Here is a 56,444-nt window from a genome sequence, read left to right as displayed (position 1 = left end):
GGAGAAGGCGCTGCGGAAGCTCGACGCGATGCAGACCAACCTGAACCGGCTCACCGACCTCACCGCCGAGCTGCGCCGCCAGCTCAAGCCGCTGGGCCGGCAGGCCGAGGTGGCCCGGCGCGCCGCCGCCATCCAGGCCAACCTGCGCGACGCCCGGCTCCGGCTGCTCGCCGACGACCTGGCCACGCTGCGCGCCACCCTCGACAAGGAGATCGCCGACGAGACCGCCGTGCGCGAGCGGCGCGAGCAGGTCGAGGCGGAGCACGCGGAGGTGCAGGCCCGCCTCGGCGAGCTGGAGGCCGCGCTGGCCGAGGACGCCCCGATGCTCGCCGCCGCCCAGGACACCTGGTACAAGCTCTCCGCGCTCTCCGAGCGGTTCCGCTCCGTCGAGCAGCTCGCCCGGGAGCGGCTGCGCCACCTCAGCGCCCCCGGCGACGACGAGCGCCCCGGCCGCGACCCGGACCAGCTCGACGCCGAGGCCGAGCGGATCGGCGAGCAGGAGGAGGAGCTGCGCGAGGCGCTCACCGACGACCAGATCCGCCTCGCCGAGGCCGTCGAGCACCGGCAGGAGCTGGAACGGCAGCTCGCCGCCGCCGAGCGGGAGCTGGTCGCCGCCGCGAAGGCCATCGCCGACCGGCGGGAGGGGCTGGCCCGGCTCGCCGGCCAGGTGAACTCGGCGCGGGCCCGGACCACCAGCGCCGGGGAGGAGATCGACCGGCTCGCCGCCGCCCACACCGACGCGATGGCCCGCGCCGAGCAGGCGCAGGCCGACCTCGACGCCGTCGCCGAGCAGTCCACCGAGGCCGACCGGGACAACGCCGACCTGGACTCCCGGCACGCCGAGGCGGTCGCCGCCCAGGAGCGCGCGCAGGCCGCCGTGCGCTCCCTCGCCGACGCCGAGCGGGCCGCCGAGAAGGAGGCCGCCACCCAGAAGGCCCGCGAGGAGGCGCTCGCCCTCGGCCTGCGCCGCAAGGACGGCGCGGGCGCGCTGCTGGCCCGCGCCGACGAGGTGCCCGGCCTGCTCGGCAGTCTGGCCGGGCTGCTCACCGTCGCCCCGGGGCACTCCGCGGCGCTCGCCGCCGCGCTCGGCGGGCTCGCCGACGCGGTCGCGGTCACCGGCGTGGACGAGGCCGTCGAGGCGATGCGGCTCCTGAAGATCGCCGACGCCGGTCGGGCCGGCCTGCTGGTCGGCAGCCCCGCCGGGCCGGGCATGACGGGGCCGGCCGACGCGCTGCGCCCGAAGCTGCCCGACGGGGCCCGCTGGGCCCCCGACCTGGTGGAGTGCTCCGCCGAGCTGCGCCCCGCCGTGCACCGGGCGCTGCGCGACGTCGCGGTCGTCGACGACCTCGCCGCCGCGTCCGAGCTGGTCGCCGGCAACCCGGAGCTGCGGGCGGTCACCGGGGAGGGTGACGTCGTCGGGGCGTACGCGGCGGCCGGCGGGTCGGCCAAGGCGCCCAGCTTCATCGAGGTGCAGGCGGCCGTCGAGGAGGCCCGCACCAACCGGCTCGCCGCCGAGCGGACCGCCGCCGAGCTGCGCGACCAGCTCGTCGAGGCGCGCGCCGAGGTGGCCGTCGCCAAGGAGACCGTGCAGCACGCCGCCGCCGCGAAGCGGGAGGCCGAGAGCCACCGCAACGCCGCCGCCCGCCGGCTCGCCGAGCTGGGCGCCGCCGCCCGGTCGGCGAAGGCGGAGACCGACCGCCTCGGCGAGTCCCGGGCCCGCGCCGAGGCGGCCCGGGAACGCGACCTGACCGCCCTGGCCGAGCTGGAGGAGCGGCTGCGGCTGGCCGAGGCCACCCCGATCGACGCCGAGCCGTCCGCCGAGGAACGCGACCGGCTCGCCGCGCTGGTGCCGCAGGCCCGCCAGAACGAGATGGAGGTGCGGCTCGCGGTGCGTACCGCCGAGGAGCGGGTCTCCTCCATCGCCGGCCGCGCCGACTCGCTGCGCCGGCAGGCCACCGCGGAGCGGGCCGCGCGGGAGCGCGCGGCGGCCCGCCGGGCCGCCCGGGCGCGCGGCGCGGCCATCGCCAGGGCCGTGGCCGGCGGTGCGCGCGAGGCACTGACCCGGCTCGCCGTCTCCATCGCGCGGGCCGAGGAGGACCGCGACGCCGTGGCGCGCGAGCGGGCCGCCCGCGAGGCCGAGCTGTCCGAGGTACGCGGCGCGGCGAAGCGCCTCGGCGCGGAGCTGGAGCGGCTGACCAGCCAGGTGCACCGCGACGAGGTGGCCCGCGCCGAGCAGCGGCTGCGCATCGAGCAGTTGGAGGCGAAGGCCGCCGAGGACTTCGGCCTCGACGTGGAGACCCTGGTCGCCGAGTACGGGCCGCACCGTCCCGTACCCCCGACCCAGGCGGACGTGGCGGCGGCCGAGCGCGACGGGCTGCCCGTGCCCGAGCCGGTCCGCTACGAGCGGCCGGTGCAGGAGAAGCGGGCCGCCAAGGCGGAGCGGGAGCTGGCCCTGCTCGGCAAGGTGAACCCCCTCGCGCTGGAGGAGTTCGCCGCGCTGGAGGAGCGCTTCAAGTTCCTCTCCGAGCAGTTGGAGGACCTCAGGGCCACCCGCCGGGACCTGCTCACCGTCGTCAAGGACGTCGACGACCGCATCCTGGAGGTCTTCGCCAGCGCGTTCGCCGACACCGCCCGGGAGTTCGAGCAGGTCTTCACGGTGCTCTTCCCCGGCGGCGAGGGGCGGCTGATCCTCACCGAACCCGACGACCTGCTCACCACGGGCGTGGAGGTGGAGGCCCGGCCGCCGGGCAAGAAGATCAAGCGGCTCTCCCTGCTCTCCGGCGGGGAGCGGTCGCTGACCGCCGTGGCGATGCTCGTGGCGATCTTCCGCGCCCGGCCCAGCCCCTTCTACATCATGGACGAGGTGGAGGCGGCCCTCGACGACGTCAACCTGGGCCGGTTGATCACGCTGCTGGCCCAGTTGCGGGAGAAGAGCCAGCTCATCGTCATCACCCACCAGAAGCGGACCATGGAGATCGCGGACGCCCTCTACGGGGTGACCATGCGTAGCGGGGTGACCCAGGTGATCAGCCAGCGGCTCAACCGGGCCGAGGGGGACGGCGCGGGGCCTTCCCGCGACGCCGGGCGGACCGGCGGGCAGAGTGAGGCGCGGCCCGCCGGCCGCGTCTTCGACGACCAGCGGCACGGCCGCGGCGAGGAGAACGACTAGTGGCTCGGGAACGCGCGACGGCGCTCCTGGTGGACCTCGACGGGGTGCTGCGGCGCTGGGACCCGGCGGTCGCCGCCGGGGTGGAACGCGAGTACGACCTGCCGTCCGGGGTGCTCACCGAGATCGCCACGCAGTGGGGGCGGCTCCAGCCGGTGCTGACCGGCCAGGTCAGCCACGCCGACTGGGTCTCCAGCGTGGTCGACGCGCTGGCCGAGTCGGTCGGCAGCCCGGAGCGCGCCCGCGCGGCGGTGGAGCAGTGGCAGCGCTACCGGGGCGAGGTCGACCCGGAGGTGCTGGCGTTCGTCCGCGAGGTGCGGGCCGCCGGGGTGCCGGTCGGCCTCGCCACCAACGCCGCCGACGTGCTCGACACCGACCTCGCCGAGCTGGGCCTCGTCGGCGAGCTGGACGTGGTGGTCAACTCCTCGGTCGTCGGGGTGCACAAGCCGGCCAAGGAGTACTTCCAGGCCGCCTGCGTGGCGCTGCGGACCCCGCCGGCCCGGGTGCTCTTCGTCGACGACGAGGACTGGGCGATCCGGGGCGCCCGCGCCGCCGGCCTGTCGGCGTACCGGTGGGACGGGCCGGCGGGGCTGCGCTACCTGCGGGCGGCGCTAGCGTCCTGACCCCGGCGGCTAGTCGCCGGTGACGCCGTCGAGGCGTTCCCGGACCAGGTCGGCGTGGCCGTTGTGCCGGGCGTACTCCTCGATCATGTGCACGTACGCCCAGCGCAGGTTGAACGTCCGCTCCCGGCCGTCGGCGTGGCGCACGGTGAAGGTCTCGTCCAGGGAGCGGCCCTCGGTGGCGGCCCGCGCCGCCTCGACCTCGGCCCGGAAGGTGGCGAAGGTGGCCTCCGGGTCGGCGTCGGCCAGGTCGTGGAAGTCGGCGTCCTGGTCGGTGTCGATGTCGAACAGGTCGGGCAGGTCCTGGCCGGCGAAGCGCTGCCGGAACCAGGACCGCTCCACGTCCGACATGTGCCGGACCAGGCCGAGCAGGGTCAGCTCGGACGGCTCGACGCTGGCGGTCCTCAACTGCTCGGCGGTCAGTCCGGCGCACTTGAGCAGCAGGGTCTGCCGGTGGTAGTCGAGCCAGCCTTCGAGCATGGTGCGCTCGTCGGCGACGTAGGGCTCGTCGGTTCGGGTGATCTCGGGCGCTCTCCAGGTCATCGGGTCATCCTGGCCGGTGCCTCCGACACTCCGCGACCGAGTTACCCGTCGAGGGTGTTAGGAAGGGGCCCTTCCTATACCGAAAGCGTTAACAGGGGGCCCTTCCTTTCAGGGCACCACGACGACCGGCCAGCGGCCCCGGCGGACCAGGCGGGTGGCGACCGAGCCGACCAGCCGGTGCCCGGCCTGCTCGGAGGAGCCGACCACCACCAGGTCCGCCCGGTGCTCGTCCGCCGCCGCGCAGAGTTCGGCGTACGCGTCGCCGCGCCGGGCCAGGAAGGTGATCGGCAGCCCCAGCTCCTCGGCGCTGCGCCGGAACTCCTCGCGCAGGTCGGCGGCCAGCTCGTCGTGGTTGCGCTGCACCGCCCCGGCGTCCAACCCGGGGGCCAGCCCGGCGAAGGCGGCCGGCGAGCTGACGAAGACCACCACGAGGCCGGCGCCCTGCCGGCGGGCCAGCCCCGCCGCGTACGAGGCGGCCCGCAGCGACGTGCGGGTGCCGTCGACGCCGACCAGCACCACCCGGGGCCCGTCCGTGCCGCGCTCGAAGGGCAGCGGCCGGGCCGCCGGGCCGTAGTCCTCGCGGTCGAGGGGTGCTCCCACGCTCACGTCCGCCTCCTCAGCGCCGCGCGCCGACGCGCGTCAGCGCGCCCTGGTCGACGGCCGACGCATCCTCGTCGACGGCCGCGTGCTCGCCGACGGCCGGCGCGTGCTCGTCGACCGCCGATGCATCCTCGCCTACGGCCGGCGCGTGCTCACCGGCCGGCTTCCGTCCGGCCGGGTCGGCCGGCGGGCCGTTGTGCTGCCGCAGCGGGACCTCCCTGATGAGGCTCACCGCGACGAGGGCGATCAGCGCGAACGGGGCCGCGACCAGGAAGATGTCGCCGGCGCCGTGGCCGTACGCGCCCTCCACGACCGCGCGGACCGGGCCGGGCAGGACGTGGACGTCGGGCAGGGCACCGCCGCCGCCCGAGGCGGAGGCCGGGACGCCGAGGCCGGCGAGCCCGTCGGCGATGTAGCCGGTGACCCGGTGGCCCAGCACCGCGCCGAGGGCGGAGACGCCGACCGCGCCGCCGAGGCTGCGGAAGAACGCCACGACGGAGCTGGCCACGCCCAGCTCGTGCGCGCCGACGGTGTTCTGCACGGCGAGCACCAGGTTCTGCATGGTCATGCCCAGCCCGACGCCGACGACCGCCATGTAGCCGGCCAGCAGCCAGAAGCTGGTGTCGGCGCGCAGGGTGCCCATCAGCGCGAAGCCGACGGTGAGCAGGGCCGAGCCGGCGACCAGGTACCGCTTCCAGCGGCCGGTGCGGCTGATGACCTGGCCGGTGACCGTGGACGAGACGAGCAGGCCGAGGATCATCGGCAGGGTCATCAGGCCGGACATGGTCGGGCTCTGGCCCCGGCTGATCTGGAAGTACTGTCCGAGGAAGACGGACGCGCCGAACATCCCGACGCCGACCGCGACGCTGGCGACGGTGGCCAGGGTGACGGTGCGGTCGCGGAACAGCCGGGGCGGGATGACCGGCTCGGCGGCCCGGGTCTCGACCCGGATCGCGAGCGCGCCGAGCAGCAGCGCGCCGGCCACCATGACGGCGGTCTGCCAGGACATCCAGTCGTACCGGTCCCCGGCGAGGGAGACCCAGACCAGCAGCAGCGACACGGCTGCGGTGATCAGGGTGGCGCCCCACCAGTCGATCTTCGCCTCGCGCTTGACCACCGGCAGGGAGAGGGTCTTCTGGAGCACCACGAGGGCGGCCACGGCGAACGGCACGCCGACGTAGAAGCACCAGCGCCAGCCGAGCCAGGAGGTGTCGACGATGACGCCGCCGATGAGCGGGCCGCCGATGGTGCCCACGGCCATGACCGCGCCGAGGTAGCCGCTGTACCGGCCGCGCTCGCGCGGCGCGATCATCGTTGCCATGATCACCTGGGCCAGCGCGGTGAGGCCGCCCGCGCCGACGCCCTGGAGCACCCGGCAGGCGATCAGCCACTCCGTCGACTGGGACGCCCCGGCCAGCACCGAGCCCAGCACGTAGATCACCAGGGAGAGCTGGACGAGGGCCTTCTTGCTGGTCAGGTCGGCGAGCTTGCCCCAGAGCGGGGTGGTCGCGGTGGTCGCCAGCAGGGTGGCGGTGACCACCCAGGTGTACGCGGACTGCCCGCCCCGCAGCTCGGTGATGATCCGCGGCAGCGCGTTCGAGACGACCGTGGAGGAGAGGATCGCGACGAACATGCCGAGCAGCAGACCGGAGAGCGCCTCCAGGATCTGCCGGTGGGACATCTCGACGCCGGTCGCCCGGCTGGGCGCTGCCGCTGTGGCCTGGGTCATCGTGGCTGCCTCCGGTGGGGGAGAGGGAATTGGTTGCCTAGAGCAACAACCAGGGGCGGCCGGCCCCTATTCCTCCGGGCCGGTGGCCGCGTTCCCCCGGGCCGGTGACCCGCGCGCTCAGTCGAGGGCGTCGTTGAACCGGGCCAGCAGCCGGCCGAAGTCCTCCACGTCCCGCCTCGGCCAGCTCTCCAGGATGCGCCGGAACTCCGCGAGCCGGGACGACCGGGCCGCGTCGAACCGGCGCTGCCCCTCCCCGGTCAGGCTGAGCCGCCACGCCCGCCGGTCGTCCGGGTCCGGCTCCCGGCGCACCAGCCCGAGGGCCTCCAGGGCGTTGATCTGCCGGCTCAGCGTGCCCTTGCTCACCCCGAGCCGGCCGGCCAGGTCGGTCAGCCGGCTCTCGTCGGCGCGGCGCAGCCACAGCAGCAGCCCGTACGCGTTCGGGTCCAGGTTGGGGTGCACCTCCCTGGCCACCTCCCAGGACAGCGAGCGGCCACGGCGCAGCAGCGCCGTCAGCTCGTGCTCGACGTCCCGCAGGGTCTCCGGAGGGTGCTCGTCCACGCGGCAAGGGTACGGCGTGGACGACCCGCTCAGCCCTCGGAGGCGAGCCGCTGGTGCGCCACCGGCCGCAGGCCTCCGTCGCTGGTGGTGCCCTCGATCGTCACCTCCGCCGTCCGGCCCCGGTGGGTGAGGGTGGCCACCGCGTTGCCGAAGTACGGGCCGGCGAGCTTGCGCCACCGCACCGGCGAGCGGCGCACCCCGGCCGAGCGGGCCAGCGCCCGGGTCGCCCCGGCGGGCCCCGCCGACCAGCCGAGCTTCATCAGCGGACGCAGCCCGGCCGGCACCTGGTTGTGGACGGGCGAGCAGGTGAGCTGGTGCACCGGGGTGTGCACCGCCGGGTCGTCGAACCGGGCCCGGGCGACGTACGAGTGGTGCACGTCACCGGAGAGCACGCTGATCGACGCCGGCGGCGGGTACGCCGGCCCCGCGCCGACCCGGTCCCCGGTGCTGCCGGCCGGGCCGCTGCCGAGCCGCGCGAAGAGCGCGCCGAGGGCGTCGAAGGAGCGGCGGAAGGCGGCCCAGTGCTCCAGGTCGAGCCCCCGGCGAACCCGCTCGGACAGCACCGCCACCCAGCGGTGCCGGGAGTCGGCGAGCCGCTCGTTCCACGCCTCCACGTGGTGGATGCCCGGCGGCAGCAGCCAGGGCAGCGAGGAGCCGACCACCAGGTGGTCGTAGACGCCGTGGGCCCGGTCGAGGAACCAGGACCACTCGCCGGGCGGCAGCATCGCCCGGTTGCCCGGCTCCAGCACCCGGCTGCACCGGTTGTCGAGCATGACCAGCCGGGTGCGCCCCAGGTCCAGGGCGTAGCTCCACTGGTACTGCACCGCGCGCCAGCGCTCGGTGTCGTGCGCCTCGTCGGCCTCCCGGTCCACCCGCGCGCCGAACTCGCGCAGCACCTCGGTGGCGTCCGCCCCGGCGGCGGTGACCTTCGCGTAGACCGGGTCGGCGGCGATCTCCTCCGGCGCGAGGTTGCCCAGGTGCTGGTAGACCCAGTACGAGGCGAGCCCGCTGCCGATCCGCTCGGCCCACCAGGGCTCGGCGCGCATGTCCGCGCGCCACGACGCGGAGGTGTTCCAGTCGTCGATCACCTCGTGGTCGTCGAAGATCATCACGCTGGGCACGGTGGAGAAGAGCCAGCGGATCTCCGGGTCCCGCCACGACTCCAGGTAGAGCTTCGTGTACTCGTCGAAGCTCACCACCTGGGTCGCCGGGGCGCCCTGGGGCCGCCGCCGACGCCGCTTGAGCATCCGCCGCACGGTGGGGGAGGTCTCGTCGGCGTAGACCTGGTCGCCGAGGAGCACGAGCAGGTCCGGCAGGGCGGCGTCGCGCTCCGGCTCGGAGATCAACCGCCGGGCGTACGCGTCGAGGGCGTCCGGGGGCAGCTTGCGCGCGGTGGCGTGCTGGGTGGTCTCCCGGCAGGAGCCGAAGACCAGGCGCACCGGCTGGTCGGCGTCGTCGGCGGCCCGGGTGCGGATCACGCTGGGCGGGAACCCGCCCCCGGGCAGCGGCCACTCCACCTCGTCGTCGACCAGCACCTCGTACGTCGTCGCGCTGTCCGGGGCGAGCCCCTCCACCACGACGAGCGCGTAGTGATGGCCGTACGCGGAGAAGGTCTGCGCCACCCCCTCGGCGCCGTCGGCCGTGCGGACCCGGACCGTCGCGGGCACGCTGGTCTCCACCCAGACCGTGGCCCGCGTGCCGACGACCCGGCGCAGCAGCGGGCCGATGAGCAGGCGTGCATCCGCCATGCGGAACCTCCAGGGTGAGAAGAACTCGTCATTTCTACCCGGTCGGTGGCCCCGCCACCCAGCGGCAGGCGGAGCGTACCCGCAGCTCGGCCGCCGGCCGGGTGCGGTGGCTGGGACGCCGTCGCCGTCATCTGACAGGATTTCGGCATGACGGAATACCTCCTCATCGCGCTCGCCCTGCTCGGCGTGCTGATCCTCGGCGGCCTCGGGCTGGTGGTGCCGCGGCTGCGCCGGCGGCCCGAGCCGCCGCTGCCGCAGACGGAGGTGGACACCCGGGCCGAGGAGGACCTCGCCGGGCCGCCCGTCGAGGCCCCCGAGTCCGAGCTCTCCACCGGCATCCTGGTCGAGCCCCCGCCCGTGGTGGAGGCCCCTCCGGTCGAGGTGCCCGAGCCCACCGCCGGCCGGCTGGTCCGGCTGCGCTCCCGGCTGTCCCGCTCCCAGAACGTCTTCGGCAAGGGCCTGCTCGGCCTCCTCTCCCGCGACCACCTCGACGAGGACGCCTGGGAGGAGATCGAGGACAGCCTGATCACCGCCGACGTCGGCATCGACGCCACCCGCGACATCGTCGACCGGCTGCGGGAGCGGACCCGGGTGCTCGGCACCCGCTCCGCCACCGACCTGCGCACCCTGCTCGCCGCCGAGCTGGTTCACGCCCTCGACCCCACCCTGGACCGCTCGCTGCGCACGGCCCCCAAGGAAGGCGTGCCGGCGGTGGTGCTGGTCGTCGGCGTCAACGGCGCCGGCAAGACCACCACCTGCGGCAAGATCGCCCGGGTGCTCGTCGCCGACGGCCGCACCGTGCTGCTCGGCGCGGCCGACACGTTCCGCGCCGCCGCCGCCGACCAGTTGGAGACCTGGGGCGGCCGGGTCGGCGCGGAGACCGTCCGGGGCCCGGAGGCCGCCGACCCGGCCAGCGTGGCGTTCGACGCGGTCAAGCGCGGCATCGACACCGGCGTGGACACCGTGCTGATCGACACCGCCGGCCGGCTCCAGAACAAGATCGGCCTGATGGACGAGCTGGGCAAGGTCAAGCGGGTGGTGGAGAAGCACGGCCCCATCGACGAGACCCTGCTGATCCTCGACGCCACCACCGGCCAGAACGGCCTGGAACAGGCCCGAGTCTTCACCGAGGCGGTCAACGTCACGGGCGTGGTGCTGACCAAGCTCGACGGCACCGCCAAGGGCGGCATCGTGATCGCCGTGCAGCGCAAGCTCGGCATCCCCGTCAAGCTCGTCGGCCTCGGCGAGGGCAAGGACGACCTGGCCCCGTTCGACCCGGCGCAGTTCGTCGACGCGCTGCTCGGCACCGAGCCGCTCGCCCGGGACGCGTAACCTCGCAGTGACCAGTGACGATCGCGCGCACGCCGGGTGGCGCGAGGGCCGCCACCCGGCGCCGGGCCTCGGGAGACCGTACGTGACTTCGCAGGAGATCCCGCTGCACGGCGGGAACGTGAGCACCGTGGTCCGCGTCGGCGACACCGTCCGGCGCAACGCCGGCCCGTGGACGCCGTCCGTGCACGCCCTGCTGCGTCATCTGGAGTACGTGGGGTTCACCGGCGCGCCCCGGGCGCTCGGCATGGACGAGCGCAACCGGGAGGTGCTGTCGTACCTGGAGGGGGAGTGCGGGGAGTACCCGCTGGCCCCGCACTGGGTCACCGACGAGGCGCTGGTGACCGTGGCCACCATGCTGCGCATGTTCCACGACGCCCAGTACGGCTTCGCCCCGCCGCCCGGGGCCGTGTGGCGCTCGTTCGGCCCGCCGCCGCCGGACACCGAGGTGATCTGCCACCACGACGCCGCCCCGCACAACGTCATCTGGCGGCCGGACGGCACGCTCGGGCTGATCGACTTCGACCTCGCCTCGCCCGGGGCACGCATCTACGACGTGGCGTACGCGGCGTGGACCTGGGTGCCGATCTTCGCCGACCGGGACTCGATCACCCTCGGCTGGAAGCACCCCGACCGCCCGCGCCGGCTGCGGCTGTTCGCCGACGCGTACGGGCTGATCCCCCGGGACCGGCACCGGCTGGTCCGCACCATCCGCAAGCGGATCGTCGACCACGTGGAGGGCATCCGCCGGATGGCCGCCGCGGGCGAGCCGGCGTTCGTCCGCATCGTGCACAAGGGCCACCTGCGCCGCCCCATGCGCGACCTGCGCCTCCTGGACTACGAGCGCCACACCCTGGAACACGCCCTCCGCTGACCCGCTCCACCCCGCGCCTTCAAAGTGCGCAGATGTGCGGAAAGAGTGGTCATTCCCGCCCGGGATGGCCACTCTTTCCATGCATCAGGGGGCAGGTGGGGGTTTCTTCACGCGTACGAAACAGGACGTCACCGCGCGGAAATGCCGCGTGACCGTCGGGGAAACGAGGGGCGAGCAGGCTTCGGCGCAACCGGCGTACGGGCGGCGCTGCCCGGAGGCCGCGAAGGAGGGAACCTCACCTTTAGGAGGCCAGCGTGCCCGAAGCACCGACGATCGACGGCGCCAACACCGTCTGGCTGCTCGTGTCGACCGCGCTCGTGCTGCTCATGACACCCGGACTCGCGCTCTTCTACGGCGGGCTCAACCGGGCCAGGGGCGTGCTCAACATGATGATGATGAGCTTCTCCGCCATCGGGCTCATCTCCGTCCTGTGGTGGTTCTACGGCTTCAGCGTCGCCTTCGGGGCCGACGTGAACGGGCTCTGGGGCGACCCGGGGGCGTACCTCGGCACCGGGACCTTCCTGGCCGAGACCGACCTGTGGGGCGCCACCGCCGAAGACCCCAGCGGCATCGGGGTCCCGCTCTACGTGTTCATGGCGTTCCAGATGGTCTTCGCCGTGATCACCGTCGCGCTGATCAGCGGCGCGATCTCCGACCGGGCCCGCTTCGGCGGCTGGCTGCTGTTCGCCTTCGGGTGGGCCACGCTGGTCTACTTCCCGGTCGCCCACTGGGTGTGGGGCGGCGGCATCATCGGCGGCGACCTCCACGCGCTGGACTTCGCCGGCGGCACCGCCGTGCACGTCAACGCCGGCGCGGCGGCCCTCGCCGTGGCGCTGGTGCTCGGCCGGCGGCTCGGCTGGCCCCGCGAGGGCATGAAGCCGCACAACGTCCCGCTGGTCGCGCTCGGCGCGGGCCTGCTCTGGTTCGGCTGGTTCGGCTTCAACGCCGGCTCCGAGCTGACCGTCGACGCGGTCGCCGGCCTGGCCTTCGTCAACACCCAGCTCGCCACCGCCGCGGCGGTGCTCGGCTGGCTCGCGGTGGAGTGGGTCAAGGACGGCCGGCCGACCCTGGTCGGCGCGTCCTCGGGCGCGGTCGCCGGCCTGGTCGCCATCACCCCGGCCTGCGGCTTCGTGGCCCCGTGGGCGGCGGTCCTGCTCGGCGTCGTCGCCGGCGCGGTCTGCGCCCTCGCGGTCGGCCTGAAGTACCGGCTCGGCTACGACGACTCGCTCGACGTGGTCGGCGTGCACTTCGTCGGCGGCTGGATCGGCTCGCTCTGGCTCGGCCTGTTCGCCACCAACTCGGTCAACGGGGCGATCGGCGACGTGGTGGGCGCCTCCGACGGCCTGTTCTACGGCGGTGGCCTGACCCAGCTCGGCCGCCAGGCCCTCGCCGGCCTGATCGTGACCGCCTGGTCGTTCGCGGTGGCCTGGCTGCTCGCCGTCGCGATCGAGAAGACGATCGGCTTCCGCCTCAAGCCCGAGGCCGAGGCCGGGGGCATCGACATCGCCGAGCACGCCGAGAGCGCCTACGACCTCTCCCCGGCGGGCGGTGGCGGCGCGTTCGCGCTCGCCGGCATCGGGACGCCGGGCGACGCCGCCGGCGCCGGGCCGGCCTCGGGGGAGCGGGCCGCGCCGGCTTCCGAGGAGCGCGCTGCGCCCGTCTCGGGGGAGCCGGCCGCGCCGGTCTCGGGGGAGCGCGCCGAGCCGGCTTCGGGGGAGCGGGCCGTGCCGGCCTCCGGGGAGCGCGCCCGGTCGGTGGGTACGAAGGTTGCCGGTTAACGTTCCTGGGATGGAGGGGTTGGACATGAAGCTGGTGACCGCGGTCATCAAGCCGAACCAGTTGGACGCGGTGAAGGAGGCCCTGCACGCCCTCGGCGTGGCCGGGCTGACCGTCAGCGAGGTCCAGGGTTACGGCCGGCAGAAGGGGCACACCGAGGTGTACCGGGGTGCCGAGTACACCGTCGAGTTCCTGCCGAAGATCCGGGTCGAGGTGGTCACCGACGAGGCCGACGTCGAGAAGGTCGTCGACGCGATCGTGGGCGCTGCCCGGACCGGCAGGATCGGCGACGGCAAGGTGTGGGTGACGGGCGTCGAGGCCGTCGTCCGGGTCCGCACCGGCGAGCGCGGCCTGGACGCCCTCTAGGCCGCCGGGTAAGGAAGGGCACCCTGTTAACGCTTTCTGCATAGGAAGGGCCCCCTGCCAACAGGGTGGCCCGGCGGGCCGGAGCGAGACAGGGCCGGAGCGCGGGCGCGGGTGGCGGGCTACCCTAGCGGTGGCCGGACCCGTGCGCCCGGCCGCGTTGTGCCCGCCGGAACACTGACAAACGGGATGTTCGCGTGTTTGACACCTTGAGTGACCGCCTCTCCGGGATCTTCACCAAGCTCCGCGGCAAGGGGCGGCTCACCGACGCCGACATCGACGCCACCGCGCGCGAGATCCGCCTGGCGCTGCTGGAGGCCGATGTCGCCCTGCCGGTGGTCAAGGGCTTCATCGCCAACGTCAAGGAGCGGGCGCGCGGCGCGGAGGTCTCCCAGGCGCTGAACCCGGCCCAGCAGATCGTCAAGATCGTCAACGAGGAGCTGGTCAACGTCCTCGGCGGGGAAAGTCGGCGACTCCAGTTCGCCAAGCAGCCGCCGACGGTGATCATGCTGGCCGGCCTCCAGGGCTCCGGCAAGACGACCCTGGCCGGCAAGCTGGCCCGCTGGCTCAAGGCCCAGGGCCACCAGCCGCTGCTGGTCGCCGCCGACCTCCAGCGTCCCAACGCCGTCGGGCAGCTCCAGGTGCTCGGCGGTCGCGCGGGCGTCGAGGTGTACGCCCCGGAGCCCGGCAACGGCACCGGCGACCCCGTCCAGGTGGCGCGGGCCTCGATCGAGCACGCCAAGCGGGCCGCCCGGGACATCGTCATCGTCGACACGGCCGGCCGCCTCGGCATCGACGCCGAGATGATGCAGCAGGCCGCGAACATCCGCGACGCGGTGAACCCCGACGAGGTCATCTTCGTCATCGACGCGATGGTCGGTCAGGACGCCGTGCGCACCGCCGAGGCGTTCCGCGACGGGGTCGGCATCACCGGCGTGGTCCTCTCCAAGCTCGACGGCGACGCCCGGGGCGGTGCCGCGCTGTCGGTCCGCGAGGTCACCGGGCAGCCGATCCTGTTCGCCTCCACCGGCGAGAAGCTGGAGGACTTCGACGTCTTCCACCCCGACCGGATGGCCAGCCGGATCCTCGGCATGGGCGACGTCCTCACTCTGATCGAGCAGGCCGAGGCGGCCTTCGACACCGATCAGAAGGAGAAGATGACCGCCAAGCTGATGGGCGGTCAGCAGTTCACCCTGGAGGACTTCCTCGACCAGCTCATCGCGGTCCGGCGGATGGGCCCGATCGCCAACGTGCTGGCCATGATGCCGGGCATGGGGCAGATGAAGGACCAGCTCGCCGAGCTGGACGACAAGCACTTCGACCGGGTCACCGCGATCATCCGGTCGATGACCCCGGCCGAGCGCACCAACCCGAAGATCATCAACGGCTCCCGCCGGGCCCGCATCGCCAACGGGTCGGGCGTCACGGTGATGGACGTCAACCAACTGCTCAACCGCTTCGCCGACGCGCAGAAGATGATGAAGCAGATGGGCGGCATGATGGGCCTGCCCGGTGGCGGCCGGCGCAAGGCGACCAAGTCGCCGAAGAACAAGCGCAAGGGCACCAAGGGCGGCAACCGGCCGCGCGCCGGGGCGGGCGCGGGGATGCCGGGCGGCTTCCCCGGCGGCATGCCGCAGCTCCCGCCGGGCCTGGACCCGAACGACCTGGCCGCCGGTCAGGGCCTGCCCCCGGGCTTCAAGCTGCCGAAGATCGACTTCAACAAGCTCGGCAAGGGGGACAACCACCCCCGCTGACGCGTGTCGGTGACGGTGGGCGACGAATTCGTGTCCTACGGTGATGTCGCCCCCCGGAAGGAGATGCCATGACCGCAGCGCCGAGCCTGCCCGAACGGCATGAGTGGACGGTCGACGACCTCGGCGACCTGCCGAAGGACCTTCCGTACGAACTGATCAACGGAAGGTTGATCGTGCCGTCACCGACGCCACTCCATCAGTTCATCTGCGGTCGGGTGATGTTCGCCCTCGAGCTGCACTGCCCGGATGACTACTTCGTCAGCATGGACCAGTCACTGTCGATCGACCGTCGCAACGAGCCCCGCCCGGACGTGGTCGTCATCCGTGTCGAGCAGGCCAACCGGTCGCCCGTGCCCGTCCACGACGCCCTGCTCGCCGTCGAGGTGATCTCTCCGGACTCCACCATCCGCGACCGGCACGAGAAGGTGCGGCTCTACGCCAACGCGGGAGTGAACGCCTACTGGGTCATCGACCCGCTGCGTGAGAAGGTCACCCTCACCGAGCTTCTGCTGAGTCCCAAGGGTGGCTACGACCCCAGCGTGGAGACCGACGGTCTGGTCACGCTCGACCGGCCCTGGAAGGTGACCCTCGACCTGCCGGCGTGGACGAGGCGTCGCCAGGAGGTCCTTGCGCGGACGAAGGAGTGATCGGGTAGGACTGTGCGCATGGCTCTGCATGTGCGCGGCGTGCTCCTGCCCGACGACGAGGTCCGGGATCTCTGGCTGGTCGGCGACCGGGTCACCTTCGACCCGGTGCCCGGGGCGGAGACCGTGGTCGACGGGGGCTTCGTCCTCCCCGGCCTGACGGACTCCCACTGCCACATCGGCATCGCGCGGGGCGGCGCGCCGATCACCTCCCTGGACCAGGCCCGCGAGCTGGCCCGCGTCGACCGGGACGCCGGGGTGCTCGCCATCCGCGACGCCGGCTCGCCGTACCCGTACCCGGAGTTGGACGACGAGCCGGAACTGCCGCGACTGGCCCGCGCGGGGCGGCACGTCGCGCCGCCGAGGCGGTACCTGCGCGACATCGGGGTGGAGGTCGACGCGGCCGAGGTGACGGCCACCGTCGCCGCCCAGGCCGCCGCCGGCAACGGCTGGGTGAAGCTGGTTGGCGACTGGATCGACCGGGGCGTCGGCGACCTCGCCCCCGCCTGGGACGCCGACACGATGGCCGCCGCCGTGGCCGCCGCGCACGCCGCCGGGGCGCGGGCGGCCGTGCACACGTTCTCCGAGGCGGGCGTCGAGATCATGGTGCGGGCCGGGGTGGACTCGGTCGAGCACGGCACCGGGCTCAGCCTCGACCTGATCGACCTGATGGCCCGGCAGGGCACCGCCCTGGTGCCCACGATGATCAATATTCGGACGTTCGGCGGGATCGCCGACCAGGCCCGCGCGAAGTTCCCCGGGTACGCCGACCACATGATCGCTCTGCGGGACCGCTTCCCCGAGGTGGTGCGCTCGGCGTACGAGGCGGGGGTGCCCATCTACGTCGGCACGGACGCGGGCGGCGGCATCGACCACGGGCTGGCCGCCGAGGAGATGCTGCTGCTGCACGAGCAGGCCGGCATGTCGGCCGTGGACGTCCTCGCCGCGGCCTCCTGGCGGGCCCGGGAGTGGCTCGGCTTCCCCGGCCTGGTCGAGGGCGGCCTCGCGGACCTCACGGTCTACCCGGTCGACCCCCGGCGCGACCTGTCCGTGGTGCGCACCCCGTCCCGCATCGTCCTGCGCGGTCGCGTGCTGCGCTGACGCACCGCCCGCCGGGCCCCGCGTGTCACGCGACGGTGCAGGAAAGGGGCGCGTCAGCCACCGGAGTGCAGGAACAGGCGCGTCAGGCGACGGGGTGCAGGAAGAGGTGCAGGGCGAGGTCGGCGAGGGCGCGGGCGGTCTGCTCGGGCGGGGCCTGCGGAAGCACGATGTGGCTCACCACCAGCCGGACGATGGTGTCGGCGGCGAACGCCAGCCCGGTCGGGTCCGCCGCCGGCAGGTGGACCCGTGCCCACTCGCGCAGCGCGCCGGTCGCCTCGCCCAGCACCAGCTCCGAGCGCGTCGTCAGGTAGGGGAGCAGCTCGTCCGAGCCGCCCCGGGCGCTGGTCAGGATCGCCTTGAGCAGCGGATTGTCCGCCGCCGTGGTGAGGGTGTGCGCGATCGCCGCGTACGCGCCGGCCCGCACGTCGCCGCCGTGCTCCGCCAGGCGCGTCCGCACGTCGCCGACGAACCGGTCCACCTCGCGCCGGGCCAGCGCCTCGGCCAGCCCCGCCTTCGTGCCGAACTCGTTGTAGACCGTCTGCCGGCTCACCCCGGACGCGGCGGCCACCTCGCCCATCCGCACGCAGTCCCAGCCGGCGGCGATCGCCTGCGCCCGCGCGGCGTCGACGATGCCGTCCCGCAGTCGCTGCCGGGCGGCGTCCCTGAACTCACCCATCGTGGCCGAAGTCTACGGCCGACATCCGACGACGGCCGCCTGCCGCATCCCGCGGCGGTGACCCGTCACGGGGCCCGGCGGTGACCCGCCACGGGCCCGGCGGTGACCCGCCACGGGCCCGGCGGTGACCCGTCGCGCGCCCCGGGGCGGTGCCCCGCCGCGTCCGATGACGGCGTTCCGCCGCGCCCGATGACGGCGTCCCGGCGTCGGGCGCATAGGATGTGCGGTCATGGCACGCGTGCTCACTCCCCGGGCGGAGGACTTTCCCCGCTGGTACCAGGACCTGATCGCCAAGGCGAAGCTGGCCGACAACGGCCCGGTCCGGGGGACCATGGTCATCCGACCGGCCGGCTACGCCATCTGGGAGCGGATGCAGGCCGAGATGGACGCCCGGATCAAGGCGGCGGGCGCGGAGAACGCGTACTTCCCGCTGTTCATCCCGGAGAGCTACCTCAAGCGCGAGGCCGAGCACGTCGAGGGCTTCTCGCCCGAGCTGGCGGTGGTCACCCACGGCGGCGGCAAGCAGCTCGCCGAGCCGGTGGTGGTGCGCCCCACCAGCGAGACGGTGATCGGCGAGTTCATGGCCAAGTGGATCGACTCGTACCGGGACCTGCCGCTGCTGCTCAACCAGTGGGCGAACGTGGTGCGCTGGGAGCTGCGCCCCCGGGTCTTCCTGCGCACCAGCGAGTTCCTCTGGCAGGAGGGGCACACCGCCCACGCCACGCGTGACGACGCCCGCGCCTACGCGCGCCGCATCCTGCACGAGGCGTACGAGGACCTGATGGCCAACGTGCTCGCCATCCCGGTGGTGGTGGGCCTCAAGACCGCCCGGGAGCGCTTCGCCGGGGCCACCGCCACGTACACGTGCGAGGGCATGATGGGCGACGGCAAGGCCCTCCAGCTCGGCACCAGCCACGAGCTGGGACAGAACTTCGCCAAGGCGTTCGACATCAGCTACTCCTCGGCCGAGGGCGGCCGGGAGCACGCGTGGACGACGTCCTGGGGCACCTCGACCCGGATGCTCGGCGGCCTGATCATGGCCCACGGCGACGACAACGGCCTGCGGGTGCCGCCGAGGCTGGCGCCCGTGCAGGCGTACGTGATGGTGGTCAAGGCCGGCGAGGGCGTCGGCGAGGCGGCGGCCAAGCTCTGCGACGGCCTGCGCGAGGCCGGGGTCCGGGTTGCGCTCGACGACCGTACGGACACCCCGTTCGGCCGCCGGGCCGTCGACGCCGAGCTGCGCGGCTATCCGGTACGCGTCGAGGTCGGCCCCCGCGACCTGGCCGCCGGCAACGCGGTCGTGGTCCGGCGTACGGACGGCTCGAAGTCCCCGACGCCGGTGGCCGACGTGGTCGGCGCGGTGCTGGCCGCCCTGGAGGCCGACCAGAAGGCGCTGCACGACCAGGCCCTCGCCCACCGCGAGTCCCGCACCGTCGAGGTCGCCACGCTCGCCGAGGCGATCGAGGCGGCGGCCACCGGCTGGGCCCGGGTGCCGTGGTCGGCGGTCGGCGCGGCCGGCGAGGCCGAGGCCAACGGCCAGGGCGTCACGGTCCGGTGCCTGCTGCGCGCCGACGGCTCGGTGCCGGACTCGGAGGACGAGCCGGACCTGGTCGCCGTCCTGGCCCGCGCCTACTGAGGTGTAAGGAAGGGCCCCTTACTAACGTTTTCGGTAGAGCAGGGGCCCCCTGTCAACAGCCCTGAAGGTGGTGGCGTGCACTTCGAACCGGGTCGGCTGATCATGCACCGCAACGTGCGGCACGGCCGGATCGGGTGGGCCCGGACGGCCCGCGTGGTCCTCGACGACGAGCGGGGGCTGCTGCTCTGGGTCCCCCGGGGCGCGCCGGTGGCGCACGAGGTGAACGCGGCCGGGCTGACCATGCGGGCGGTGCCCTTCACCGAGTGGATCACCCCGTCCTACCGACTGAAGCGCGGCCACTGGGACGGGCCCCCCGTGCTGAAGTTCCTGCCCGCCGGGGCCGCCCACTCCGTCTGGTGGTTCCGCGACGACCAGGGCCGGTTCACCAACTGGTACGTCAACCTGGAGGAGCCCGGCGTCCGGTGGGACGACGGCGCGCTCGCCGGGGTCGACATGGTGGACCAGGACCTCGACGTGGTGGTCAGGCCCGACCTGGGCTGGGAGTGGAAGGACGAGGACGAGTTCGTGGAGCGCCTCGCGTTCCCCGAGCACTACTGGGTGACCGACGAGAAGGCGGTCCGCGCCGAGGGGGAGCGGGTGATCCGGCTCGCCGAGGCCGGCGAGTTCCCCTTCGACGGCACCTGGTGCGACTTCGCCCCGCCGGCCGACTGGGAGCTGCCGGACGAGCTGCCGCCCGGCTGGGACCGCCCGCCGGTCCGCTGAGCCGCCCGGGACCGCCCGCCGGCCCGCGGGGGCGTGTCGTCCGTCACTCGGGCGTCGCCGTCGGCGGCCCGCCCGGGTCCGCCGTGAGGAATCCGGGCGTCGTCTGGCAGAATGGTTCGCTGGTATCCGGCACGCGTCCGGCGCCCTCTACCCCGGGCGCGTAGCCAGTCCACCGAGCAACCTCCGGCCCAAACCCCACTGTGCCGGTCGGCGCTCACCCGTGCACCGCCCGTACCGGGCCGGTGAAATCGCAACAGGAGCGAAACAACTGTGGCCGTAAAGATCCGGCTCCTGCGGATGGGCAAGATCCGCAACCCGCAGTACCGCATCGTCGTCGCCGACTCGCGCACCAAGCGCGACGGCCGGGCGATCGAGTTCGTCGGGATCTACCAGCCGAAGGAAGACCCTTCGGTGATCGAGGTCAAGTCGGAGCGGGTCCAGTACTGGCTGTCGGTCGGCGCCCAGCCGAGCGAGGCCGTGCAGCGCCTGCTGGAGCTGACCGGTGACTGGCAGAAGTTCAAGGGCCTGCCGGCCCCGCCGCCGCTGAAGGTCGCCGCCGAGCGGGCCGACCGCAAGGCGGCGTACGAGGCCGAGGCGAAGGCCGCCGCCGGCCTGGCCGACACCCCGGCGAAGCCGGCCAAGAAGGCCGCCAAGGCCGAGGCCCCGGCTGCCGAGGAGGCGCCGAAGGCCGAGGAGCAGCCCGCCGCCGCGAACACCGGCGAGCAGGCCTGACATGGAACTGCGTCCGGCGCTTGAGCACCTGGTCAAGGGCATCGTCGACCACCCGGACGACGTCCGGGTCCGCATGGTCGACAACCGTCGGGGCAAGCGGCTGGAAGTCCGCGTGCACCCGGAGGACCTCGGCACGGTGATCGGACGGTCCGGCCGGACCGCCAAGGCGCTGCGCCAGGTGATCGGCTCCATCGGTGGGCGCGGCGTTCGTGTCGACATCGTCGACTCGTACTGATGCTGCTCATCGTCGGCAGGATCGGCAAGCCGCACGGCATCCGCGGTGAGGTCACCGTGGAGGTGCGCACCGACGAGCCCGAGGCGCGCTTCGCGCCCGGCTCGGTCCTCGTGACCGAGCCGGGCGCGGCGCCGCCGGCCAACCCCGCCCCCGGCCCCGGCGTGCCGTTCCGGGTGCCGGCCGAGCTCACCGTGGAGTCCGCCCGCTGGCACCAGGGGCGGATGCTGGTCGCGTTCGAGGGCGTCCTCGAACGCGACGTCGCCGAGGCGCTGCGCGGCACCCTGCTCGGGGTGGACAGCGCGGACGTCGCCCCGCCGGAGGACCCGGAGGAGTTCCACGACCACCAGCTCGTCGGCCTGGCCGTGGTCACCCCGGGCGGCGAGCACCTCGGCGAGGTGGCCCGCATCGACCACGCGCCCGCGTCGGACCTGCTGGTGCTGCGCCGCCCCGAGGGGCGGACCGCGCTGATCCCGTTCGTCCGGGCGATCGTCCCCGAGGTCGATCTCGCGAACGGTCGCGTCGTCGTCGACCCGCCCGGCGGCCTGCTCGACCTGTAGGCCCGCCCGGCCCTGGACCCGCTGGAGCACCCCCGCATGCGCGTCGACATCGTGTCGATCTTCCCCGAGTACTTCGCCCCGCTCGACCTGTCGCTGATCGGCAAGGCCCGGGCCAACGGGACGCTGCGGCTGGCCGTGCACGACCTGCGGGCGTGGACCCACGACGTGCACCGCACGGTCGACGACACGCCGTACGGCGGCGGCCCCGGCATGGTGATGCGGCCCGAGCCGTGGGGCGAGGCGCTCGACGCCCTCGCCCCCGAGGAACTGGCCCCGGACGGCGTCACCCTGCCCCGGCTGGTGGTGCCCTCCCCGGCCGGGGAGCCGTTCACCCAGGCCATGGCGTACGAGCTGGCCGCCGAGTCGCACCTGCTCTTCGCCTGCGGCCGGTACGAGGGCATCGACCAGCGGGTGCTCGACCACGCCGCCACCCGGGTGCGGGTGACCGAGGTCTCCCTCGGCGACTACGTGCTCTTCGGCGGCGAGGTGGCGGTGCTGGTGATCCTGGAGGCGGTCACCCGGCTGCTGCCCGGGGTGCTCGGCAACGCCGGCTCGCTCGACGAGGAGTCGCACGCCCACGGGCTGCTGGAGGCGCCGATGTACACCAAGCCGGCCCTCTGGCGGGGGCACGAGGTGCCGGAGGTGCTCCGCTCCGGCGACCACGGCCGGATCGCCCGCTGGCGGCGCGACGAGGCGCTGGCGCGTACCGCCGGCCGGCGGCCCGACCTGCTCGCCGCGCTGGCCCCGGAGAGCCTGGACAAGCGGGACCGCGCGGCGCTGGAGCGGGCAGGTGTCGACCGGGCGGCCCTGGAGCGGGCGGCCGTCGACCGGCCGACCCTCGACGACGGGACCGGATTTCCGCCCCCGCCGGGGCGTGTGGCAAAGTAGAGGGGTTGCCGCATCCACCTGCGCCGCCGGCGGATGCGAGGATCCTCGACCGGGGCCGCGAGCGGCTTCCACCCGGGGATCAGAATCACCCATCCGCGCACCGAGTGACGGTGCGCCGTGAGCCTCACGAGGACGCAGCGATGAACATCCTGGACGCCCTTGACGCCCAGTCGAAGCGGGTCGACCTCCCCGACTTCCGCGCCGGTGACACCGTCAAGGTGCACGCGCGGGTCGTCGAGGGCAACCGGTCCCGGGTCCAGATCTTCCAGGGCGTCGTCATCCGCCGCCAGGGCGGTGGCCTGCGCGAGACCTTCTCGGTCCGCAAGGTCAGCTTCGGCGTGGGTGTCGAGCGGACCTACCCGCTGAACAGCCCGGCGATCGACCGCGTCGAGGTCGTGACCCGTGGTGCCGTGCGCCGCGCCAAGCTCTACTACCTGCGCGAGCTGCGGGGCAAGAAGGCCAAGATCAAGGAGCGCCGCGAGAAGCAGCCGAGCTGACTTCCCGCCCGCCCCGCCGCCTGACCCGCGCGGATGCCGGACGAGCCGACCCCGGCTACGCTGGCCGCGCGGGCGCAGGCGGGCGTCGATGTGTCGCGGCGCTGCCGCGACCACGGATCGTCCCACTACCGCCCGCGGGGCCTCGACGAGGCTCCCGGGCGGTAGTGGCGTTTCTGCGAACCGGGGAGTGACGTGGTGCGGACCCTTGACGAGGACGGCGCCGCCGATCCGTGGCACCGGCGGGTGCGGCGCGCCCGCCGGCAGATGCCGCTGTGGCAGGAGCTGCCCCTGCTGCTGGTCGTCGCGTTCTGCCTGGCGGTGCTCATCCGCACCTTCCTGCTCCAGGCGTTCTTCATCCCGTCCGGGTCGATGGAGGACACCCTGCTCATCGGCGACCGGGTGCTGGTCAACAAGCTCGTCTACGACGTACGGGACCCGCGCCGTGGCGAGGTGGTGGTCTTCCGGGGCACCGACCGGTGGGTGGCGCACGACGTCCAGGAGCCCGAGCCCGGGTTCGTGGAGCGGTTCGGCCGCACGGTCGGCGACATGATCGGGCTGAGCCGCCCCGGCGAGAAGGACTTCATCAAGCGGGTCGTCGGCGTGCCCGGCGACCGGGTGCGGTGCTGCGACGCCCAGGGCCGGGTCACCGTCAACGACGTCCCGCTCGACGAGCCGTACGTGATCCGGAACTCGCCGCTGGACCCGCCGCCGAACGCGGACGAGTGCCGGTCGCGGCGCTTCGAGGAGGTGGTGGTCCCGCCGGGCCAGCTCTTCGTTATGGGCGACCACCGGCGGGTCTCCCAGGACGCCCGCTGCCAGGGGCCGGTGCCCATCGACAACGTGGTCGGCCGGGCCTTCGCGGTGGTGTGGCCCTCGGCGCGGTGGGCGTCCCTGCCGGTGCCGGAGACCTTCGCCGAGGTCGAGCGGGCCGGCGCGGTGGCCGGCGCGGCACCGGCCCCGGTCCGTCCCACCGGCGCGGGCGGTCTGCCGCTGCTGCTCCCGCTCTCGGCCGCCGCGTCGGTTCTCGCGCGTTCCGGACGGCCGGCCCCGGCCCGGCGACGTAGGCTCCTCCCGTGATTGACGAGCAGACCGACAAGAAGAGCAGCTCCTTCTGGAAGGAGCTGCCCATTCTCCTGGGCGTGGCGATCCTGGTCGCGGTGCTGGTGCGGGCCTTCGTGCTGCAGACCTTCTACATCCCGTCGCCGTCCATGGAGAACACCCTCCAGATCGACGATCGGGTGCTGGTCAACAAGCTGGTGTACGACTTCCGGTCGCCGCACCGCGGCGAGGTGATCGTGTTCAAGGCACCCACCGAGTGGAGCGGCAACCCCGACGGCGAGGACTTCATCAAGCGGGTGATCGGCGTCGGCGGAGACCGGGTGGTCTGCTGCGACCCGCAGGATCGGCTGCTGATCAACGGCAAGCCGCTCGACGAGCCGTACATCTTCTCGGCGGACGGCCAGCGGGACAAGCCGGCCGACCAGGAGTTCGACATCACCGTGCCGCCGGGTCGGCTGTGGGTGATGGGCGACCATCGTTCGGCCTCGGGCGACTCGCTGGAGCACTGGCAGCAGTCGGGCCAGAACATCGACAGCGCCACCATCCCCGAGGACCGGGTGGTCGGTCGGGCCTTCACCGTCTTCTGGCCGGTGAACCGGGCCACCTGGCTCACCGTGCCGAAGCAGTTCGACGGCATTCCCGGCTCCTGAGCCCCGCCGCCCACGCCCGGGTGGGCGTGGGCGAGCAGCGCCGGGTCTGGCAGGCTGGAACGGTGACCGCCTACACCCCTCGACGCGCGGCGCGCGTGCTGCTCGTCGACGCCGCCGGCCGGGTGCTGCTCTTCGCCGGGCACGACCCGGCGCGACCTGAGCACCGGTACTGGTTCACCCCCGGCGGCGGCCTGGATCCGGGGGAGTCCCCGGCGACCGGCGCCGCCCGGGAGCTTGCCGAGGAGACCGGCCTGCGGCTGGCCCCCGCCGAGCTGGGCGAGCCGGTGTGGCGGGAGACGGTCCGGTTCCCCTTCGGCGGCGTCCACTACCAGCAGGAGCAGGAGTTCTTCCTGGTCCGGGTGTCGGCCTGGGAGGTGGACACCGGGGGCTTCGACGCCGTCGAGCGGGCCAGCGTCTCCGGGCACCGCTGGTGGCCGGTCGCCGAGCTGGCCGCCACCGCAGAGCGCTACTACCCGGACGGCCTGCCGGAGCTGCTGCGCCGGGCCCTGGCCGCGCACCCGGCCGCGCCGCCGCCGGTCACCGCTTCCGCGCCCTCGCCGGCCGCGCGCCCCGGCGATCCGTCGCCGGTCACCACCTCCGCGCCTCCGCCGGTCGCGCACCTCACTGCGCCGCCGGTCACCGCTTCCACCGCGCCGTCGCCGGCCGGGCGTCCCGACGCGCCGCCGGCCGACGCCGGGGTCGACCCCACCGACGGGGGTACGCCGTGCTGACCCCGCCGCGCACGGTGGTGCGCCGGGAGGCCGGGCTGTACGCGCTGGAGCGCGCCCTGCAACGCCGGGGCTTCCGGCACGTGGCCGGCGCCGACGAGGCCGGCCGGGGCGCGTGCGCCGGCCCGCTGGTCGCGGCGGCGGCGGTGCTGCCCGAGGGGCGGCGCGGTGAGATCGACGGGCTGGCCGACTCCAAGCTGCTCACCCCGGCCGGCCGGGAACGCGTCTACGAGCAGGTGGTCGCCCGCGCCCTGGCGTACGCGGTGGTGGTGGTCCCGGCCGAGGAGGTCGACGCCCGGGGCCTGCACGTGTGCAACCTCGCCGCGATGCGTCGGGCGCTGGCGTCGTTGACCACCCGCCCCGACTACGTGCTGACCGACGGCTTCGGCGTCGACGGGGTGGACGTGCCGGGGCTCGCGGTCTGGAAGGGCGACCGGGTGGCCGCCTGCGTGGCGGCGGCGAGCGTGCTGGCCAAGGTCACCCGGGACCGGATCATGGTGGAGCTGGACGCCGACTTCCCCGGCTACGGCTTCGCCGAGCACAAGGGGTACGTCACGGCGGAGCACACGGCGGCCCTGCGCGAGCGCGGCCCGTGCCGCGAACACCGCTTCTCGTACGTGAACGTGGCCGCCGCCTCCGGCCTGGACGGGCGGCCTCCCCGATCCCGCCGGTCGGCGGTCGCGGGGCGGGACGAGCCGATGGAGCGATCTGGCGCGTCAGGAGGTACCGTCGGCGTGGCGTTGGGCGAGCAGCCCCGACCTCCCGCGCCGGTGGGGGAAGATGTGGTCATGGAAGGCGGAGTGCGATGAGCGCGGAAGATCTCGAAAAGTACGAGACCGAGATGGAGCTGCAGCTCTACCGGGAGTACCGCGACATCGTCCGTCAGTTCTCCTACGTGGTGGAGACCGAGCGCCGCTTCTACCTGGCCAACCAGGTCGACATGCACGTGCGCAACTCCGACGGCGAGGTCTACTTCGAGGTCGAGATGCACGACGCCTGGGTGTGGGACATGTACCGCCCCGCCCGGTTCGTCAAGAACGTCCGGGTGATGACGTTCAAGGACGTGAACGTCGAGGAGCTGGAGAAGCCCGACATCTCGCTGCCCGCCGACTCCGGCTTCGGCGGCTGAGGGCCCCTCCGGCCCGCCCCCGCTCCGGCCGACCCGTCCTCACTCCACCGGCACCACGACCTCGACCCGCTGCACCATGTTGTTGGCGAAACCGCCCCGGTTCCACGCCTGTCCGACCGGCTGGCCGCGCCCGGACGCGTCGGTCGCCCGCGCGCCCAGCACGTGCCGCCCCGGCTCGGCCGTCCACTCGAAGCGCCACCGCCGCCACGCCCACTCCCCGCCGGTCGGCGGGTCCAGCACCGCCGGGGCCCACGTGTCGCCGCCGTCGGTGGTCACCTCCACCGACGCCACCGGGGCGTGCCCGGACCACGCCCGGCCGTCCAGAGTGCACCGTCCGGGTCGGAGCACCCGGGCGCGGGACATGAAGTCGGGGAAGCCCGGCGGCCGGACCAGCGCCCGGGGCTCGATCCGGGTGACCGGCACACCAGGGTCGTCGGCGTCGTCGCGCAGCCGGTAGGCCACCGCGTTCTGGTAGCCGTCGAACGGCTCGGTCAGCACCGTGATGCCGCGCAGCCACTTCACGTGCGCCATCCCGTACCAGCCGGGCACGATCAGCCGCAGCGGCGCGCCGTGCTGCGGCAGCAGGGGAGCGCCGTTCATCTCGTACGCCAGCAGCACCTCGTCGCGCAGCGCGTCGGCGACGGGCAGCGCCCGCCGGTAGTCCTGCTCCACGCCGCGCTCGACACCGTGGTCGGCCCCGGTGAAGACGACGTCCACGGCGTCCGGGTCGAGCCCCGCCGAGCGCAGCAGCGGTGCCAGCGGGGTGCCGGTCCACTCGGCGTTGCCCACGGCCTCGACCAGCCAGGGCTGGCTCACCGGGCGGGGGCGCAGCAGCGCGCGGCCGTTGCCGGCGCACTCCAGGGTGACCCGGTGGGTGACCCGGGGGCGGCTGCGCAGCTCGGCCAGGTCCACGGTGAGCGGCCGGTCCACCGCACCGTCGACGGTCAGCGCGTGCGTCGCCGGGTCGACGTCCGGGATGTCGTAGTGGATGAGCAGGTAGTGCAGGCCGGCCGGGGTCACGTCGTAGCGCAGCGCCTCCAGCGGGATGCCGTGGTTGCGGGCGGCCAACTGGAGTTCCTCGACGCTGATCGCCTCGTCCGGCTCCGCCAGCCGGGAGGGCCGGCTGACGTCGTCCACACTGGTCATCGCGCTCTCCTGGGAGTGTTGGGCCGGGTGGGCCGATGTCGGTGGCGGTCGCCGTCGTGGGCCGGCGGGTGGCCCCGCCCCGGGGCCGGGGCGGCTGCCGGGTCAGCATAGGGCCGGGACGGATCGGTCCCGGCCATAGCAGATCGTCGACCCCGGCGGGCGTCGTCCACAACGGACCGGCTGTCCACAGGGCCGGCGGCCCGGCGGTGGCGGCGGCGCCGCAGGCCCGGCACGCTGCGGGGATGCGGACGATAAGCGGAACGGGCGGCAACGAACGACCCTGGTCCGGCGGCCTCCGGGGCGGCGGGGCGCGGCTGGCCACGGCGGCACTCGGAGTGCTCGCCCTCGTCGCCGCACCCGGCTTCGTCCCGCCGCCGGTCGTCGCCGTCGCCGGGGCCGCCGCGCCGATGCCGGTCAGGGCGTTCCGGTGGCCGCTCGACGGCGCGTTCCGACCCGCCCGTCGGTTCGAGCCGCCGCCGCAGCCGTGGCTGCCGGGTCACCGGGGCGTCGACCTGGCCGCCGCGCCGGCCGCCGTGGTCCGGGCCGCCGGGCCGGGGGTGGTCCTCTTCGCCGGCCCGGTCGCCGGTCGCCCCGTGGTCACGGTCGGGCACGCGGCGGGGCTGCGCACCACGTACGAGCCGGTGCGGCCCGGGGTCCGCGCCGGTGACCGGGTGGCCGCCGGGGCACCGCTGGGGCGGTTGCTGTCCGGACACGCCGGCTGTCCCGAACCGGCCTGCCTGCACTGGGGGCTGCGCCGGGGCGAGGAGTACCTGGACCCGCTGGCCCTGCTCGGGCTCGGTCCCGTCCGGCTCCTGCCCACCTGACGGGGCCGTTTCGCGTCAGCGCTGGGCGAGCAGCGCGGGCAGCCGCGCGGCGAGCCGCTCGTACTCGTCCGGCGAGTTGTAGACCTGACCGGACACGCGCAGCCAGCCCCGGCCGTCCCAGGTGCTCACCGCCACCTCGGCGGCGAGCCGCTCGGCGATCCGGATCCGCAGCGCGCGGGCCGCGTCGACCGTGGTGGCGAGCCCGGCCGGGAGCGGCACGATCCGCATGGCCACCGTCGGCCCGCCCGGCTCAGGCAGGTCGGTCGGCGCGAGCCCCAGCGCGTCGGCGAGGACCCGTTGCCCGTACGCCGCCAGGGCCGCGTTGTGCGCGCGCACCCGGTCGACGCCGAGGGTGCGCAGGGTCCAGAGGCCGGCCGGCGCGGCCAGCCAGGGGGTGTAGTCCAGGGTCGCCTGCCACTCGACGTTGCCCGGGAAGCCGGCCGCCTGCTCCCAGGAGACCACCAGCGGCTCCACCCGGTCCCGCCACGGCGGCGCCACCACCAGCACGGCGGTGCCGCGCGGGGCGTATCCCCACTTGTGCAGGTTGCCCACCCAGAAGTCCGCGCCGACGTCCGCGACCGGGGTCGGCAGCATTCCCGGCGCGTGCGCGCCGTCCACGAGCACCGGTACGCCGTGCCCGTGCGCCGCCGCGACGATCGCGGCGACCGGGAAGAGGCGGGCGGTGGCCGAGGTGAGCTGGTCGACGACGAGCAGCTTGGTGCAGCCGGGGCGCAGCCCGGCGCGGACGGCCTCGACGACCTGCGCGTCCGTCGCCGTCAACGGCACGGGCAGGGTGCGGTGGGTGGCCCCGGTGCGCCGGCACTCCCGGTCTACCGAGAAGCCGACCGCGCCGTAGCCGTGGTCGGTGGTGAGCACCTCGTCGCCGGGGCGCAAACCGACGGACTGGAGCACCACGGCCACGCCGGTGGTGGCGTTGCCGATCAGGGCGGTGCCGTCGGGGTCGGCGCCGAGGAAGGCGGCCAGGTGCCGGCGGCTGTGGGTGACGCGTTCGGCCAGGCCGGGCCCGAGGAAGCGCGGCGGGTTCGCCTCCATCTCGTCGCGCAGCCGCTGCTGGGCGCGCTGCACGCCGATTGGCACGGCCCCGAACGAGCCGTGGTTGAGGTGGCTCACCGCCGGATCGAGCGAGAAGAGCAGCCGGGCGCCGGGGATGGGCTCGGGCGGCTGCGGCGCGCTCATTGCTTGATCGTAGCCCGGACATCGACGGACGGCCGCTCGGCGAGGAGGACGAGGTCCCCGGCCGCCCGACGCCGCCACGGCTCGCGGACGCCACTCGGACGCGTAGGTGGGTCGGGACGCTGCTGCCCCCTCGCTCAGGCGCGGTGCGTCGGCGCGCGGTGGGTCGCGGACGCCGCTGCGCCATCCCGGCGCGAGGTGGGCCTGCCCGCCGCTTTGTTGCTCAGGCGCGCGGGTGGGCCTGCCGACGCCGCTTCGTCGCTCAGGCGCGCGGGTGGGCCTGCCGGTACGCGGCCCGCAGCCGCTCCACCGACACGTGGGTGTAGATCTGTGTGCTGGCCAGCGACGAGTGGCCGAGCAGCTCCTGCACCGCGCGCAGGTCGGCCCCGCCCTCCAGTAGGTGGGTCGCGGCGGAGTGGCGCAGCCCGTGCGGGCTGGTCCGGGGCAGCCCGGCCGCCTCCGCGTACCCGGCGACGATCCGCCGGGCCGTCGTCGGGTGCAGCCGCCCGCCGCGCGCCCCGAGCAGCAGGGCGTCGCCGGAGCCCGGCCCGGCCAGGACGGGCCGCCCGACCCGCAGCCACTCGTCGAGCGCCCGCTGCGCGGGCACCCCGTACGGCACGGAACGCTCCCGCGAGCCCTTCCCGAGCACCCGGACCACCCGCCGGGAGTGGTCCACGTCGACGACGTCGAGGCCGCACGCCTCGCTGACCCGTACCCCGGTCGCGTAGAGCAGTTCGAGCAGCACCCGGTCCCGCGACACCACGGCCCGTTCCTCCTCCCCGCCCGCCTCGGGTGGAGAGATCTTGGTGAGATTCGGCCCCTCCGGGGGCCGTTCCGTACCAAGATCTCCGGTGCGTGGGGCCGCGACCAGGGCGGACGCCTGGTCGGCGCGGAGCACGGTCGGCAGGTCCCGGTGGGCCCGGGGGCTCGCCAGCGGCGCGGCCACGTCGGCGGGGAGCAGCCCCGCCCGGTGGGCCCAGGCGCTGAACGTGCGCGCCGAGGCGGCCCGGCGGGCCATCGTGGTGCGGGCGGCCCCGGTGGTCCGCTGCTTCGCCAGCCAACTGCGCAGCACAGCGAGGTCCAGGTCGGCGACCCCGGCGCAGCCCATCCGGGTGGCGTGGTCGAGCAGGGAGACCAGGTCGCCGACGTACGCCCGGACGGTGTGCGCCGAGCGGTTGCGCACCCGGGCCAGGTGGTCGGCGAAGTCGTCCACCGCCTCGCGCATCCCGGCCGGGAGGGCGGCGTGCATCTCCCTCGTGCCGGGCCCGGCGCGGCTCACGGGGGCCCGCCCCGCGCGCCCGTCCGCCGGTAGGGCCCCCCTCCGTCGCCTCGCACCGGCCCAGCTTACGAGCGCGCGGCCCCCGGGGCAGCCCGGCGGCCCGACCGGCCCGGCGCACCGCCGGTGCGCCGGGGAGACGGTGCGACGGAGAGGCGACGCGGCGTGATCGGTGCTGGCTGGGGAGTGGTCGGCGGGGGAAACTGGGAGGTACCACGTCGCCGGTGCCAGTGCTGCCACCAGGTGCGTACGCAGCCCCGCCCGTGCCGACGCGACGCGGCCGGGACGGGCGGCCCCAGGAAGGATGGGACCGAGCATGGGCCTGGACGTCGTCCTCTACCGGCTGGTCCGCCCCGGCCCCGGCCGTCGCCGCCCGTCGTACGCCACCGTGCAGGTGGTGGCCGACCCGCGCGACGTGCTGGTGGACCTGCTCGGGCGGGTACGCGGCGGAGGCCGCACCCCGCTGCTGGACCGGCTCGACCCGGGCGGCGAGCTGGTCGTGGCGGTCGACCAGGTGCCGCAACTGCTCGTCGAGCTGCGCTGCCTCGGTGAGGCGGCCGGCACCCCGGCGGAGGCGGACCAGGTCCGTCGGTTGGCGGAGCTGGCCCGGCGAAGCCTACGCGACCACGACGTGCAGATCCGCTTCGAGGGCGACTGAGTGCCACACCCCCGGCGCGCGGCGTCAGGGCGGCGGATCGGGCGGGGCGCCGGCGGGCCGGGCCGGCTGCGCGACCAGCGCGTACCCGTCGTCGCGGCGGCGGACCAGGCCCAACTCCTCCAGCAGCGACAGTTTGCGCAGGGCGGTGCGGACGTCGACCCCGGCGCGGGCGGCCAGCCGGTCCACGCCGGTCGCCCCGCGCCGGGGCAGCGCCTCCAGCACCAGCGTCGCCTCGTCGTCGAGCAGATCCCGGGGATGCCGTGCGGCGCGCGCCAGTGGCGCCAGGTCGACGCCGATGCGGCCGACCTCCTCCAGCACGTGCGGCACGCCGGTGACCAGCCGCGCCGACGGTTGTTCCCGCAGCACCTCGTGCGCGCCGACCGACATGGCGGAGGTGACCGGGCCCGGCACCACCATCGCGTACCGCCCGGCGGCGAGGGCCCGGTTGAGGGTCTGCGTCGCGCCGCTGCGGGCCGCCGCCTCGACCAGGACGGTGCCCCGGGTCGCCGCCGCGATCACCCGGTTGCGGATGAGGAACCGGGGGCGGTGCGGCTCCGCCCCGGGCATCCACTCGCTGACCAGCAGCCCCGTCTCGGCGATGCGGTCGAACAGCGCGGCGTTGCCCGACGGGTAGGGCCGGTCGATGCCGCAGGCGAGCACCGCCACCGTCAGTCCGCCCGCGTTGAGCGCGCCCCGGTGGGCCGCCGCGTCGATGCCGTAGGCGCCCCCGGAGACCACCGTCCAGTCCCGGTCGGCCAGCCCGTAGCCCAGTTCGGTGGCCACGTGCAGCCCGTACGGGGTGGCCGCCCGCGCGCCGACCACCGAGACCGCCCGGTCCAGCGCCTCCCGCAGCGGCCACCCGCCACGAACCCAGAGGCAGAGCGGGGGAGCGGTCTCCCGGTCCACCCGCCGCTCCCGGCTCGGCAACACCATGTCGCGCAGGCTGTCCACGCCCGGCGGCCACTCCTCGTCGTCGGGGGTGACGATCCGGGCGCCCGCCCGCTCCGTACGGGCCAGGGCTTCGGCCGCCACGTCGCGCGCGTCCGCCTCCCCGGACCGGGCCGCCACGGCGGCGCGCAGCCACTCCTCCGGCGCGCCCCCGTCGAGCAGCAGCTCCAGCGCGCCGGCCGGGCCGAGCCGGTCGACCAGCGCGTACACCGATCGGGTGCCGGGCTCGGCGAACCAGGTCAACGCCACCCGGGCCAGCAGGTCGTCCTCGGTGCTCATGCCGCGTCCCCCATCCTGAGCTGGATCGCCTCGCGGACGTCGTCGGCGTGCGGGCGGCTCCGCCCGTCCAGGTCGGCGATCGTCCACGCCATTCGGATCACCCGGTCGAAGCCGCGCGCCGACAGGGACCCGCAGTCGAGTCGAGCGCGCAGCTCCCGGGTGTCCCGGTCGGGCAACCGCCACGGCGGGCGTCGCAGCCACGGCCCGGGGGCCTCCGCGTTGACCCGCCAGCCGTCGCCGGCCCACCGTTCGGCGGCGGCCCGGCGGGCGTCCGCCACCCGCGCCGCGACGGCGGCCGACGGCTCGCCGGTCGCCAGCGACTCCATCAGCTCCGCGGACCGCAGCGGCGGCAGGGTCACCTGCACGTCGATCCGGTCCAGCAGCGGCCCGGAGAGGCGGCCCAGGTAGCGGCGGCGGACCTGCGGCGCGCACTCGCAGTACGTGTCGCCGGCCGGCCGCGCACAGGGGCAGGGATTGGCGGCGAGCACCAGTTGCGTCCGGGCCGGGTACTCGGTGCCGCCCCGGCTGCGGGCGAGCAGCACCCGGCCGTGCTCCAGCGGTTGGCGCAGCGCCTCCAGCGCCCCCTTGCCGAACTCCGGCGCCTCGTCGAGGAACAGCACCCCGCGGTGGGCCAGCGACACCGCGCCGGGGCGGGCCAGCCCGGACCCGCCGCCGACCAGGGAGGCCACCGTCGCCGTGTGGTGGGGGGCCTGGAACGGGGGCCGGCGCAGCAGCCGCCCGCCCGCCGGCAGCAGCCCGGCGATCGAGTGCAGCGCGGTGACCTCCAGCGCGGCGGCGTCGTCCAGCTCGGGCAGGATCGACGGCAGCCGCTCGGCGAGCATCGTCTTGCCGGCACCGGGCGGGCCGAACAGCGCCAGGTGGTGCCCACCGGCGGCGGCCACCTCCAGGGCGCGACGACCGAGCGCCTGCCCGGCCACCTCGGCGAGGTCCGGCCCGCCCGACTCTAGCGGGGGCGTCGGGGCGGGCGACTCGATCAGCGGCGCGCCGTCCCGGACGAACCCGACCAGCCGGTGCAGCGTGTCCACCGCGCGGACCCGGACGCCCGGGACGACCGCCGCCTCGGCGGCGTTGGCGACCGGAACGATCACCCGCTCCAGCCCGGCCCGAGCGGCGGCGGCCACCATGGGCAGCACCCCGCGCACCGGCCGGACGGTGCCGTCGAGGCCGAGCTCCCCGAGGACCACCACCCGCTCCAGCGGCAGCAGCGGCAGCTCACCGGAGCCGCCGAGCAGCGCCACCGCGATGGCGAGATCGAAGGCCGAGCCGAACTTCGGCATCGTCGCCGGCAGCAGGTTGAGGGTGATCCGCCGGTTGGGCCAGCGCTGGCCGGAGTTGACGACGGCGGCCCGGACCCGGTCGCGCGCCTCGTGCAGGGTGGTGTCCGGCAACCCGGAGATCACCACGGCCGGCAGCCCCGGCGCGAGGTCCGCCTCCACCTCCACCACGTGCCCGGTCACCCCGACCAATCCCACGCAGAGAACCTTCGCGTAGCTCACGCCCGGCCACCCATCTCAGAACGCTCCCTTGAGGTGCTCCACCCGGGCCGCGCCGGCGTCGGCCAGCTCGACGGCGAGCACGTCGAACCGCACCTCGTCGGCGCTGGTGCCGGTCTCCGCGAGCCACCGGGCGGCCAGCCCCCGCAGCCGCCGCGCCTTCGTCGGCACCACCGCCTCGGCCGGGGTGCCGAAGTCGGCCGTACGCCGGGTCTTCACCTCGCAGAAGGCGAGCACCGGGCCGTCCCAGGCGATGATGTCGATCTCGCCGGCCGGGCAACGCCAGTTCCGGGCGACCGGGCGCAGCCCCGCGCCGATCAGGTGCCGGACGGCGCACCGTTCCCCGTACGCGCCGACCGCCTGGTTCCGCTTCGTCATGGGCGGCACGATGCCCGCTCCGGCGTCCCACCGTGCGGTGCCTGTGGACAACGGGGCCCCCTGTGGACGACCGGACGATCATGCCTTCGGTGTGCTATGAGGCCGTCCCGCGTCGGGCGGCGCGCCTCGTCGGGATGGCGCGCGGGGGCGCCTGTCACATACGGTGCCCGTCGTGAACGCACGACGGAGCTTTCCCGATGATGATCAGGAGCCGCGCTGGTACGCCGGCGAGCGCGGATACGGGGAGTCGGACTGGCGCGCGGCAGGCGACGATCGCTACGGCGCGGACGAGTTGCGCGTCCCCGACCAGCGGGGGGACACCGGCGAGCGGCGCTACGACGAGCTGACCGACCCGCCCGTCGGCCGGTACGGCGAGACCGGGCGACACGGTGCGGACGACGCCTTCGGGCGCACCGACCCCGACACGGACAGCTACCGGTCGTCGCGCTCGCGGCGGGCCAACACGGGCTCGCTCGGGTTCTCGGCAGAGGAGCTGGCGGCGGAGCGGGAGGCGCGCCGGGCAACGCGGTCCGCCGACACGGGCCGGCCCGCCGACGTCGGGCGTGCCGGCGTCGGACGGTTCGCCGACGTCGAGCGGTCGGGTGATGTCGTTCGGTTCGGGGACGTCGAGCGGTCGGGTGAGGTCGCTCGGTTCGCCGACGTCGAGCGGTCGGGCGAGGTCGCTCGGTTCGGCGACAGCGAGCGGTCGGGCGACGTCGGGCGGTTCGGTGACGTCGAGCGGTCGGGCGACGTGGGGCGGTTCGCCGACAGCGAGAGGTCCGGTGACATCCGGCGGTTCGGCGACGTCGAGCGGTCCGGCGACATCGGGCGGTCGAGCGAGGCGGCGCTGCCGGCCAGCCAGCGCTCCGTCACGTTCCCGCTGACCGTCGGCCAGCGCCCGACGCCGGTCTCCGGCACGCCGTACGACACGCGCGAGTCGACCCACCGCGACGCTCCGCTCGACCCCGCCCCGCTCGGCGTCGACCCGGCGCGTGGGCTGGAGCCGCCCCGCCCCGCCCCGCTGGCCGGGTACCCGATCGTGGAGCCGAGCCGCCCCGGCGAGCCCGACCGGCCGGTCGAGCCGGCCCGCCCGCCGGCCGCCGAGCCGGACCGGGGCGCGGGCACCGCCAGCGGCGTCGGCCTGAGCCCCGCCAGCGGCGTCGGCCTGGGCCCCGACAGTGGCGTCGGTCTGGGCCCCGGCGCCGGCCCGGAGCGCGCTCCCGAAGCGGCCCGCCCCGTCGACGCGCCGCACCCGCTGGACCTGCCGACCGGGCCGATGCCCCCGATCGCTCCCCGCCCGGACCTGGCCCCGCCCGCGCTGGAGGCGTACCCCTCGGACGCGCTGCGTCGTCCCGGCCCGGCGCCCTCCGACGGCGTCTACCGGACCCGCCGCCCCGCGCTCGCCGTACTGATCTCGGTGCTGGTCCTGGCCTTCGAGATCCCGGCCCTGCGGGTGCTGCGTCACGGCCTGCTGGGCGACCCGCTCTCCGCCGCCGACGTCGTGGTGGGCACCTTCCTCGTCGCCGGGTTGCCGATCTTCGGTGTCGGCCTCTACGGGCTGCGCACGGGAGGGCTCGCGCTCGCCGACGGCAGCCGGGGCTGGCTCCGGCCGCCGACGGCGTACCTCACGGTGGGCCTGGTGCTCTTCGTCGCCGCCGCGCTGGCCGCCCGCTGAGCGCGGCGCTGGCTGCCGACTGGCCGCCCGCCGACCGCCGCGCTGGCCGCCCGCTGAGCGGCACGCTGGCCGCCCGCTGAGCGGCACGCTGGCCGCCCGCTGAGCGGCACGCTGGCCGCCCGCTGAGCGGCGCTGGCCGCCCCTGTCCCGCCCGCTGACCGGCGGGCGGGACAGGGGCGTACACTGGTCGACTGGCGACCGCCTCGCGCGGTCGACCTCGCGCGCCCTCCTCACGAATCGTCGTGGGGCGACGGCCTCCCTGGTCCCGATCTTGGTCGGGCCCACCATGGCCGGCGACCAGGTGCCAGGACGCCCGGCCATACCGGCCCGGGCGTGACAACCAGGGATCTTGAGGAGTACCCACCATGGCCGTCGTGACCATGCGTCAGCTGCTGGAGAGCGGTGTCCACTTCGGGCACCAGACCCGGCGCTGGAACCCGAAGATGAAGCGCTTCATCATGACCGAGCGCAACGGCATCTACATCATCGACCTGCGCCAGACCCTCGACTACATCGAGAAGGCGTACGACTTCGTGCGCAACACGGTGGCCGAGGGCGGCAGCATCCTGTTCGTCGGCACGAAGAAGCAGGCCCAGGAGGCCATCTCCGAGCAGGCGACCCGGGTCGGTCAGCCGTACGTCAACCACCGCTGGCTCGGCGGCATGCTGACCAACTTCCAGACGGTGTACAAGCGGCTCCAGCGGATGAAGGAGCTGGAGGCCCTGGGCGACCTGAGCGGCACCGCCGCCGGTTACACCAAGAAGGAGACGCTCCAGCTCTCCCGCGAGAAGATCAAGCTCACCAAGACCCTCGGTGGTCTGCGGGACATGCAGAAGCTCCCGGCCGCGGTCTGGATCGTCGACACCAAGAAGGAGCACATCGCCGTCGACGAGGCCCGCAAGCTGGGCATCCCGGTCATCGCGGTGCTGGACACCAACTGCGACCCGGACGAGGTCGACTTCCCGATCCCGGGCAACGACGACGCGATCCGCTCCGCCGAGCTGCTGACCAAGGTCGTGGCCGCCGCCGTCGCCGACGGCCTGATCGCCCGTTCCGGCCGTCGCCGGGGCGGCGACGAGAAGCCGGAGGCGGGCCAGGTCGGTGCCGACGAGCCGCTGGCCGAGTGGGAGCGCGAGCTGCTGGAGGAGCCGAAGAAGGCCGACGAGCAGCCGAAGAAGGCCGACGAGCAGCCGGCGGCCGCCGCCGCGGAGTGACCGCGCCGCCGCGTCCCCGCCGTCCGGTTCTCGCCGGCGGCGGGGGCGCGCGGTACGCCGGGCACATCCGGCCCTGATCCGGGTAACCGGACCCCAGAACATCCCACCGCAGTCTCAGACACCGAAGAGAGAGTCATGTCCAACTTCACCGCCGCGGACGTCAAGAAGCTCCGCGACCTCACCGGCGCCGGCATGATGGACTGCAAGAAGGCGCTGGCCGAGGCCGAGGGCGACTTCGACAAGGCCGTCGAGATCCTGCGCGTCAAGGGCGCGAAGGACGTCGGCAAGCGTGCCGGCCGGACGGCCGCCAACGGTCTGGTCGCGCACTCCGGCAAGGCGCTGCTGGAGCTCAACTGCGAGACCGACTTCGTCGCCAAGAACGACGCCTTCATCGCGCTGGCCCAGCAGCTCGTCGAGCACGGCGAGGCCAGCGGCGTCAGCTCCGCCGAGGAGCTGCTCGCCAGCACCATCGACGGCAAGCCGGTCGCCGAGCTGGTCCAGGAGCAGTCCGCCAAGATCGGCGAGAAGCTGGTGCTGAACCGCTTCGCCAAGGTCGACGGCACGGTCGCGGTCTACCTGCACCGCAAGAGCCAGGACCTGCCGCCCGCCGTCGGCGTGCTGGTGGAGTACGCCGGCAAGACCGACGAGGCCGGCGAGTCGGACGCCCGCGCCGTGGCCATGCAGATCGCGGCGATGCGGCCGAAGTACCTCACCCGCGACGAGGTTCCGGCCGACGTGGTCGAGGCCGAGCGGCGCATCGCCGAGCAGACCGCCCGCGAGGAGAACAAGCCCGAGGCGGCGCTGCCGAAGATCGTCGACGGCCGGGTGAACGCCTTCTTCAAGGACTACGTCCTGGTCGAGCAGGCGTCGGTCTCCGACAACAAGAAGACCGTGAAGCAGGTGCTGGCCGAGGCCGGCATCGAGGTGACCCGCTTCCTGCGGTTCGAGGTCGGCCAGGCCTGAGCCGCCGGCCTGGGCGGGACGCGCCCACGGGCAGGGAACGACGAGGGGGAGGTCGCTGGTGTACGTGACAGGCACCGCGGCCTCCCCGTCGCATAGGGTCAGCGACGGCAGGTACGCGGTATCCGGCGCACGCGGGGTGCGCGCGGGGAAGGGCGGGGCGGATGACGCAGGTTGTGAGTGACCGGAGCCTGGCGGCGGAGGACGCGATCGACCCGGCTCCCCGCCGGGCGCGGCGGGTGGTGCTGAAGCTCTCCGGTGAGGTCTTCGGCGGCGGTGCGATCGGCGTCGACCCGGACGTCGTGCAGGGCATCGCCCGGCAGATCGCCACCGTGGTGCGCCGGGGCGTGCAGGTCTCCGTGGTGGTCGGGGGCGGCAACTTCTTCCGGGGCGCGGAGTTGCAGAAGCGCGGGATGGACCGCGCCCGCGCCGACTACATGGGCATGCTGGGCACCGTGATGAACTGCCTCGCCCTCCAGGACTTCCTGGAGAAGGAGGGCATCGAGACGCGGGTGCAGACCGCGATCACGATGGCCCAGGTCGCGGAGCCGTACATTCCGCTGCGCGCGATCCGGCACCTGGAGAAGGGCCGCGTGGTCATCTTCGGCGCGGGCGCCGGCATGCCGTACTTCTCCACCGACACGGTGGCCGCCCAGCGGGCCCTGGAGATCCAGGCCGACGTGGTGCTGATGAGCAAGAACGGCGTGGACGCCGTCTACACGGCCGACCCCCGGATCGACCCGAACGCCAGCAGGCTCGACTCGATCACCTTCGCGGAGGCGCTGCGGCGCAACCTGCGGGTGGCCGACGCCGCCGCGTTCAGCCTGTGCATGGAGAACGGCCTGCCGATGCTGGTCTTCGGCGCGCAGGGCGACGACACGATCATCCGTGCGGTGGGTGGCGACAAGATCGGCACCCTGATCACGGCCTGAACGGCCGGTGGCCGGCGAGCGACGGTCCTCCGACACGACAGCACAGCCCACGACGAGCACAAGAAGGAGGCGAGGAGACCGGTGATCGACGACACCCTCCTCGAGGCCGAGGAGAAGATGGAGCGTGCCATCGAGCACGCCAAGGAGGAGTTCGGCGCCATCCGCACCGGTCGCGCCAACGCCGCCATGTTCTCCAAGATCGTTATTGACTACTACGGCACTCCCACGCCGCTGCCCCAGATGGCCTCCATCGGGGTTCCCGAGCCGCGCATGGTGATCATCAAGCCGTACGACAACTCGCAGATCAACGCCATGGAGAAGGCGATCCGCGACTCCGACCTCGGCGCAAACCCGAACAACGAGGGCAACCAGCTCCGCATCCTGCTCCCGCAGATGACCGAGGAGCGGCGCCGCGAGATGATCAAGGTCGCTCGGCACAAGGGCGAGGAGGCCAAGGTCGCCATCCGCAACATCCGCCGCAAGGGCAAGGAAGAGCTGGACCGGCTCGTCAAGGACGGCGAGGTCGGCGAGGACGAGGGCCGCCGCGCCGAGAAGGACCTCGACGACCTGACCCAGAAGTACGTCGCCGGCGTCGACGAGTTGGTCAAGCACAAGGAGAGCGAACTCCTGGAGGTCTGATCCGCCCCGGCCCGGGCCGGCGCGTGACCTGCCGTGGCACCGGTGTGCCGCCGCCGTCGGGCGGCGGGGCGCCGGTGCCTTCGTCGTCGGGCGAGGGCGTCCGCCCTGCCGGGGGCGGCCGGTGCAGTAGGCTCGGCACGATTCCGGCCAACCACGCGGTGAACGGGCGGGATCACCCGGCCGTCGGGCCGGTCAACCGGACGGAACAGTCGCTGTAGGGGATGGTCTTGGTCGTACGTCATGTGGTGAACCCCGTACCGCGTCCACTCGGTGCGTGATGTCCCACCTCGACCCCCAGCGGAGCGCCGGGCCCCGGGGCTGGGACCGGACGGACGCCCCGGCCGCGCTTCCCTGGCCCGACCGTGACCTCGAACCGCCCCAGTGGGCCCGGGGCGGAGCAGCCGGCGACACGGTGACGTTCCCCGACCCCGACCCGGTGGCGCCGGACACCATCGAGTCGCCCACGGCGGCGTTGCCCACGGTCGCCCCGGAGACGACGGCGTTGCCCACGGTCGCTCCCGACGTGGTCGCTCCGGAGACGGCGGCGTTGCCCACGGTCGCTCCCGACACGGTCGCCCCGGCCGCGGCCGCGTCGCCCACGGCGGCGTACCGGATGGAGGGGCAGGCCGGCGGCGACGCGGAGCCGGAGCTGCCCCGGGGCCGACGGGGGCCCGGCCGCCGGCGCGCCAGCTCGGCCCGCCCGCCCACCCAGCAGACCCCGCCCAGCCGCGCGGGCCGCAACCTGCCCGCCGCGATCGGCGTCGGCGTCGCCCTCGGCGCGGCCGTGCTGGTGCCGCTCTTCCTCTACCGGCCGGCCTTCCTGTTCGTGATCGCCGCCGCCGTGGCCGTCGGCATCTGGGAGATGGCCCGGGCGGTCCGCCGCAGCGGGGCCCACCCGCCGCTGGTGCCGCTGGTCGCCGGGGGCGTGATCACCGTCGGGCTGGCCTGGTTCGCCGGCCCGGACGCGCTCAGCCTGGGCCTGCTGGTCACCGTGCTCGGCACGATGGTCTGGCGGCTCGGCGACGGCCCCGGCGACTACCGGCGCGACCTGACCGCGGCCACCCTGATCGCCGTCTACGTGCCGTTCCTCGCCGGCTTCGCGGCGATGCTGGCCGCCGCACCCGACGACGGGCACCTGCGCGTGCTGCTCACCTTGGCCGCCGTGGTGCTCTCCGACACCGGCGGGTACGCCGCGGGGGCCAACTTCGGCAAGCACCCGATGGCCCCCTCGATCAGCCCGAAGAAGTCCTGGGAGGGCTTCGCCGGCTCGGTCACCGCGGCGGCTGCCGGCAGCGCCCTGCTGATCTGGCTGCTGTTCGACGTGGCCCCCTGGTGGGGCCTGGTGTTCGGGGTGGCCGTCTCCGGCGCGGCGGTCCTCGGCGACCTGGCCGAATCCATGATCAAGCGGGATCTCGGCGTGAAGGACATGAGCAACCTGCTCCCCGGGCACGGCGGGCTGATGGACCGCCTCGACTCGATCCTCTTCGCCGTCCCCACCGCGTACCTGCTGCTGGCCGTGTTCGTCCCGGCGGTGAGCTGAGGCATGAATCCTGCCGGTCATCCCGCACCGGCCGCCCGGCCGGGTCCGAATCGGCACCTCCGGCCAGGCGTGTCAGTCGAACGGCGTGGGAGACTGGACGTGTCATGACGAGCCTGCCGCTGATCCCCGCCGCCTCGGGCGCCCCCGCCGCACGCCGGGCGGCCATGCCGCCCCGCCACCTCGCCGACCTCGACCTGCCCGGCCGCCAGGCTGCGGTCACCGAGCTGGGCGAGCCGGCGTTCCGCGCGAAGCAGATGTCCACCCACTACTTCGGCCGGCTGGTCCGCGACCCCGCCGCGATGACCGACCTCCCCGCCGCCGTGCGGGAGAAGCTGGCCGGGGAGCTGCTGCCCACCCTGCTCACCCCGGTCCGCGAGCTGGCCTGCGACGACGGGGCCACCCGCAAGGCGCTCTGGCGGCTGCACGACGGCTCGCTGGTGGAGAGCGTGCTGATGGGGTACGCCGACCGCGTCACCGTCTGCATCTCCAGCCAGGCCGGCTGCGGCATGGCCTGCCCGTTCTGCGCCACCGGCCAGGCCGGGCTCACCCGCAACCTGTCCACCGCCGAGATCGTCGACCAGGCGGTCTACCTGGCCGGCGTGGCCGCCTCGGGCGCGGTCGCCGGTTCGCCGTCGCGGCTGTCCCACGTCGTGTTCATGGGCATGGGGGAGCCGCTGGCCAACTACGCGCGGGTGGTGGCGGCGATCCGCCGGCTGGTCGCCCCGGCCCCCGAGGGGCTGGGCCTGTCGCAGCGGCACATCACCGTCTCGACCGTCGGCCTGGTGCCCGCCATCCGCAAGCTGGCGGGCGAGGACCTGTCGGTGACCCTTGCGCTGTCCCTGCACGCGCCCGACGATGAGCTGCGTGACGAGCTCGTGCCGGTCAACCAGCGCTGGAAGGTGTCCGAGGTGCTGGACGCGGCGTGGGACTACGCGGCCCGCACGGGGCGCCGGGTGTCGATCGAGTACGCCATGATCAGGGACGTGAACGACCAGCCGTGGCGGGCCGATCTCCTCGGCCGGCTGCTCGCCGGCAAGTTGGCCCATGTCAACCTCATCCCCCTCAACCCCACCCCGGGCAGCCGGTGGGACGCCAGCCCCAAGCCGGTCGAGCGGGAGTTCGTCCGCCGCCTGCGCGCCGCCGGGGTGTCCACCACCGTGCGGGACACCCGTGGGCGCGAGATCGACGGCGCGTGCGGGCAGCTCGCCGCCGCCGAGGACACCGACCGCGACGCGCCGCCCGGGGCGACGGCGTGACCGGGCGTAGCGAACAGGACCAGGAGACATAGTGGCGAGTCAGGGTCAGCGTTTCCGGCGCAAGGCACTCCGCCGGGGCTACAAGGTCGACGAGGTGGACGCCTTCCTGGACCGGGTCGAGGCGACGCTCGACGGCCGGCCGGTCGGCGCGCCCGTGGCCTCCCAGGAGGTCCACGACGTCGTCTTCCGGGTCCGCTTCAACGGCTACGACGAGTGGCAGGTCGACCTGCACCTCGACCGGGTCGAGCGGCAGTTGGCCGAGCTGGAGGAGCGCAGCGGCGTACCCGGTCGCGGGGAGGACCCCCGGACGCCCGACCGGCTCGGCCCCCCGGAGCGGCACGGCCCCCGCGCCCGCGACGACCGCGGCCTCGCCCCGGTGCCCGTGCGCGACGATCGCGGCCCCGGCCCCATCCGCGACGATCGCGGCCCCGGCCCCATCCGCGACGATCGCGGCCCCGGCCCGATGCCCATGCGCGACGACCGCGGTCCGGGCCCGATGCGCGACGATCGTGGCCTCGGCCCGATGCCCGGGCGGGACGACCGTGGCCTCGGTCCCGGTCCGATGCGCGATGATCGCGGCCCCGGCCCCATGCGGGACGATCGCGGCCCCGGCCCCATGCGGGACGACCGTGGCCCCGGCCCGATGCCCATGCGCGATGATCGCGGCCCGGGCCCGATGCGCGACGATCGCGGCCCCGGCCCCATGCCGCCCCGGCCGATGCCGGCGCAGGCCGGCGCGCCCGCCGACCGCTACGGCCGCTACGACGACCCGTCCGGCCGCTACGACGACCCGACCGGCGGGTACGACGGTCCGCGCGGCGGCGGGTACGACGCCCCCCGTGGCCCGGCCGGTCCCGGCCCGATGGGGCCCGGCGGCCCGACGGGCCCCGGCCCGGGTAGGCACGGCGGCCCGCCGCCCCGGGGTCTTCCCGCCGGCCCCACGCCTCGGGGCCTCCCCGCCGGCCCGGGCGGCCCGCACCCGGACGACCGGTTCGACGCCTTCGAGGCCGGCCGGCACGGCCGGGCCGACATGACCGCCGAGATCCGCATGTCCGAGCGCGACCTGCGCGAGCTGCGCGGCCGGGGCCCCTCCGGCCCGCCGCCGCTGCCCCCACAGCCGATGGGCGGCCCTCCTGTGGGCGGCCCTCCTGTGGGCGGTCCTCCCGTGGGTGGCCTCCCGGTCGGTGGTCCTCCGGTCGGCGGCCCTCCTGTGAGCGGTCCTCCCGTGGGTGGTCCCCCGGTCGGCGGCCCTCCCGCCGGCGGACCCCCGATGGCCGGGCCGCCCGGCAGCGACCTGCACCGGGTGGACCAGATCCGTCGTAGCTTCCAGGTGCGCCGGTTCGGCAGCGGCTACGACCCGGACCAGGTCGACCGGCTCTTCGACGGCATCCTCGGCAGCATGGCCGGGCGCGGGCCGATGCCGGTCAACCCGAAGGACCTCGACACCCTGCGCTTCGGCCTGGTGCCGGGCGGCTACTTCGAGGCCGAGGTCGACGCCGCGCTCAAGGACGTGCAGGACATCCTCTTCGGCCGCTGACCCCGCCCCGCCCACCCGGCCCGGCCCCACCCGCTCGGGCCAGCCCCACCCGACCCGTCCCACCCGGTCACGCCGCTCGGCCCGCGCCGCTCCGCGTGACCGGCGGGTCGGCCCGCCCGCCGGTCGGCGCCCTGGTCGCCACCGACGCGGCGCACGGACGACGAAGGGCCCACCCCGAGCGGGGCGGGCCCTTCACGCGTCGCGCCGGATGCTCCGGCGTCGGCCGGGTCAGGAGCGCAGGCCGTTGCGGCGCAGTACCGCGTCGCCGATGACGATGGCGAGCAGCAGCGCGGCCAGCCCGACCAGCCAGATGTCCTCGACCCTGCCCTCGTGGTTGCCGCAGAGCATGGCCAGCAGCGCCAGCGCGGTCAGCACCGCGCCGATCCGCCCCGCCTTCCGGTGCCCGGGCTTGTGCTGATCTGGCGACGTCACCGGCTCGCTTCCAGCCACTGTCGGTCCTTCCCTCGCGATCGGATCTCCGGTTAGTCTGGCACGCCCCGCGCCTGACCTCGTGCGGTGGGGGTTTCCCGCAGCACCCGGATGAGCACACCGCGCGGTGTCCGGGCCGGAGGACCCGGGTCGGAGGGCACTACCGGCGTCGCGGGTCGGCGACCACACTGCCTCCGGTAGCGTCTTGACGTACACCTTGATTGTCTTTTGAGGGGGACTGCGGTGCGAGTGACCGGTACGGGCCATGCCAGCATGCGGATCGACACGGCCGCGGGCAGCATCCTGTGCGACCCGTGGGTCAATCCTGCCTACTTCGCCTCCTGGTTCCCCTTCCCCGACAACTCCCAGCTCGACTGGGAGACCCTCGGCCAGGTCGACTACCTGTACGTGTCGCACCTGCACCGGGACCACTTCGACGCGAAGCACCTGCGCGACTTCGTGTCCAAGGACGCCACCGTCCTGCTCCCCGAGTTCCCGACCTCGGAGATGGAGGACGAGTTCCGCGCGCTGGGCTTCACGAAGTTCCTCCGCGCGCCGAACGAGCAGGTCGTGGAGCTGCCCGGCGGCCTGAAGATCATGATTCAGGCGCTGACCAGCCCGACCGACGGCCCGATCGGGGACTCGTCGCTCTGGGTGGAGCACGACGGGGTGCGGCTGCTCAACCAGAACGACGCCCGCCCCACCGACCTGACTGTCTTCGCCGAGCTGGGTCACGTGCACGCGCACATGCTCCAGTTCTCCGGCGCGATCTGGTACCCGATGGTCTACGAGCTGCCGCAGTCCGCGAAGACGGCGTTCGGCAAGCAGAAGCGGGAGCGGCAGTTCGACCGCACCTGGCGCTACATCGACGACCTGAAGGCCGACCACGTCTTCCCGATCGCCGGCCCGCCCTGCTTCCTCGACGACGCGCTGTGGCAGTTCAACGACATCCACGGCGACGAGGGCAACATCTTCCCCGACCAGTCGGTCTTCCTTTCGGAGTACGCGAAGGTCGGCGGCGCCAACGGCATCGTCCTGCTGCCCGGCAGCGTCGCCGAGGTGACCACCTCCGGGGCGACCACCACGCACCCGCAGCCGGTCGAGGAGTTCTTCGCGAACAAGGTCGCCCACCTGGAGGAGATGCGGGAGCGCAAGCGCGGCGTCATCGAGGCGGAGAAGGCGTCCTGGCGGCACCCCGAGGTCGACGTCCTGGCCGAGATGAAGCGCCGGATCGAGCCGCTGCTGGAGGAGTCGATCTACCTGGCGAAGGGCGTCGGCGGCCCGGTCCGCTTCGACCTCGTCGGCTACGACGGGGAGAGCGTCGAGTCGATCGTGGTGGACTTCCCGGGCAAGGAGGTGCGCCCGTACGCGGACGAGAAGGTCCGCTACCGCTTCCGTACGGAGCGGGCGCTGGTCGAGCACCTGCTGCACATCGGCGAGGTCGACTGGGTCAACTCGCTCTTCCTCTCCTGCCGCTTCTCGGCGGCCCGGATCGGGCAGTACAACGAGTTCGTGTACGCCTTCTTCAAGTGCCTGTCGACCGAGCGCCTCCAGTACGCCGAGGGCTGGTACGACGAGCACGAGCGGGCCGTCGACGCGGAGGACATCACGCTGGGCGACTGGGTGGTGCAGCGGCGCTGCCCGCACCTGAAGGCAGACCTGAGCCGGTTCGGCATCGTGGAGGGCGACCAGCTCACCTGCCAGCTCCACGGCTGGCGGTTCGACCTGCCCAGCGGTCGCTGCCTGACCAGCGTCGGCCACAAGGTGCGCGCCCAGCGCGCCACCGCCGACACCCCCACCCCGTAACCCCACCCGCCGCCCACCCGCCGCCCCGCACCTGCGCTGCCCCAACGGAGCGCGGCGCGGGGCGACGGCGTGAGAAGGGTGCCCTTCTCTACCGTATGAGTTAAGAAGGTGCCCTTCCTTACCCCAGATCGGCGAGGATGCGGCGGGCCGCGTTGTGCCCCGCCGCGCCGATGACGCTGCCCGCCGGGTGGCACCCCGCGCTGCCCGCGTACACCCCGTCGATCCCGGTCGCGTACGGCATCCGGTCGGTGAACGAGACCGTGTTGTCGACGTGGTGGATGTGCCCGCCGGTGATGCCGAAGTGCGCCTGGATGCCGGGCGGGGGCAGCGGCACGGCGTCGGCGATCAGGTCGCCGGTGCCCGGGGCGTACCGCTCGCAGATCTCGACCAGCCGCGCCACGTAACCGGGCAGCGCCGCGTCCCACGTGGTGCCCGCCGGGGAGTAGGGCACCGACTGCACGAACAGCGCCGACGAGTGGTGGCCGGCGGCGTCGGAGAGCGACGGGTCGACGGTGGTGTGCAGGTACCACTCGATGGTCGGCTCCTCGGGCAGCCGCCCGACCTGGACGTCCGCCCACATGCCGCGCAGCGCCGCCATCGGCGACTCGCCGCCCCCGCCGCCGACCAGGGACGACGAGCCGGGCAGCAGGTGGATCGTGGAGCCGAACGGGCTGGGCGCGCCGGGGGGCAGGCAGGAGAACCGGGGCAGCCCGGTCAGCGCCAGGTTGACCTTGAGCGTGGTGCCGGGGCGGCGTACGTCCGCCATCCGTCGCGCCAGCGGCGCGGGGAGCGCGCCGTCGGGCAGCAGCTCCATCAGCCGGTACGGGTCGCAGGCCCCGAGCACCACCCGCGCGGCGACCTCCCGCCCGTCGGCCAGGGCCACCCCGCCGGCCGCCCCGCCGTCGAGCGTGATCGCGGCGACCGGGGCGCCGGTCAGGATGGTGGCCCCGGCGGCGCGGGCGGCGTCGGCGAAGGTGCGGGAGACGGTGCCCATCCCGCCCTCGGCGATCATCCAGGTGCCGTCCGCGCCGGGCAGCCGGCACATGTTGTGCACGAGGAAGTTGTGCCCGGTCCCCGGGTCGTCCGGGCCGGCGTTGAGCCCGGAGAGCCCGTCGGTGACCGCGTACATGCTGACCAGCAGCTCGGAGCGGAAGTCGAAGCGGGCCAGGTGGTCGGCGACCGAGCCGCGCACCAGGTCGACGAAGACCTCCCGCAGCGCCGGCCGCACGTACCGCTGCGCGGTCTCCTCCACCGGCAGCGGCTCGGCCAGCCAGGCCGGGGCCAGGTCCGCGCGCAGGGCCGCCAGCTCGGCCTGCATGGCGTCGTCGGCGGCCACGTCGGCGGGGGAGAACATCTCCGCGAGCTGCCGCCGGGTCGCCGCGTGGTCGCTCCCCATCAGCAGGTACGGCGACCCGGGGCCGCCCGGGGTGGGTAGGAAGTAGTGCGGGTCGCGGCGCAGCACCGGGATGCGCACGTCCAGCGTGGCGAGCAGTTCGGGCGGCATGAGCCCGAGCAGGTACGACCCGGTGGAGTGGCGCAGCCCGGGGACCCTCGGGAACGGGTTCTCGGTGCGGGTCGCGCCGCCGATCACGTCGGCGGCCTCCAGCACCAGCACGTCGAGCCCGGCGCGGGCGAGCAGGATCGCGGACACCAGACCGTTGTGCCCGGCCCCGACGATCACCACGTCGGCCCGGGACGGCAGCTCGGCATTCATGACCGCGATCCTAGCCAGCAACGGGCGTCGATCCGCCTGGCGAAGGTTCAGGGGCGGAACGGGCCGGTGACCTCGTAGGTGATCCCGCCGCTGCCCGTGGCGCTGCCCGAGGTGCCGCGCTGGGAGGAGAAGTAGAGGCGTGACCCGTCCGGCGAGAAGGCCGGGCCGGTGATCTCCGAACCGGCGTGGCCGAGCAGGCGCAGGAACGGGGTGACCACGCCCGCCCGGGTGATCACGTTGATCTCCATGTTGCCGCCGTCCTCGGCCACGTACAGGTCCCCGCCGCGCGTTCCGGTGATGTTGTCCACGCCGGTCAGCGGCGCGGCCCCCGCCGGCACCAGGGAGTCGTCGTACGCGAGGTCGAGGCGCTGGCCGACCGCGTCGTACGCCCAGACCCGGTTGTCGCCCTTGGTGGTGAACCAGCAGGTGCCCCGGTCGTACCAGCAGCCCTCGCCGCCGTCGAAGTGCTTCGCCGCGCCGACCTGGTGCCGGGTGGGAACCGGGAAGCCGTCCCGGTCCGGCAGGTCCTGCCAGGTCACCGGCCCGGTCACCTGGTCGGTCGGGGCGCAGAGCACCTGCACCTTCCCGGTGCGCAGGTCGCCCCAGGTGTCCGGGACGAAGCGGTAGAAGCAGCCGTCGCCCTCGTCCTCGGTCAGGTAGACCACCCGCCGCTGCGGGTCGCAGGCGGCGGCCTCGTGGGTGAACCGGCCCATCCGGGTCCGTTCCTCGGCCGCCCGGCTGCCGTCCGGCCAGGTCTCGTACACCCGGCCCAGCGGCACCTCCTCACAGGAGAGCCAGGTGCCCCAGGGGGTGGGCCCGCCGGCGCAGTTGACGTTGGTCCCACCGAGGATCCGGTACGCGTCCGCGACCGAGCCGTCCGCCCGGAAGCGCACCGCCGAGGCCCCGCCGACCACTGGCACCTCGGAGTTGGAGACGTAGATCCAGCCGTCGCCGGTCGGAAAGCAGGCCCCGCCGTCCGGCGCCCAGTGCCACGGGTACGACGTGCCGGCCACCCGCTGCCCAGAGCGGCCGACGACCCTGCTCGTGAAGCCGGACGGCAGTTGGAGGCCGTTGCCGTCGGCGGCGAGCAGCTCCCCGTACGGGCCCGGACCGGGCTGGGCCGGGGCGGCGAGCGCGGCACCGGCCCAGAGGCTGCCGGCGAAGGCGGCCCCACCGGCGGCGGTGGCGCGCAGCAGGGTACGACGGTCCATCGGTTACCTCCCGGTAGCTTTCGATGTCCCCTGACCGTAGGCCGGACTTTCCATCGACACCAGTCACCGCATGGTGAACGCCGGGTGACGAGAATTCGCGCGCGCGGGCACCTCGTCGCGTGACGGCGGGCCCGAAACGCGGACACCCGTCGGGGCCGACACCTAGCGTGAACACGCCAGGCGAACCGGGGCGGAGGGGGCGGGATGGAGAAGCGGCGAAGCCCGGTCCGGCCTCCCGGGGAGTCGACGAGCCTGCGGCACCGGGGCCTGGGGCTCGGGGCCAAGGCCCTTCAGGAGACGAAGCCGCTGAAGGGCTTCGACGTGTACGTCGTCGGATTCCACCCGGCCCGGGACGACCCGTCGATGCAGATGGAGGCCCACCACTACTGCCGGCAGGTCAACGACGACTTCCTCCAGTGCGTGCTGTTCGACGGGAACACCGACGAGGCCAACCTCATCGGCGTCGAGTACATCGTCTCCGAACGCCTGCACGACACGCTCCCCGAGGCGGAACGCGGCTACTGGCACCCGCACAACTACGAGGTGCTCGGCGCGTCGCTGATCGCCCCCGGGCTGCCCGAGCCGGCGGAGCGGGCGCTGATGGCGATGCTGATGAACAGCTACGGCAAGACGTGGCACACCTGGCACACCGGCCGCCTCGACACCGGCCCCGGCGACGAGCTGCCGCTGGGCGAGGCGAAGCTGATGTGGTCGTTCAACCGTGAGGGGCAGTGCGACCCGGCGCTGGAGCAGCACCGCAACGAGGCGATGGGCGTCGACCGGGCCGACAAGCGCCGCTCCCGCTCGGAGCTGGCAGACCGGGCGCACCCGCAGGACGGGGTGGCGCTGCTGGATTCCGCCTTCCCGGGCAGCACCCCGTTCCCCGGAGTCGTGGACCGCGCCACCGGCCGCTAGCCGGCGGCCCGCGCGCGCCTTGCCAGCTTGGATGGCGGCACAACCCACTCCGCCGGTCAGCCGAAGGACTTCATACCGCTCCAGTCCGACCCCAGCACGACCTTGACCGCCGATCCGGCGCTCGTCTTCGAGGGGTGGTAGACCCGGATCTGGCCGTCGGAGCCGTCCCGGACCCAGAGGTCGGGCACCTGGTCACCGGTGACGTCGGGGATGGCGACCACCGCGCTCATCGCCGCCTCCGTCCAGCCGGTGCCGTAGGAGACGTCGCCGTCGCGCGAGTTCACGGCCTGCTTGAGCGGGTGCAGATTGACGCTGCCCGCGACCGGGCCGGGCAGCCCGTGCGGACGTTCCATCACCATCAACACCCACAGCGACGACATCGACGACGAGAGTGGCGACGGCACCACCACCGCCACGATTACCGCCACCGACGGACACCCCTTCTGGGTACCCGAACTCCGCGAATGGGTCGACGCCACCAACCTCCAGGCAAGCCAGTGGCTCCAAACCAGCGCCGGCACCGAGTCCAAATCACCGCCGTCCAGCACCAAACCACCACCTGGGCCACCGTTCACAACCTCACCATCGCCAACACCCACACGTACCATGTCATCGCCGGCGACGCGCCGGTGCTTGCACACAACTGCGGGACCTCGGTTGATGATCTTCGCAATGCCAAGCCGATTGAGGGGCAGCGACGACGATCTCTTGGCGTCATTCAATAATCCTCATGATGGTGGAGTGGTTCGAATCAACGAGAACGGAACAATCGTGAACGGGCACCACCGGATCAATGAAATAATTCGACGAGCGAGCGATCCCGACAACAAGAAGATTACGGGAAGTGCTAAGGTTCGGATCGAACAATACCGCCGAGATCGCAGTGACTTCTGGGACCTTGACTGATGTCGGCTGGCCCGGTGTACCGACAGGAGTCAAAACTTGGTCCACGTGACGCTGAATTCGGCGTTCGCACGGCTAGCGTTGAAGATCTGGTCCAGATCAACAATGAGAATCGACGCCACGGGTGGTCAGCTCGCTGGAGTTCGCCGAGCGTGCTTCGAGGTGAGGTTGCGGCGGGATCGAGCGCAATCCTGTGTCCGCTCTTTCGTAACGGCGGACTGGTCACCGAACCCGAGTCATATCGATGCCATATCTTCTTTGCGCACAGAAGGGAGAGCAGAGGCGTGGTGTCGCTGATCGACGTTGGAAGAGGCACATTTGAAAACTTACGCAAGGCGGATTCGATTGAGAATCTGACTCGCGTGGTCAGGCTAATCATGGACAGCTACGACTTGACGCCCCTCGGTTGAAAAGCAGGCGACCCAGGGCTCAGGTCGGGGTCGGGTAGTCGGAATGAGTTTCGCCCTCCGGCTCCTACAGATCCCGGCGTGACAGTCTTCTGCCACCGAGTTCTTGTCATCCTGCTCATCGGGCGGTCGTGACCAGGCCATGATCGACCGCCCGGCGGGTCGCTGGCGATGCTCTCCGTGCTCAGGTCATGGCAGTGTGCGACCAAACTAATGAGGAGCGGTTATAATGAGGAGGCTCTGGCGTGAAGAGGTGGTCAGGTCGCGCTTCGGGTGGCCTGTTCCTCGGATTGCCAAGGCAGTCACGCCCGGTGAGATGACCGTGCTTGTCGAGACTGCCAAAACCTCTGGATTTAGTCGTACAGGCAAAGGCCTTAAGGTGCAGGAGGGCTGGCGCTACTACCTACTTCCCTACCTTCAAGAGCCGTCTCCCGTGCCGTGCTGGATGTGCGTTGTGGTTACGGTCGGGAAGTCCATGGCAACGCCTGGCGCTGAGCGGATCGAGCCGCGCTACTTCCATCTCGACGTAATGATTGAGGATTTCCGAGCTCTGTCAAATGCCTCCGCAGTTGATCGCGATCAGTTGCTTCATTGGGTTCTCTGGGACGCGGCAAAGAGTGCCGGAAAATAGAGGCAGCAGTGCGCGGTGTTTGGTCGTACGTGGGGGAGTCTCCCGGAGGGCTGACGGTTCGCGCGGCCCGGTTCGTTCGGGTCAGGACGCGGCGAGTCGTGGTCGGCTCGGGACTCACCGGCGACGCCCTCCGCGCTCAGATTGCGGCAACGTACGGCCGGTCCGACGAGGTGATTGTCGGCCTCTTGGAGAGGCTGCAGTCCAGGTACGGCGGTCTGTCGTACCTGAGCGGGCTGTTTGGTTCGCAGGTGCGCTTCGCCCCGGTCTGCGAGCCGGAAGACCCGACTGAGGAGCTGGAGATCCTCTACGCCGTCGAGACCCAGAGCCCTGCGGGTGCCTCGGTCAAGCGCACGGGAGAGGTCGAGCTGGGCATGGATGGGAGCGGCGTCGTCGAATTCGTCGGCCTTGACTCGCTGATCGAATGCGATGCGGTCTTCGACGTCGCGGGCGAGCTTCCCGTCAAGGAGACGGCCTACCTTCGTCACGCGGCTGTCGACCACGTGCGGGCAGCGCTGCTCGCACGCCCGGACCTCGGGCTTCGCCCCGTCCCTGAGGCCAGCGGCCAGCGTTCCTTCTGGCTGCAAGGCGAGCACACCTGGGTCTTCCTCACCAGCGTCTGGGCGGAACTGGGGTCACCTCTGCCGCCCATGCTGCGCGTCTGGTCCCAAGACGAGGGCACGGCCTCCCGAGTCGTAGGTGTAGCCCGGTAGTCAGGGCATCGAGGCGCGGCGGGTGCGCCAGTTGCTCAGGGCGAGGGTGGCCGAGTAGCCGGCCAGCACGATCACGTGGAACAGGTACAGCCACAACAGCACGGCCACCCCGCCGCCGACCTCGTCGAACCCGCCGAACGGCACCCCCAGGTCCAGCGGGAGTGAGGCGAACAGCACGAAGCCGTGCAGGAACCCCGACAGGTTCGCCGCCGTGAACGACCCCACGGCCAGCGCGGAGAGCCAGTCCGGCGAGGCCGGGCCGACGACCCGGAACACCCACAGCAGCACCGGCGTGAGCACCAGCCACACCGCGAGGAACGACAGCACCACCCCGAGCGCGCCGAGCCAGCCGCCCTGCCGCACCAGGTGGGTGGTCGTCGGCAGCGCGAGCAGGATCGACAGCAGCAGCACGGGGGCCGGGGCGAGCAGGGGGAGTAGCAGCAGCCGGCCCCGCCAGCCCACCAGCGACTCCTCGCCGCGCGGCCGGGCGACCGAGATGAACGCCCGACGCAGCCCCTCGCCGTACAGGGACGCGGGCAGCAGCGACGCCAGGGCCAGCAGCGGGGTCAGCTCCACCCCGGCGTCGACCAGCGCCCGCACGGCGTGGGGCGCGCCGATCTCGTCCGGCAGCGTGCGTACGGCGTACGAGGCGAGCCGGCGCACCCGGTCGGCTCCCGCCAGCAGCGAGGTCAGCCAGATTGCCAGCAGGGACACCGGCACGATGGCGATGGCCCCGTAGAAGGTGATCGCGGCGGCGTGCAGGGACAGGTCCCGCCCCCGCAGCGGGCGGAACGCCGCACTGGTGATCCGCTTCGCCCGCCGCCATCCGTCGCCCATCAGCGGTTCTTTCCCCGTACCGCCCCGCGTCACGCACCCGGCGCGGGGCGGCCTGCTACCCGGCGGCAACCAATCAGATCGACCTCAATCGTTTGGCGTCCGCTGAATAGGATCGCCGCCATGGGAGTTCTCGCCACCGAACGCCTGGTCCTGCGGAACTGGACCGACGACCCCGCCGACCTGGCCCGGATCTTCGACATCTACTCGCGGCCCGAGGTGAGCCGCTGGCTGAGCGCGCCGGGCCTGCCGCTGACCGACCCCGCGCAGGCGGCCGACCGGCTCGCCGGGTGGCGGGCGCGGCACGCCGACCACGGCGACCGGTACGGAAGCTGGGCGATCGAGGTGCGGGACACCGGCGTGGTGGCCGGAACGGCGCTGCTCAAGCCGCTGCCCGGCCGGGACGAGAGCGTGCCGACCACCGACATCGAGGTGGGCTGGCACCTGCACCCCGACTCGTGGGGCCACGGGTACGCCACCGAGGCGGGCCGGGCGCTGGTGACCCGGGAGCTGGCGACGGGAACCCCGCAGGTCTGGGCGGTCGTGTCGCCGGGCAACGCCGCGTCGACGGCGGTGGCCCGACGCCTCGGCATGACCTACGTGGGCCGGCGCACCGACTGGTACGGCGGCGAGGAGCTGGACGCGTTCGTGGTCCGCGCCGACGCCTGAGCGGACCGCCGCTTCGTCACCCGTAGCCCCGTTCCGGGCATGATCGTCTGCTGATTCGTGCGAATCCCGTCGGCGTGTCGTCTCCGTTCCGCGCAGACGATCATCGTGGGTGCCGGCGGGCCCAGCCGACGAAGCGGGCGTAGTAGTCCGCCGGGACGACCTCGGCCGGGTGCGTGCGCAGGCGGTCGGAGATCGCGTCGTCCATGAGCACGCACAGGTAGATGATCAGCGCGACCCGGTTCCCCGCGTACTCGGTCCGCAGGCCCAGCTTCGCCGGCTGACACGGCCACGGCGCGGCGCACACCCGGCACCGCCACGTCGGGCGGGCCGCCGTGTGCCGGCGCAGCCCGGCCAGCGACACCCCGTACCCGCTGCTCATCGGCGTCGGCCCCGCCGCAGGGGCCCGGCGGCCCGGTGCGGCGCGGTCGCCGGGGCCGCAGCGCCGACCCGGGCGACGACCGTCGGCCCGGCCCAGCGGTGCGCGCGGTCCGCCCGCCGGACCGGCGGGGGAGCGGCCTCTTCGACGGGTACGCCCGCCAGGCGGTCCGGGCAGGGCCAGCGCAGCCCGCACCCGCAGTACCGGCCCCAGCGGGACCAGTCGCGGCGGTGCCGCGGACCCAGCGGTACGGGCCGGTCGGTGCGTCGGTTTCCGAAGACTCCCACGGGACCTCCGAGAGGTGTCGGGGCGAAGGGCCGGGGGCGGGAGTCGGGACAAGGTTGGGAGGTGGACCCCCGCCCCCGGCGTGACCTGCACTGCCACGCGAGGTCACCCACGATGTTCGTTTCGTTGCTGGCGGTGAGCAATGCTTCGGAGAACAATGCGGACCAAGGGACGAGGTGCCTAACGCGACGACAGAAGAGGAGACGACGTGGACGACCCGGGAAGCACCGTCCCGCGCAGGCAACTCGGCAGGTATCTGAGGGAGCTTCGCGAGAACGCGTACGTCACGGTGACGGCGGCGGCCAAGGAACTCGAATGGTCGGCACCCCGGATCTGGCGGTACGAGACCGGCCAGGTCCCGATGCACCCGAACGACGTGGAGGCCATGTGCCGGCTGTACGGCGCGTCCCGCGAGACCACCGACAGCCTGCGCGCCCTGGCCCGGGAGACCAAGGCGCACGGCTGGTGGCACAGCTACGGGGAGGCCATCAAGGACTGGTTCAAGCTGTACGTCGGCCTGGAGGCCGCCGCCACGCACATCCGCCACCACGAGGTCAACCTCGTGCCGGGACTGCTCCAGACCGTCGAGTACATGACCGAGGTGATCGCCACCGACTGCCCGCAGCTCAGCGAGGCGGAGCGGAAGGCGAAGGTGGAGGTCCGCCTGCGCCGGCAGCGGCTCCTCGTCCGGGCGGTCCCCAGGGCGCCGCAGCTCGACGTGATTCTGTACGAGGCGGTGCTGCGCCGGCCGCTGCGGGACCGGGCGGCGATGGCGCGGCAGCTCGACGCCCTGATCGTGACGGGGGAGCAGCACAACATCAGCGTCCGCGTGCTGCCGCTGGAGGCCGGGCTGTTCCGCTGGTGCCAGGCGGGCACCTTCACCATGCTCGACTTCCCGACCGACGTGCGGGAGCCGGAGCCGACCACCATCTACATGGACGGGCCGTGCGGCGCGGTCTACCTGGACAAGCCGCACGAGATCGAGACCTACGAGGATGCCTGGCGCTCGCTCACCGAGCGGGCGCTGAGCGGGGCCGAGTCCCGCGAGCTGATCAAGTCGATAGCGAAGGAGATGTCCGGTGCAGCGTGACGGTGTGTGGCGCACCTCCTCCCGTTCCGGCGGGGAGGGCAACTGCGTCGAGGTGGCGGCGTTCGCCGAGGCGGTCGGGGTGCGGGACAGCAAGGCCCGGCGGGGCCCGGCGCTGACCTTCGACCCGACCGCCTGGACGGGCTTCGTCCGGGCAACCGCCTCGGGAGCCCTGGCCCGCC

51 protein-coding genes and 5 pseudogenes (1 of these 56 running past the window's edge) are annotated in these 56,444 nt (G+C 73.8%); 38 read left to right on the top strand and 18 right to left on the bottom strand.

The features are described from left to right. Positions 1-3,061, top strand: a pseudogene (gene smc / locus LPU43_RS06795) (chromosome segregation protein SMC); its annotated part reaches 521 nt to the left of the window's first position; the annotation flags it as partial. Between the two features lie 107 nt (positions 3,062-3,168). Next, the gene (locus tag LPU43_RS06790; RefSeq protein ID WP_229399399.1) at positions 3,169-3,789 is read left to right on the top strand and encodes an HAD family hydrolase; all 621 of its coding nucleotides are present in this window, start codon (positions 3,169-3,171) and stop codon (positions 3,787-3,789) included. A gap of 9 nt (positions 3,790-3,798) precedes the next feature. Here LPU43_RS06790 and LPU43_RS06785 read toward each other — a convergent pair whose 3' ends face one another. The 5 genes from LPU43_RS06785 to LPU43_RS06765 all read right to left on the bottom strand — a co-directional run bounded on the left by LPU43_RS06785 (position 3,799) and on the right by LPU43_RS06765 (position 8,964). Further along, on the bottom strand, positions 3,799-4,329 hold the full coding sequence (locus tag LPU43_RS06785; protein ID WP_229399398.1) for a DinB family protein: 531 nt from the start codon (positions 4,327-4,329) through the stop codon (positions 3,799-3,801). A 108-nt stretch (positions 4,330-4,437) separates the two neighbouring features. Beyond that, on the bottom strand, positions 4,438-4,935 hold the full coding sequence (locus LPU43_RS06780; protein WP_229399397.1) for a universal stress protein: 498 nt from the start codon (positions 4,933-4,935) through the stop codon (positions 4,438-4,440). A 10-nt stretch (positions 4,936-4,945) separates the two neighbouring features. Further along, complete coding sequence (locus tag LPU43_RS06775) at positions 4,946-6,658, bottom strand: MDR family MFS transporter (RefSeq protein ID WP_229399396.1); 1,713 nt, start codon at positions 6,656-6,658, stop codon at positions 4,946-4,948. Between the two features lie 117 nt (positions 6,659-6,775). After that, the gene (locus tag LPU43_RS06770) at positions 6,776-7,216 is read right to left on the bottom strand and encodes a MarR family winged helix-turn-helix transcriptional regulator (RefSeq protein WP_229399395.1); all 441 of its coding nucleotides are present in this window, start codon (positions 7,214-7,216) and stop codon (positions 6,776-6,778) included. Positions 7,217-7,245: 29 nt separating this feature from the next. Beyond that, positions 7,246-8,964, bottom strand: coding sequence for an alkaline phosphatase D family protein (locus LPU43_RS06765; RefSeq protein ID WP_229399394.1), 1,719 nt, complete (start codon positions 8,962-8,964; stop codon positions 7,246-7,248). Between the two features lie 147 nt (positions 8,965-9,111). On the opposite strand from LPU43_RS06765, the gene ftsY reads away from it, so the two are divergent. The 7 genes from ftsY (at position 9,112) to LPU43_RS06730 (ending at position 16,805) form a co-directional block, all read left to right on the top strand. Continuing rightward, the gene (gene ftsY, locus LPU43_RS06760) at positions 9,112-10,296 is read left to right on the top strand and encodes a signal recognition particle-docking protein FtsY (RefSeq protein WP_229399393.1); all 1,185 of its coding nucleotides are present in this window, start codon (positions 9,112-9,114) and stop codon (positions 10,294-10,296) included. 7 nt (positions 10,297-10,303) lie between these two features. Next, positions 10,304-11,167 carry a phosphotransferase gene (locus LPU43_RS06755; protein ID WP_229399392.1) on the top strand — a complete coding sequence of 288 codons (864 nt, stop codon included), beginning with the start codon at positions 10,304-10,306 and terminating at the stop codon, positions 11,165-11,167. Positions 11,168-11,421: 254 nt separating this feature from the next. Then, the gene (locus LPU43_RS06750; RefSeq protein WP_229399391.1) at positions 11,422-12,945 is read left to right on the top strand and encodes an ammonium transporter; all 1,524 of its coding nucleotides are present in this window, start codon (positions 11,422-11,424) and stop codon (positions 12,943-12,945) included. Positions 12,946-12,970: 25 nt separating this feature from the next. Beyond that, complete coding sequence (locus LPU43_RS06745; RefSeq protein ID WP_229399872.1) at positions 12,971-13,309, top strand: P-II family nitrogen regulator; 339 nt, start codon at positions 12,971-12,973, stop codon at positions 13,307-13,309. A gap of 194 nt (positions 13,310-13,503) precedes the next feature. Then, positions 13,504-15,060 (top strand): signal recognition particle protein, encoded by a 1,557-nt coding sequence (ffh, locus tag LPU43_RS06740; protein ID WP_229399390.1) that lies wholly within the window; start codon positions 13,504-13,506, stop codon positions 15,058-15,060. Positions 15,061-15,128: 68 nt separating this feature from the next. Next, complete coding sequence (locus tag LPU43_RS06735; protein ID WP_229399389.1) at positions 15,129-15,707, top strand: Uma2 family endonuclease; 579 nt, start codon at positions 15,129-15,131, stop codon at positions 15,705-15,707. An 18-nt stretch (positions 15,708-15,725) separates the two neighbouring features. Then, positions 15,726-16,805 carry an amidohydrolase family protein gene (locus tag LPU43_RS06730; RefSeq protein WP_229399388.1) on the top strand — a complete coding sequence of 360 codons (1,080 nt, stop codon included), beginning with the start codon at positions 15,726-15,728 and terminating at the stop codon, positions 16,803-16,805. An 82-nt stretch (positions 16,806-16,887) separates the two neighbouring features. On the opposite strand, the gene LPU43_RS06725 is transcribed toward LPU43_RS06730, so the two are convergent. Next, positions 16,888-17,481 (bottom strand): TetR family transcriptional regulator, encoded by a 594-nt coding sequence (locus LPU43_RS06725; protein WP_229399387.1) that lies wholly within the window; start codon positions 17,479-17,481, stop codon positions 16,888-16,890. A 229-nt stretch (positions 17,482-17,710) separates the two neighbouring features. Between LPU43_RS06725 and proS the strand changes: the two genes are divergently transcribed. The 12 genes and pseudogenes from proS to LPU43_RS06665 all read left to right on the top strand — a co-directional run bounded on the left by proS (position 17,711) and on the right by LPU43_RS06665 (position 26,315). Continuing rightward, on the top strand, positions 17,711-19,117 hold the full coding sequence (proS, locus tag LPU43_RS06720) for a proline--tRNA ligase (protein WP_229399386.1): 1,407 nt from the start codon (positions 17,711-17,713) through the stop codon (positions 19,115-19,117). Between the two features lie 75 nt (positions 19,118-19,192). Then, a complete protein-coding gene (locus LPU43_RS06715; RefSeq protein ID WP_229399385.1) occupies positions 19,193-19,840 on the top strand; it encodes a ribonuclease FAU-1 family protein in 648 nt (215 codons plus the stop codon). Between the two features lie 270 nt (positions 19,841-20,110). Next, positions 20,111-20,572: a 30S ribosomal protein S16 gene (gene rpsP, locus LPU43_RS06710; RefSeq protein WP_229399384.1), complete on the top strand. Its 462-nt coding sequence runs from the start codon at positions 20,111-20,113 to the stop codon at positions 20,570-20,572. 1 nt (position 20,573) lies between these two features. Continuing rightward, a complete protein-coding gene (locus LPU43_RS06705; RefSeq protein WP_229399383.1) occupies positions 20,574-20,807 on the top strand; it encodes an RNA-binding protein in 234 nt (77 codons plus the stop codon). Positions 20,808-20,809: 2 nt separating this feature from the next. Next, positions 20,810-21,364: a ribosome maturation factor RimM gene (gene rimM, locus LPU43_RS06700; RefSeq protein ID WP_229399871.1), complete on the top strand. Its 555-nt coding sequence runs from the start codon at positions 20,810-20,812 to the stop codon at positions 21,362-21,364. 36 nt (positions 21,365-21,400) lie between these two features. Continuing rightward, positions 21,401-22,252 (top strand): tRNA (guanosine(37)-N1)-methyltransferase TrmD, encoded by an 852-nt coding sequence (gene trmD, locus LPU43_RS06695; protein WP_229399382.1) that lies wholly within the window; start codon positions 21,401-21,403, stop codon positions 22,250-22,252. Between the two features lie 140 nt (positions 22,253-22,392). Beyond that, positions 22,393-22,749 carry a 50S ribosomal protein L19 gene (gene rplS / locus LPU43_RS06690; RefSeq protein WP_229399381.1) on the top strand — a complete coding sequence of 119 codons (357 nt, stop codon included), beginning with the start codon at positions 22,393-22,395 and terminating at the stop codon, positions 22,747-22,749. 192 nt (positions 22,750-22,941) lie between these two features. Next, a pseudogene (gene lepB / locus LPU43_RS06685) lies at positions 22,942-23,813 on the top strand (signal peptidase I). Positions 23,814-23,822: 9 nt separating this feature from the next. Beyond that, positions 23,823-24,458 (top strand): signal peptidase I, encoded by a 636-nt coding sequence (gene lepB, locus LPU43_RS06680; RefSeq protein ID WP_229399379.1) that lies wholly within the window; start codon positions 23,823-23,825, stop codon positions 24,456-24,458. 62 nt (positions 24,459-24,520) lie between these two features. Next, positions 24,521-24,970: pseudogene (locus LPU43_RS28655) on the top strand (NUDIX hydrolase); the annotation flags it as partial. A 212-nt stretch (positions 24,971-25,182) separates the two neighbouring features. Next, positions 25,183-25,995: a ribonuclease HII gene (locus tag LPU43_RS06670; protein ID WP_229399378.1), complete on the top strand. Its 813-nt coding sequence runs from the start codon at positions 25,183-25,185 to the stop codon at positions 25,993-25,995. After that, positions 25,992-26,315: a DUF2469 domain-containing protein gene (locus tag LPU43_RS06665; protein WP_091620948.1), complete on the top strand. Its 324-nt coding sequence runs from the start codon at positions 25,992-25,994 to the stop codon at positions 26,313-26,315. Before LPU43_RS06670 ends, LPU43_RS06665 begins: the two co-directional genes overlap by 4 nt. A gap of 39 nt (positions 26,316-26,354) precedes the next feature. Here LPU43_RS06665 and LPU43_RS06660 read toward each other — a convergent pair whose 3' ends face one another. Then, complete coding sequence (locus LPU43_RS06660) at positions 26,355-27,461, bottom strand: sulfite oxidase (protein ID WP_229399377.1); 1,107 nt, start codon at positions 27,459-27,461, stop codon at positions 26,355-26,357. A gap of 242 nt (positions 27,462-27,703) precedes the next feature. Between LPU43_RS06660 and LPU43_RS06655 the strand changes: the two genes are divergently transcribed. Beyond that, positions 27,704-28,285 (top strand): M23 family metallopeptidase, encoded by a 582-nt coding sequence (locus LPU43_RS06655; protein ID WP_229399376.1) that lies wholly within the window; start codon positions 27,704-27,706, stop codon positions 28,283-28,285. A gap of 15 nt (positions 28,286-28,300) precedes the next feature. On the opposite strand, the gene LPU43_RS06650 is transcribed toward LPU43_RS06655, so the two are convergent. After that, positions 28,301-29,482 (bottom strand): aminotransferase class V-fold PLP-dependent enzyme, encoded by a 1,182-nt coding sequence (locus LPU43_RS06650; RefSeq protein ID WP_229399375.1) that lies wholly within the window; start codon positions 29,480-29,482, stop codon positions 28,301-28,303. Between the two features lie 259 nt (positions 29,483-29,741). Next, positions 29,742-30,728 (bottom strand): tyrosine recombinase XerC, encoded by a 987-nt coding sequence (locus LPU43_RS06645; protein WP_229399374.1) that lies wholly within the window; start codon positions 30,726-30,728, stop codon positions 29,742-29,744. 343 nt (positions 30,729-31,071) lie between these two features. Here LPU43_RS06645 and LPU43_RS06640 point away from each other — a divergent pair, with 343 nt between their 5' ends. Then, the gene (locus tag LPU43_RS06640; protein ID WP_229399373.1) at positions 31,072-31,413 is read left to right on the top strand and encodes a hypothetical protein; all 342 of its coding nucleotides are present in this window, start codon (positions 31,072-31,074) and stop codon (positions 31,411-31,413) included. Positions 31,414-31,437: 24 nt separating this feature from the next. Here LPU43_RS06640 and LPU43_RS06635 read toward each other — a convergent pair whose 3' ends face one another. From LPU43_RS06635 to LPU43_RS06625, 3 genes are read right to left on the bottom strand one after another with little or no spacing between them, the layout of a single operon-like run. Further along, positions 31,438-32,640, bottom strand: coding sequence for a DNA-processing protein DprA (locus LPU43_RS06635; protein ID WP_229399372.1), 1,203 nt, complete (start codon positions 32,638-32,640; stop codon positions 31,438-31,440). Next, positions 32,637-34,157, bottom strand: a complete 1,521-nt coding sequence (locus LPU43_RS06630) for a YifB family Mg chelatase-like AAA ATPase (protein WP_229399371.1) — start codon at positions 34,155-34,157, stop codon at positions 32,637-32,639. The genes LPU43_RS06635 and LPU43_RS06630 overlap by 4 nt, the downstream gene beginning before the upstream one ends. A 15-nt stretch (positions 34,158-34,172) precedes the next feature. Beyond that, positions 34,173-34,532, bottom strand: coding sequence for a YraN family protein (locus LPU43_RS06625; protein WP_229399370.1), 360 nt, complete (start codon positions 34,530-34,532; stop codon positions 34,173-34,175). Between the two features lie 1,162 nt (positions 34,533-35,694). On the opposite strand from LPU43_RS06625, the pseudogene LPU43_RS29030 reads away from it, so the two are divergent. The 8 genes and pseudogenes from LPU43_RS29030 to LPU43_RS06585 all read left to right on the top strand — a co-directional run. Further along, positions 35,695-36,207 (top strand): annotated as a pseudogene (locus LPU43_RS29030) (hypothetical protein); the annotation flags it as partial. Positions 36,208-36,572: 365 nt separating this feature from the next. Continuing rightward, the gene (rpsB, locus tag LPU43_RS06615; protein ID WP_229399369.1) at positions 36,573-37,421 is read left to right on the top strand and encodes a 30S ribosomal protein S2; all 849 of its coding nucleotides are present in this window, start codon (positions 36,573-36,575) and stop codon (positions 37,419-37,421) included. A 135-nt stretch (positions 37,422-37,556) separates the two neighbouring features. Further along, positions 37,557-38,384 carry a translation elongation factor Ts gene (gene tsf, locus LPU43_RS06610; protein WP_229399368.1) on the top strand — a complete coding sequence of 276 codons (828 nt, stop codon included), beginning with the start codon at positions 37,557-37,559 and terminating at the stop codon, positions 38,382-38,384. 161 nt (positions 38,385-38,545) lie between these two features. After that, complete coding sequence (gene pyrH / locus LPU43_RS06605; protein ID WP_229399367.1) at positions 38,546-39,313, top strand: UMP kinase; 768 nt, start codon at positions 38,546-38,548, stop codon at positions 39,311-39,313. Between the two features lie 81 nt (positions 39,314-39,394). Further along, on the top strand, positions 39,395-39,952 hold the full coding sequence (gene frr, locus LPU43_RS06600; protein WP_229399366.1) for a ribosome recycling factor: 558 nt from the start codon (positions 39,395-39,397) through the stop codon (positions 39,950-39,952). Between the two features lie 277 nt (positions 39,953-40,229). Beyond that, positions 40,230-41,492, top strand: a complete 1,263-nt coding sequence (locus LPU43_RS06595) for a phosphatidate cytidylyltransferase (protein ID WP_229399365.1) — start codon at positions 40,230-40,232, stop codon at positions 41,490-41,492. A 104-nt stretch (positions 41,493-41,596) separates the two neighbouring features. Continuing rightward, on the top strand, positions 41,597-42,748 hold the full coding sequence (rlmN, locus tag LPU43_RS06590) for a dual-specificity RNA methyltransferase RlmN (protein ID WP_229399364.1): 1,152 nt from the start codon (positions 41,597-41,599) through the stop codon (positions 42,746-42,748). 31 nt (positions 42,749-42,779) lie between these two features. Continuing rightward, a complete protein-coding gene (locus tag LPU43_RS06585) occupies positions 42,780-44,285 on the top strand; it encodes a DivIVA domain-containing protein (RefSeq protein ID WP_229399363.1) in 1,506 nt (501 codons plus the stop codon). Between the two features lie 228 nt (positions 44,286-44,513). On the opposite strand, the gene LPU43_RS06580 is transcribed toward LPU43_RS06585, so the two are convergent. Beyond that, the gene (locus LPU43_RS06580; protein ID WP_306416115.1) at positions 44,514-44,735 is read right to left on the bottom strand and encodes a DUF2631 domain-containing protein; all 222 of its coding nucleotides are present in this window, start codon (positions 44,733-44,735) and stop codon (positions 44,514-44,516) included. A gap of 222 nt (positions 44,736-44,957) precedes the next feature. On the opposite strand from LPU43_RS06580, the gene LPU43_RS06575 reads away from it, so the two are divergent. Then, the gene (locus LPU43_RS06575) at positions 44,958-46,520 is read left to right on the top strand and encodes a Rieske 2Fe-2S domain-containing protein (protein ID WP_229399362.1); all 1,563 of its coding nucleotides are present in this window, start codon (positions 44,958-44,960) and stop codon (positions 46,518-46,520) included. A 118-nt stretch (positions 46,521-46,638) separates the two neighbouring features. Here LPU43_RS06575 and LPU43_RS06570 read toward each other — a convergent pair whose 3' ends face one another. Next, positions 46,639-48,234, bottom strand: coding sequence for a phytoene desaturase family protein (locus tag LPU43_RS06570; RefSeq protein ID WP_229399361.1), 1,596 nt, complete (start codon positions 48,232-48,234; stop codon positions 46,639-46,641). Between the two features lie 47 nt (positions 48,235-48,281). Then, positions 48,282-49,445, bottom strand: coding sequence for an alkaline phosphatase PhoX (locus tag LPU43_RS06565; protein ID WP_229399360.1), 1,164 nt, complete (start codon positions 49,443-49,445; stop codon positions 48,282-48,284). 204 nt (positions 49,446-49,649) lie between these two features. Between LPU43_RS06565 and LPU43_RS06560 the strand changes: the two genes are divergently transcribed. Next, positions 49,650-50,360, top strand: a complete 711-nt coding sequence (locus LPU43_RS06560; RefSeq protein WP_229399359.1) for an OBAP family protein — start codon at positions 49,650-49,652, stop codon at positions 50,358-50,360. Positions 50,361-50,416: 56 nt separating this feature from the next. On the opposite strand, the gene LPU43_RS28880 is transcribed toward LPU43_RS06560, so the two are convergent. After that, entirely contained in the window at positions 50,417-50,644 is a 228-nt protein-coding gene (locus tag LPU43_RS28880) for a hypothetical protein (RefSeq protein WP_373321662.1), read from the bottom strand. 94 nt (positions 50,645-50,738) lie between these two features. Between LPU43_RS28880 and LPU43_RS28875 the strand changes: the two are divergent. Beyond that, positions 50,739-51,019 (top strand): annotated as a pseudogene (locus tag LPU43_RS28875) (polymorphic toxin-type HINT domain-containing protein); the annotation flags it as partial. Between the two features lie 1,380 nt (positions 51,020-52,399). Beyond that, positions 52,400-53,011, top strand: coding sequence for a hypothetical protein (locus LPU43_RS06550; protein WP_229399357.1), 612 nt, complete (start codon positions 52,400-52,402; stop codon positions 53,009-53,011). On the opposite strand, the gene LPU43_RS06545 is transcribed toward LPU43_RS06550, so the two are convergent. Beyond that, the gene (locus LPU43_RS06545; RefSeq protein WP_229399356.1) at positions 53,012-53,848 is read right to left on the bottom strand and encodes a YhjD/YihY/BrkB family envelope integrity protein; all 837 of its coding nucleotides are present in this window, start codon (positions 53,846-53,848) and stop codon (positions 53,012-53,014) included. It abuts the gene before it with no gap. Between the two features lie 120 nt (positions 53,849-53,968). On the opposite strand from LPU43_RS06545, the gene LPU43_RS06540 reads away from it, so the two are divergent. After that, positions 53,969-54,514, top strand: coding sequence for a GNAT family N-acetyltransferase (locus LPU43_RS06540; protein WP_229399355.1), 546 nt, complete (start codon positions 53,969-53,971; stop codon positions 54,512-54,514). A 100-nt stretch (positions 54,515-54,614) separates the two neighbouring features. Here the strand turns inward: LPU43_RS06540 and LPU43_RS06535 are convergent, their stop codons facing one another. Beyond that, positions 54,615-54,893 (bottom strand): hypothetical protein, encoded by a 279-nt coding sequence (locus LPU43_RS06535; protein ID WP_229399354.1) that lies wholly within the window; start codon positions 54,891-54,893, stop codon positions 54,615-54,617. A gap of 490 nt (positions 54,894-55,383) precedes the next feature. Here LPU43_RS06535 and LPU43_RS06530 point away from each other — a divergent pair, with 490 nt between their 5' ends. Together LPU43_RS06530 and LPU43_RS06525 are read left to right on the top strand one after the other, a co-directional pair. Further along, positions 55,384-56,265 (top strand): helix-turn-helix domain-containing protein, encoded by an 882-nt coding sequence (locus LPU43_RS06530; protein ID WP_229399353.1) that lies wholly within the window; start codon positions 55,384-55,386, stop codon positions 56,263-56,265. A gap of 4 nt (positions 56,266-56,269) precedes the next feature. Continuing rightward, a partial coding sequence (locus LPU43_RS06525; RefSeq protein ID WP_229399869.1) for a DUF397 domain-containing protein occupies positions 56,270-56,444 on the top strand: 175 nt, incomplete at its 3' end.

This window comes from Micromonospora okii (assembly GCF_020884795.1).
GTDB classification, from domain to species: domain Bacteria; phylum Actinomycetota; class Actinomycetes; order Mycobacteriales; family Micromonosporaceae; genus Micromonospora; species Micromonospora okii.
Note: the sequence above shows the minus strand (reverse complement) of the source record. Positions and strands in the feature narration are given on the sequence as shown.

Bases quoted from the DNA above. Each gene is read 5' to 3' on its own strand.
- LPU43_RS06785 (WP_229399398.1), bottom strand. From the start codon at position 4,329: ATGACCTGGAGAGCGCCCGAGATCACCCGAACCGACGAGCCCTACGTC.
- LPU43_RS06775 (WP_229399396.1), bottom strand. From the start codon at position 6,658: ATGACCCAGGCCACAGCGGCAGCGCCCAGCCGGGCGACCGGCGTCGAG.
- LPU43_RS06765 (WP_229399394.1), bottom strand. From the start codon at position 8,964: ATGGCGGATGCACGCCTGCTCATCGGCCCGCTGCTGCGCCGGGTCGTC.
- ftsY (WP_229399393.1), top strand. From the start codon at position 9,112: ATGACGGAATACCTCCTCATCGCGCTCGCCCTGCTCGGCGTGCTGATC.
- LPU43_RS06745 (WP_229399872.1), top strand. From the start codon at position 12,971: ATGAAGCTGGTGACCGCGGTCATCAAGCCGAACCAGTTGGACGCGGTG.
- LPU43_RS06735 (WP_229399389.1), top strand. From the start codon at position 15,129: ATGACCGCAGCGCCGAGCCTGCCCGAACGGCATGAGTGGACGGTCGAC.
- LPU43_RS06730 (WP_229399388.1), top strand. From the start codon at position 15,726: ATGGCTCTGCATGTGCGCGGCGTGCTCCTGCCCGACGACGAGGTCCGG.
- LPU43_RS06725 (WP_229399387.1), bottom strand. From the start codon at position 17,481: ATGGGTGAGTTCAGGGACGCCGCCCGGCAGCGACTGCGGGACGGCATC.
- proS (WP_229399386.1), top strand. From the start codon at position 17,711: ATGGCACGCGTGCTCACTCCCCGGGCGGAGGACTTTCCCCGCTGGTAC.
- LPU43_RS06705 (WP_229399383.1), top strand. From the start codon at position 20,574: ATGGAACTGCGTCCGGCGCTTGAGCACCTGGTCAAGGGCATCGTCGAC.
- trmD (WP_229399382.1), top strand. From the start codon at position 21,401: ATGCGCGTCGACATCGTGTCGATCTTCCCCGAGTACTTCGCCCCGCTC.
- rplS (WP_229399381.1), top strand. From the start codon at position 22,393: ATGAACATCCTGGACGCCCTTGACGCCCAGTCGAAGCGGGTCGACCTC.
- LPU43_RS06665 (WP_091620948.1), top strand. From the start codon at position 25,992: ATGAGCGCGGAAGATCTCGAAAAGTACGAGACCGAGATGGAGCTGCAG.
- LPU43_RS06660 (WP_229399377.1), bottom strand. From the start codon at position 27,461: ATGACCAGTGTGGACGACGTCAGCCGGCCCTCCCGGCTGGCGGAGCCG.
- LPU43_RS06655 (WP_229399376.1), top strand. From the start codon at position 27,704: ATGCGGACGATAAGCGGAACGGGCGGCAACGAACGACCCTGGTCCGGC.
- LPU43_RS06650 (WP_229399375.1), bottom strand. From the start codon at position 29,482: ATGAGCGCGCCGCAGCCGCCCGAGCCCATCCCCGGCGCCCGGCTGCTC.
- LPU43_RS06645 (WP_229399374.1), bottom strand. From the start codon at position 30,728: ATGCACGCCGCCCTCCCGGCCGGGATGCGCGAGGCGGTGGACGACTTC.
- LPU43_RS06640 (WP_229399373.1), top strand. From the start codon at position 31,072: ATGGGCCTGGACGTCGTCCTCTACCGGCTGGTCCGCCCCGGCCCCGGC.
- LPU43_RS06635 (WP_229399372.1), bottom strand. From the start codon at position 32,640: ATGAGCACCGAGGACGACCTGCTGGCCCGGGTGGCGTTGACCTGGTTC.
- LPU43_RS06625 (WP_229399370.1), bottom strand. From the start codon at position 34,532: ATGACGAAGCGGAACCAGGCGGTCGGCGCGTACGGGGAACGGTGCGCC.
- rpsB (WP_229399369.1), top strand. From the start codon at position 36,573: ATGGCCGTCGTGACCATGCGTCAGCTGCTGGAGAGCGGTGTCCACTTC.
- tsf (WP_229399368.1), top strand. From the start codon at position 37,557: ATGTCCAACTTCACCGCCGCGGACGTCAAGAAGCTCCGCGACCTCACC.
- pyrH (WP_229399367.1), top strand. From the start codon at position 38,546: ATGACGCAGGTTGTGAGTGACCGGAGCCTGGCGGCGGAGGACGCGATC.
- LPU43_RS06595 (WP_229399365.1), top strand. From the start codon at position 40,230: ATGTCCCACCTCGACCCCCAGCGGAGCGCCGGGCCCCGGGGCTGGGAC.
- rlmN (WP_229399364.1), top strand. From the start codon at position 41,597: ATGACGAGCCTGCCGCTGATCCCCGCCGCCTCGGGCGCCCCCGCCGCA.
- LPU43_RS06570 (WP_229399361.1), bottom strand. From the start codon at position 48,234: ATGAATGCCGAGCTGCCGTCCCGGGCCGACGTGGTGATCGTCGGGGCC.
- LPU43_RS06565 (WP_229399360.1), bottom strand. From the start codon at position 49,445: ATGGACCGTCGTACCCTGCTGCGCGCCACCGCCGCCGGTGGGGCCGCC.
- LPU43_RS06560 (WP_229399359.1), top strand. From the start codon at position 49,650: ATGGAGAAGCGGCGAAGCCCGGTCCGGCCTCCCGGGGAGTCGACGAGC.
- LPU43_RS06545 (WP_229399356.1), bottom strand. From the start codon at position 53,848: ATGGGCGACGGATGGCGGCGGGCGAAGCGGATCACCAGTGCGGCGTTC.
- LPU43_RS06540 (WP_229399355.1), top strand. From the start codon at position 53,969: ATGGGAGTTCTCGCCACCGAACGCCTGGTCCTGCGGAACTGGACCGAC.
- LPU43_RS06535 (WP_229399354.1), bottom strand. From the start codon at position 54,893: ATGAGCAGCGGGTACGGGGTGTCGCTGGCCGGGCTGCGCCGGCACACG.